Annotated in this window: 58 protein-coding genes, 2 pseudogenes and 1 CRISPR repeat array (1 of these 61 running past the window's edge); of the genes and pseudogenes, 28 read left to right on the plus strand and 32 right to left on the minus strand. The window is 38.7% G+C overall.

What is annotated here, in order from left to right:
* Positions 1 to 935, plus strand: a pseudogene (locus M3Z76_RS12360) (IS3 family transposase); the annotation flags it as partial.
* 198 nt (positions 936 to 1133) lie between these two features.
* Positions 1134 to 2532: a CRISPR direct-repeat array (repeat unit 29 nt; unit sequence ATTTTATAAGAACTAAGTGGTTTTTAAAG).
* 159 nt (positions 2533 to 2691) lie between these two features.
* On the opposite strand, the gene M3Z76_RS12365 reads toward M3Z76_RS12360, so the two are convergent.
* Positions 2692 to 3885, minus strand: coding sequence for an acetate kinase (locus M3Z76_RS12365; RefSeq protein WP_293929612.1), 1194 nt, complete (start codon positions 3883 to 3885; stop codon positions 2692 to 2694).
* A gap of 1413 nt (positions 3886 to 5298) precedes the next feature.
* Here M3Z76_RS12365 and M3Z76_RS12370 point away from each other — a divergent pair.
* Positions 5299 to 5721: a DUF4362 domain-containing protein gene (locus tag M3Z76_RS12370; protein WP_293929611.1), complete on the plus strand. Its 423-nt coding sequence runs from the start codon at positions 5299 to 5301 to the stop codon at positions 5719 to 5721.
* Between the two features lie 27 nt (positions 5722 to 5748).
* Here M3Z76_RS12370 and M3Z76_RS12375 read toward each other — a convergent pair whose 3' ends face one another.
* Positions 5749 to 6768, minus strand: a complete 1020-nt coding sequence (locus M3Z76_RS12375) for a beta-carotene 15,15'-monooxygenase (RefSeq protein WP_293929610.1) — start codon at positions 6766 to 6768, stop codon at positions 5749 to 5751.
* Between the two features lie 81 nt (positions 6769 to 6849).
* Between M3Z76_RS12375 and M3Z76_RS12380 the strand changes: the two genes are divergently transcribed.
* The gene (locus tag M3Z76_RS12380) at positions 6850 to 7509 is read left to right on the plus strand and encodes a precorrin-2 dehydrogenase/sirohydrochlorin ferrochelatase family protein (RefSeq protein WP_293929609.1); all 660 of its coding nucleotides are present in this window, start codon (positions 6850 to 6852) and stop codon (positions 7507 to 7509) included.
* Between the two features lie 52 nt (positions 7510 to 7561).
* Here M3Z76_RS12380 and M3Z76_RS12385 read toward each other — a convergent pair whose 3' ends face one another.
* Genes M3Z76_RS12385 through M3Z76_RS12400 form a run of 4 tightly spaced genes read right to left on the minus strand, consistent with a single transcriptional unit; the run spans position 7562 to position 9672 of the window.
* Positions 7562 to 7813, minus strand: a complete 252-nt coding sequence (locus tag M3Z76_RS12385; RefSeq protein WP_293929608.1) for a hypothetical protein — start codon at positions 7811 to 7813, stop codon at positions 7562 to 7564.
* 24 nt (positions 7814 to 7837) lie between these two features.
* Complete coding sequence (locus M3Z76_RS12390; RefSeq protein ID WP_293929607.1) at positions 7838 to 8221, minus strand: hypothetical protein; 384 nt, start codon at positions 8219 to 8221, stop codon at positions 7838 to 7840.
* A gap of 10 nt (positions 8222 to 8231) precedes the next feature.
* Entirely contained in the window at positions 8232 to 9179 is a 948-nt protein-coding gene (locus tag M3Z76_RS12395) for an anti sigma factor C-terminal domain-containing protein (protein ID WP_293929606.1), read from the minus strand.
* The gene (locus tag M3Z76_RS12400) at positions 9157 to 9672 is read right to left on the minus strand and encodes an RNA polymerase sigma factor (RefSeq protein WP_293929605.1); all 516 of its coding nucleotides are present in this window, start codon (positions 9670 to 9672) and stop codon (positions 9157 to 9159) included. The genes M3Z76_RS12395 and M3Z76_RS12400 overlap by 23 nt, the downstream gene beginning before the upstream one ends.
* Positions 9673 to 10035: 363 nt before the next feature.
* Between M3Z76_RS12400 and M3Z76_RS12405 the strand changes: the two genes are divergently transcribed.
* Positions 10036 to 10446: an RNA polymerase sigma factor gene (locus M3Z76_RS12405; RefSeq protein WP_483310165.1), complete on the plus strand. Its 411-nt coding sequence runs from the start codon at positions 10036 to 10038 to the stop codon at positions 10444 to 10446.
* On the plus strand, positions 10443 to 11717 hold the full coding sequence (locus M3Z76_RS12410) for a DUF4179 domain-containing protein (protein ID WP_293929603.1): 1275 nt from the start codon (positions 10443 to 10445) through the stop codon (positions 11715 to 11717). Before M3Z76_RS12405 ends, M3Z76_RS12410 begins: the two co-directional genes overlap by 4 nt.
* A 42-nt stretch (positions 11718 to 11759) precedes the next feature.
* Here M3Z76_RS12410 and M3Z76_RS12415 read toward each other — a convergent pair whose 3' ends face one another.
* Positions 11760 to 12263 carry a ferritin gene (locus tag M3Z76_RS12415; protein WP_293929602.1) on the minus strand — a complete coding sequence of 168 codons (504 nt, stop codon included), beginning with the start codon at positions 12261 to 12263 and terminating at the stop codon, positions 11760 to 11762.
* 165 nt (positions 12264 to 12428) lie between these two features.
* Here M3Z76_RS12415 and M3Z76_RS12420 point away from each other — a divergent pair, with 165 nt between their 5' ends.
* Positions 12429 to 13490 carry a mechanosensitive ion channel family protein gene (locus M3Z76_RS12420; protein ID WP_293929601.1) on the plus strand — a complete coding sequence of 354 codons (1062 nt, stop codon included), beginning with the start codon at positions 12429 to 12431 and terminating at the stop codon, positions 13488 to 13490.
* A 48-nt stretch (positions 13491 to 13538) separates the two neighbouring features.
* On the opposite strand, the gene M3Z76_RS12425 is transcribed toward M3Z76_RS12420, so the two are convergent.
* The 4 genes from M3Z76_RS12425 to M3Z76_RS12440 all read right to left on the minus strand — a co-directional run bounded on the left by M3Z76_RS12425 (position 13539) and on the right by M3Z76_RS12440 (position 17315).
* The gene (locus M3Z76_RS12425) at positions 13539 to 14411 is read right to left on the minus strand and encodes a glycine betaine ABC transporter substrate-binding protein (RefSeq protein WP_293929600.1); all 873 of its coding nucleotides are present in this window, start codon (positions 14409 to 14411) and stop codon (positions 13539 to 13541) included.
* A gap of 13 nt (positions 14412 to 14424) precedes the next feature.
* Entirely contained in the window at positions 14425 to 15261 is an 837-nt protein-coding gene (locus M3Z76_RS12430) for an ABC transporter permease (protein ID WP_293929599.1), read from the minus strand.
* Complete coding sequence (locus M3Z76_RS12435) at positions 15254 to 16453, minus strand: quaternary amine ABC transporter ATP-binding protein (RefSeq protein WP_293929598.1); 1200 nt, start codon at positions 16451 to 16453, stop codon at positions 15254 to 15256. The genes M3Z76_RS12430 and M3Z76_RS12435 overlap by 8 nt, the downstream gene beginning before the upstream one ends.
* A gap of 232 nt (positions 16454 to 16685) precedes the next feature.
* A complete protein-coding gene (locus tag M3Z76_RS12440) occupies positions 16686 to 17315 on the minus strand; it encodes a GntR family transcriptional regulator (protein WP_293929597.1) in 630 nt (209 codons plus the stop codon).
* A 97-nt stretch (positions 17316 to 17412) separates the two neighbouring features.
* Between M3Z76_RS12440 and M3Z76_RS12445 the strand changes: the two genes are divergently transcribed.
* The 3 genes from M3Z76_RS12445 to M3Z76_RS12455 all read left to right on the plus strand — a co-directional run bounded on the left by M3Z76_RS12445 (position 17413) and on the right by M3Z76_RS12455 (position 19010).
* The gene (locus M3Z76_RS12445) at positions 17413 to 18120 is read left to right on the plus strand and encodes an SIR2 family NAD-dependent protein deacylase (RefSeq protein ID WP_293929596.1); all 708 of its coding nucleotides are present in this window, start codon (positions 17413 to 17415) and stop codon (positions 18118 to 18120) included.
* Positions 18121 to 18139: 19 nt separating this feature from the next.
* Positions 18140 to 18565 carry a GatB/YqeY domain-containing protein gene (locus tag M3Z76_RS12450; protein WP_293929595.1) on the plus strand — a complete coding sequence of 142 codons (426 nt, stop codon included), beginning with the start codon at positions 18140 to 18142 and terminating at the stop codon, positions 18563 to 18565.
* Between the two features lie 100 nt (positions 18566 to 18665).
* Positions 18666 to 19010 carry a hypothetical protein gene (locus tag M3Z76_RS12455; RefSeq protein WP_293929594.1) on the plus strand — a complete coding sequence of 115 codons (345 nt, stop codon included), beginning with the start codon at positions 18666 to 18668 and terminating at the stop codon, positions 19008 to 19010.
* A 21-nt stretch (positions 19011 to 19031) separates the two neighbouring features.
* On the opposite strand, the gene M3Z76_RS12460 is transcribed toward M3Z76_RS12455, so the two are convergent.
* Complete coding sequence (locus tag M3Z76_RS12460; RefSeq protein ID WP_293929593.1) at positions 19032 to 20741, minus strand: methyl-accepting chemotaxis protein; 1710 nt, start codon at positions 20739 to 20741, stop codon at positions 19032 to 19034.
* A gap of 336 nt (positions 20742 to 21077) precedes the next feature.
* On the opposite strand from M3Z76_RS12460, the gene abc-f reads away from it, so the two are divergent.
* The gene (gene abc-f, locus M3Z76_RS12465) at positions 21078 to 22703 is read left to right on the plus strand and encodes a ribosomal protection-like ABC-F family protein (protein WP_293929592.1); all 1626 of its coding nucleotides are present in this window, start codon (positions 21078 to 21080) and stop codon (positions 22701 to 22703) included.
* A 525-nt stretch (positions 22704 to 23228) separates the two neighbouring features.
* On the opposite strand, the gene M3Z76_RS12470 is transcribed toward abc-f, so the two are convergent.
* The 6 genes and pseudogenes from M3Z76_RS12470 to M3Z76_RS12495 all read right to left on the minus strand — a co-directional run bounded on the left by M3Z76_RS12470 (position 23229) and on the right by M3Z76_RS12495 (position 28521).
* Entirely contained in the window at positions 23229 to 23474 is a 246-nt protein-coding gene (locus tag M3Z76_RS12470; RefSeq protein ID WP_293929591.1) for a hypothetical protein, read from the minus strand.
* A 159-nt stretch (positions 23475 to 23633) separates the two neighbouring features.
* The gene (locus M3Z76_RS12475; RefSeq protein ID WP_295656517.1) at positions 23634 to 24989 is read right to left on the minus strand and encodes a transposase; all 1356 of its coding nucleotides are present in this window, start codon (positions 24987 to 24989) and stop codon (positions 23634 to 23636) included.
* 196 nt (positions 24990 to 25185) lie between these two features.
* Complete coding sequence (locus M3Z76_RS12480; RefSeq protein ID WP_293929132.1) at positions 25186 to 26190, minus strand: VanZ family protein; 1005 nt, start codon at positions 26188 to 26190, stop codon at positions 25186 to 25188.
* Between the two features lie 220 nt (positions 26191 to 26410).
* Entirely contained in the window at positions 26411 to 26749 is a 339-nt protein-coding gene (locus M3Z76_RS12485) for a winged helix-turn-helix transcriptional regulator (RefSeq protein ID WP_126992084.1), read from the minus strand.
* Between the two features lie 267 nt (positions 26750 to 27016).
* Positions 27017 to 27934: pseudogene (locus tag M3Z76_RS12490) on the minus strand (IS110 family RNA-guided transposase); the annotation flags it as partial.
* Positions 27935 to 28050: 116 nt separating this feature from the next.
* Positions 28051 to 28521 (minus strand): GNAT family N-acetyltransferase, encoded by a 471-nt coding sequence (locus tag M3Z76_RS12495; RefSeq protein WP_293929126.1) that lies wholly within the window; start codon positions 28519 to 28521, stop codon positions 28051 to 28053.
* Positions 28522 to 28663: 142 nt separating this feature from the next.
* On the opposite strand from M3Z76_RS12495, the gene M3Z76_RS12500 reads away from it, so the two are divergent.
* Positions 28664 to 29077: an SRPBCC family protein gene (locus M3Z76_RS12500; RefSeq protein WP_293929124.1), complete on the plus strand. Its 414-nt coding sequence runs from the start codon at positions 28664 to 28666 to the stop codon at positions 29075 to 29077.
* Positions 29077 to 29397 carry an ArsR/SmtB family transcription factor gene (locus tag M3Z76_RS12505; RefSeq protein WP_293929122.1) on the plus strand — a complete coding sequence of 107 codons (321 nt, stop codon included), beginning with the start codon at positions 29077 to 29079 and terminating at the stop codon, positions 29395 to 29397. The genes M3Z76_RS12500 and M3Z76_RS12505 overlap by 1 nt, the downstream gene beginning before the upstream one ends.
* Before the next feature lie 44 nt (positions 29398 to 29441).
* On the opposite strand, the gene M3Z76_RS12510 is transcribed toward M3Z76_RS12505, so the two are convergent.
* Complete coding sequence (locus M3Z76_RS12510) at positions 29442 to 29822, minus strand: VOC family protein (protein WP_293929121.1); 381 nt, start codon at positions 29820 to 29822, stop codon at positions 29442 to 29444.
* Between the two features lie 132 nt (positions 29823 to 29954).
* Between M3Z76_RS12510 and M3Z76_RS12515 the strand changes: the two genes are divergently transcribed.
* From M3Z76_RS12515 to M3Z76_RS12545, 7 genes are all read left to right on the plus strand, one after another.
* Positions 29955 to 31151, plus strand: a complete 1197-nt coding sequence (locus M3Z76_RS12515; protein WP_293929120.1) for an EAL-associated domain-containing protein — start codon at positions 29955 to 29957, stop codon at positions 31149 to 31151.
* Positions 31152 to 31338: 187 nt separating this feature from the next.
* Complete coding sequence (locus M3Z76_RS12520) at positions 31339 to 32550, plus strand: NAD(P)/FAD-dependent oxidoreductase (RefSeq protein WP_293929118.1); 1212 nt, start codon at positions 31339 to 31341, stop codon at positions 32548 to 32550.
* 154 nt (positions 32551 to 32704) lie between these two features.
* On the plus strand, positions 32705 to 33211 hold the full coding sequence (locus tag M3Z76_RS12525) for an NUDIX domain-containing protein (RefSeq protein WP_293929116.1): 507 nt from the start codon (positions 32705 to 32707) through the stop codon (positions 33209 to 33211).
* Complete coding sequence (locus tag M3Z76_RS12530) at positions 33208 to 34944, plus strand: sensor histidine kinase (protein WP_293929114.1); 1737 nt, start codon at positions 33208 to 33210, stop codon at positions 34942 to 34944. The genes M3Z76_RS12525 and M3Z76_RS12530 overlap by 4 nt, the downstream gene beginning before the upstream one ends.
* A 9-nt stretch (positions 34945 to 34953) precedes the next feature.
* A complete protein-coding gene (locus M3Z76_RS12535) occupies positions 34954 to 35685 on the plus strand; it encodes a LytR/AlgR family response regulator transcription factor (protein WP_293929112.1) in 732 nt (243 codons plus the stop codon).
* A 124-nt stretch (positions 35686 to 35809) separates the two neighbouring features.
* Positions 35810 to 37612, plus strand: coding sequence for a carbon starvation CstA family protein (locus M3Z76_RS12540; protein ID WP_293929111.1), 1803 nt, complete (start codon positions 35810 to 35812; stop codon positions 37610 to 37612).
* Positions 37613 to 37737: 125 nt separating this feature from the next.
* On the plus strand, positions 37738 to 38061 hold the full coding sequence (locus M3Z76_RS12545; protein ID WP_293929109.1) for a YuiB family protein: 324 nt from the start codon (positions 37738 to 37740) through the stop codon (positions 38059 to 38061).
* A 226-nt stretch (positions 38062 to 38287) separates the two neighbouring features.
* Here M3Z76_RS12545 and M3Z76_RS12550 read toward each other — a convergent pair whose 3' ends face one another.
* Positions 38288 to 38761, minus strand: a complete 474-nt coding sequence (locus tag M3Z76_RS12550) for a divergent PAP2 family protein (protein WP_293929107.1) — start codon at positions 38759 to 38761, stop codon at positions 38288 to 38290.
* A gap of 161 nt (positions 38762 to 38922) precedes the next feature.
* Between M3Z76_RS12550 and M3Z76_RS12555 the strand changes: the two genes are divergently transcribed.
* Positions 38923 to 40422 carry a leucyl aminopeptidase gene (locus tag M3Z76_RS12555; protein ID WP_293929105.1) on the plus strand — a complete coding sequence of 500 codons (1500 nt, stop codon included), beginning with the start codon at positions 38923 to 38925 and terminating at the stop codon, positions 40420 to 40422.
* Positions 40423 to 40729: 307 nt separating this feature from the next.
* On the plus strand, positions 40730 to 40897 hold the full coding sequence (locus M3Z76_RS12560; RefSeq protein ID WP_293929103.1) for a hypothetical protein: 168 nt from the start codon (positions 40730 to 40732) through the stop codon (positions 40895 to 40897).
* Positions 40898 to 40969: 72 nt separating this feature from the next.
* On the opposite strand, the gene mnhG is transcribed toward M3Z76_RS12560, so the two are convergent.
* From mnhG to M3Z76_RS12595, 7 genes are read right to left on the minus strand one after another with little or no spacing between them, the layout of a single operon-like run.
* Positions 40970 to 41341: a monovalent cation/H(+) antiporter subunit G gene (mnhG, locus tag M3Z76_RS12565; protein WP_293929140.1), complete on the minus strand. Its 372-nt coding sequence runs from the start codon at positions 41339 to 41341 to the stop codon at positions 40970 to 40972.
* Positions 41325 to 41606: a Na(+)/H(+) antiporter subunit F1 gene (locus tag M3Z76_RS12570; protein WP_293929101.1), complete on the minus strand. Its 282-nt coding sequence runs from the start codon at positions 41604 to 41606 to the stop codon at positions 41325 to 41327. The genes mnhG and M3Z76_RS12570 overlap by 17 nt, the downstream gene beginning before the upstream one ends.
* The gene (locus M3Z76_RS12575) at positions 41603 to 42082 is read right to left on the minus strand and encodes a Na+/H+ antiporter subunit E (protein ID WP_293929099.1); all 480 of its coding nucleotides are present in this window, start codon (positions 42080 to 42082) and stop codon (positions 41603 to 41605) included. The genes M3Z76_RS12570 and M3Z76_RS12575 overlap by 4 nt, the downstream gene beginning before the upstream one ends.
* On the minus strand, positions 42082 to 43572 hold the full coding sequence (locus M3Z76_RS12580; protein WP_293929097.1) for a Na+/H+ antiporter subunit D: 1491 nt from the start codon (positions 43570 to 43572) through the stop codon (positions 42082 to 42084). Before M3Z76_RS12580 ends, M3Z76_RS12575 begins: the two co-directional genes overlap by 1 nt.
* Positions 43565 to 43906 carry a Na(+)/H(+) antiporter subunit C gene (locus M3Z76_RS12585; RefSeq protein ID WP_293929095.1) on the minus strand — a complete coding sequence of 114 codons (342 nt, stop codon included), beginning with the start codon at positions 43904 to 43906 and terminating at the stop codon, positions 43565 to 43567. Before M3Z76_RS12585 ends, M3Z76_RS12580 begins: the two co-directional genes overlap by 8 nt.
* Entirely contained in the window at positions 43906 to 44328 is a 423-nt protein-coding gene (locus M3Z76_RS12590; protein ID WP_293929138.1) for a Na(+)/H(+) antiporter subunit B, read from the minus strand. Before M3Z76_RS12590 ends, M3Z76_RS12585 begins: the two co-directional genes overlap by 1 nt.
* Before the next feature lies 1 nt (position 44329).
* On the minus strand, positions 44330 to 46750 hold the full coding sequence (locus M3Z76_RS12595) for a Na+/H+ antiporter subunit A (RefSeq protein WP_293929093.1): 2421 nt from the start codon (positions 46748 to 46750) through the stop codon (positions 44330 to 44332).
* Between the two features lie 167 nt (positions 46751 to 46917).
* Between M3Z76_RS12595 and M3Z76_RS12600 the strand changes: the two genes are divergently transcribed.
* Positions 46918 to 47481, plus strand: a complete 564-nt coding sequence (locus tag M3Z76_RS12600) for a DUF5366 family protein (RefSeq protein WP_293929091.1) — start codon at positions 46918 to 46920, stop codon at positions 47479 to 47481.
* Between the two features lie 225 nt (positions 47482 to 47706).
* On the opposite strand, the gene M3Z76_RS12605 is transcribed toward M3Z76_RS12600, so the two are convergent.
* Together M3Z76_RS12605 and M3Z76_RS12610 are read right to left on the minus strand one after the other, a co-directional pair.
* Positions 47707 to 49557 carry a transglycosylase domain-containing protein gene (locus M3Z76_RS12605; protein WP_293929089.1) on the minus strand — a complete coding sequence of 617 codons (1851 nt, stop codon included), beginning with the start codon at positions 49555 to 49557 and terminating at the stop codon, positions 47707 to 47709.
* Positions 49558 to 49673: 116 nt separating this feature from the next.
* The gene (locus tag M3Z76_RS12610; RefSeq protein ID WP_293929087.1) at positions 49674 to 50891 is read right to left on the minus strand and encodes an MFS transporter; all 1218 of its coding nucleotides are present in this window, start codon (positions 50889 to 50891) and stop codon (positions 49674 to 49676) included.
* 212 nt (positions 50892 to 51103) lie between these two features.
* Here M3Z76_RS12610 and M3Z76_RS12615 point away from each other — a divergent pair, with 212 nt between their 5' ends.
* Positions 51104 to 51691, plus strand: coding sequence for a peptidylprolyl isomerase (locus tag M3Z76_RS12615; protein ID WP_293929085.1), 588 nt, complete (start codon positions 51104 to 51106; stop codon positions 51689 to 51691).
* Between the two features lie 22 nt (positions 51692 to 51713).
* Entirely contained in the window at positions 51714 to 51938 is a 225-nt protein-coding gene (locus tag M3Z76_RS12620) for a hypothetical protein (RefSeq protein WP_293929083.1), read from the plus strand.
* Positions 51939 to 52109: 171 nt separating this feature from the next.
* Here M3Z76_RS12620 and M3Z76_RS12625 read toward each other — a convergent pair whose 3' ends face one another.
* Positions 52110 to 52529: a hypothetical protein gene (locus M3Z76_RS12625; protein WP_293929081.1), complete on the minus strand. Its 420-nt coding sequence runs from the start codon at positions 52527 to 52529 to the stop codon at positions 52110 to 52112.
* A 147-nt stretch (positions 52530 to 52676) separates the two neighbouring features.
* Positions 52677 to 53852 (minus strand): MalY/PatB family protein, encoded by a 1176-nt coding sequence (locus M3Z76_RS12630; RefSeq protein WP_293929079.1) that lies wholly within the window; start codon positions 53850 to 53852, stop codon positions 52677 to 52679.
* Positions 53853 to 53937: 85 nt separating this feature from the next.
* Here M3Z76_RS12630 and M3Z76_RS12635 point away from each other — a divergent pair, with 85 nt between their 5' ends.
* Positions 53938 to 54198, plus strand: a complete 261-nt coding sequence (locus M3Z76_RS12635; protein WP_293929077.1) for a DUF1871 family protein — start codon at positions 53938 to 53940, stop codon at positions 54196 to 54198.
* Positions 54199 to 54242: 44 nt separating this feature from the next.
* Here the strand turns inward: M3Z76_RS12635 and M3Z76_RS12640 are convergent, their stop codons facing one another.
* A complete protein-coding gene (locus M3Z76_RS12640; RefSeq protein ID WP_293929075.1) occupies positions 54243 to 55568 on the minus strand; it encodes a sodium-dependent transporter in 1326 nt (441 codons plus the stop codon).
* A 362-nt stretch (positions 55569 to 55930) separates the two neighbouring features.
* Between M3Z76_RS12640 and M3Z76_RS12645 the strand changes: the two genes are divergently transcribed.
* From M3Z76_RS12645 to yugI, 3 genes are all read left to right on the plus strand, one after another.
* Positions 55931 to 56455, plus strand: coding sequence for an RNA polymerase sigma factor (locus M3Z76_RS12645; protein ID WP_293929136.1), 525 nt, complete (start codon positions 55931 to 55933; stop codon positions 56453 to 56455).
* On the plus strand, positions 56448 to 57563 hold the full coding sequence (locus M3Z76_RS12650) for a hypothetical protein (RefSeq protein ID WP_293929073.1): 1116 nt from the start codon (positions 56448 to 56450) through the stop codon (positions 57561 to 57563). Before M3Z76_RS12645 ends, M3Z76_RS12650 begins: the two co-directional genes overlap by 8 nt.
* A gap of 94 nt (positions 57564 to 57657) precedes the next feature.
* Positions 57658 to 57671: the 5' portion of a S1 domain-containing post-transcriptional regulator GSP13 gene (gene yugI, locus M3Z76_RS12655; RefSeq protein ID WP_293929071.1), read on the plus strand. The gene runs 358 nt beyond the window's last position; 14 of the gene's 372 nt are visible here — the first part of the coding sequence; the start codon lies at positions 57658 to 57660; its stop codon lies beyond the right edge, outside the window.

The raw sequence follows: 57671 nt of genomic DNA on the forward strand, positions 1-57671 counted from the left end.
CGTTTGAAACAAGAGGTAGACATTCTAAAAAAGGCTATGACCATATTCGCGCAAAAATAGACGACCAAGAACTCATCGATCACATTGAAAAAGAAAGCGAGCATCAACCTGTTCAGTTGATGTGTCGCGTATTAAAGATGCCAAAAAGCACGTATTATCAATCGTTTCACAAGAAGCCAAACAGCTATCATGTTGCCAATGAAAAGCTTTTAGTCCGCATTCGTGCGATCCACGCAGACAGTGATGGACGGTACGGGGCACCGAAGATCTTTGCCATCTTAAAGCAAGAAGGCTACACCGGCAGTATGGATCGCGTACAGCGCATTATGAAACACGCAGGCATCCGTTCGAACATCGTAAAAAAGTATAAACCGGCTTCATCTAGCGTTCCTGTGGAAGAACGTGAAAACGTACTGGAACAGGATTTCACAACCGAAACCATCAATGAAAAATGGGTGGCTGATATTACGTATATCCATACCGTTCAGGACGGTTGGTGCTATTTGGCGTCGGTACAAGATTTACACACAAAAAAGATTGTGGGCTATAAGTTTGGGCGCCGTATGACGGTGGACCTTGTTTTAGACGCGCTCGAAAACGCCGTGATGGCCCAACAGCCCGCACCAGGTTTGATTTTGCATACCGATTTAGGGACGCAATATACAAGTGAGGATTTTCGAAAAAAGCTAGAACAGCATGGCATCACGCCTTCTTACAGCCGTAAAGGTTGTCCGTATGATAATGCGTGCATTGAATCGTTCCATGCGACGCTGAAAAAAGAAGAAGTTTATCGCACGCGCTACGCCAATTTTGAGGCAGCCCGTATCGCGCTTTTCCGCTACATTGAAGGCTGGTACAACCGCAAGCGAATTCATGGCAGCATTGGCTATTTATCGCCAGATGCCTTTGAAAAAATCTGTCGTGCCGTAGCGTAAACTTGGGTGATCGAAATCCCCACCCCCAACATTTTTGTTTGGCAACATCCGTATCTTTTTCGCTCTACATCCCAAGTAGGCGGTCAAAGGCTCTTTTCACTTTGACGGGCTACTTGGGATGTGGAACAATCCACTCGGGATGTTGCCCCAAGAAAAAACTTAGGTAGAATGTGTCCAAAAACTTGACGTAGATCCAAGATTTTATAAGAACTAAGTGGTTTTTAAAGAGCAAATCATCATTTGTGATTGTTTTATTTTCTAGTATTTTATAAGAACTAAGTGGTTTTTAAAGATTATTCAATTTACAATAGATTGGAGATGATAAAATTTTATAAGAACTAAGTGGTTTTTAAAGGTTAGTAGAAGAGAGCGTGAAGTCATATGAACTACGATTTTATAAGAACTAAGTGGTTTTTAAAGTTTCTTTGAATATTGTGAACTACTTCATCGTAGGTAATTTTATAAGAACTAAGTGGTTTTTAAAGTAATTGACCAAGTGCAAGCGGCTGTTGATCCAGTGGGAATTTTATAAGAACTAAGTGGTTTTTAAAGGTTGTAGCGTCCGGTGCATCATCATGCTTGTTCTTACATTTTATAAGAACTAAGTGGTTTTTAAAGTTCGTTAAAAAGTCTTGGTAACTATTAATGCCTTGCATTTTATAAGAACTAAGTGGTTTTTAAAGGCTTGTATTAGTTTTTTACAGTTTCGCCAAGCTCCATTTTATAAGAACTAAGTGGTTTTTAAAGGTTCATCAACCGTAACGCCATCTAATAGCGTTTTTAATTTTATAAGAACTAAGTGGTTTTTAAAGAATTGTGCTGACTGCATTAAAGCGGCCACAAAACTAAATTTTATAAGAACTAAGTGGTTTTTAAAGGGAAACGCTCTAAAAAAGATGCTATAAAAATGTCAGTATTTTATAAGAACTAAGTGGTTTTTAAAGAAAGATGAGAGACAAGCAGCTATTTTTTGGGAAAAAATTTTATAAGAACTAAGTGGTTTTTAAAGGTCAGATAGAAGGACAGCCCGAATAGAAAATCTAAAAATTTTATAAGAACTAAGTGGTTTTTAAAGACATTTACCGATTACGTAACAGAGGCGGACGAACAACTATTTTATAAGAACTAAGTGGTTTTTAAAGCTACATCATCACTGTGGACGGCAAATGAAAATTCACATTTTATAAGAACTAAGTGGTTTTTAAAGGTGGATGGCAACCAATGACCAGGTGAAATTGTAATCATATTTTATAAGAACTAAGTGGTTTTTAAAGCCTGTAGGACAATTGACGAGATATTATGCTTATAAATTTTATAAGAACTAAGTGGTTTTTAAAGGTTGTATTAGTGAGCTGTACGGAATAACCCAATTTATTTTATAAGAACTAAGTGGTTTTTAAAGACTTTCTTCTGGCGTTGGGCCATAAAGCGTTTCACCATTTTATAAGAACTAAGTGGTTTTTAAAGGAACTTTACAGAGAAATTGCACAATCGTTTAATCAAATTTTATAAGAACTAAGTGGTTTTTAAAGTCTCTCGGATTTTCCGGCTTTGGTTCTTCCGGTTCCATTTTATAAGAACTAAGTGGTTTTTAAAGACAGGATATTCGACATTACTAACTAAGGCAAAGATAAATTTTATGAAGAATAAGGGATTCATGTATATTTTGGATTAACAAAGATGGGGTTAGTACAACTAAATTTTAACAAAAACACACAAACCCTATAATTGGCTTGTGTGTTTTCTTTATATCCCTCTACAGCCCAGCTAACCGAACAACATCACGTGCAATCATCACTTCTTCATTTGTTGGAATAACGATGACTTTAACAGGTGAGTGTGGATAGCTGATAAATTGCTCTTTGCCACGCACGTTATTCAAAGCAGGGTCCCAATAGACACCCATAAATTCAAGCCCATGTAGAATACGAGCACGTGAGGCAATATCATTTTCCCCGATACCAGCTGTAAAGATGATGGCATCGACACCAGACATACGAGCAGCATAGGAGCCAATGTATTTGTGAATGCGATTAGCGAATACTTCTAGTGCTATAATGGCACGCTCATCGCCTTCTTCAGCAGCTGTTGATAAATCGCGTAGGTCGCTTGATAAACCTGATACACCAAGCATCCCACTTTGCCTATTTAAAATATCAAGAACTTCATCCACTGTTTTTCCTGTTTTCTCCATAATAAATGGAATTAAAGCAGGGTCAATGTTACCAGAGCGTGTTCCCATCGCAACACCAGCAAGTGGAGTAAAGCCCATCGATGTATCAATTGATTTTCCACCTTCGATTGCCGCAATACTTGCGCCATTGCCAAGATGACAGGAAATGAGACGAAGATTTTCAATTGGACGTCCTAATAATTCTGCCGCACGTTCAGCGACATATTTATGCGATGTGCCGTGGAAGCCATACTTTCGGATGCCATACTTATCGTAAAATTCATAAGGTAAACTATACAAGAATGATTTTTTTGGCATCGTTTGATGGAATGCTGTATCAAATACTGCAATCGCTGGTATATCTGGTAATACTTTATGAAAAGCATGAATCCCAATGATATTAGCTGGATTATGCAGTGGTGCTAAGTCAGATAGCTCTTCAATTTCTGCGAGCACCGTATCATCGATGATGACAGAATCATTAAATTTTTCACCACCATGTACGACACGATGACCGACACCATCAATTTCGTTTAATGATTGGACAATACCGTTTGTAATGAGCTTAGCTAATAACATTTGAACTGCAACAGTGTGGTCTGGGATATCTACTACTTCTGTGTCAGTTGTACCATCTAGGTTAGTAATCGTAAATATGCTATCTGTCAACCCAATTCGTTCAACAAGTCCCTTTGTAAGTACAGTTTCCTGTGGCATTTCAAATAGTTGAAATTTTAGTGATGAGCTGCCTGCATTGATTGCGATTATTTTAGACATAGGTTTCCTCCTGAGATTAAATAAATTTATTTTATAATAGAGATTGACAAGATAACGCTTACAGAAACCCATCATTTTGTGGCAACTATTTTGTCAACGTCCGCTTCGTTTAGTGTATCATTTTTTACACGAATAATGGTGAGAATATTCGATAAAATTCAGAGCATTTTGGCTGAGTATAGGCAAGAAGCTATGGTTGTTTTGATTGTACAAATAGATAGGGGTATTTCAGCTATATTATTCAATTTGTTTAGGTAAAATACTAGCAAAATTTTCTTATATGCAACGAGGGGTGCGTGTAACTAGCTGAATATAAAAAAACAATACAAATACTTAAAGAATCTCAAATTGGACTAGGTCAGCTCAAAAATATTCTTATATTCACGAGAAAAGCAGAATTCTTCTAACTTTTTATTAAATTGCAGTGAATCATTTAATCATTAAAGTTAATTCAATACATGCTGTATCTAGCCTCTCGACACTTTTACTTGTTAGCTTAATATCACGATTGCTGATTGACTGCAAACTCGCTTAAATTTCTGTTAAACAAACAACTGAAAAACATTGGAAAATAAGGGTTTATTTATTATGATGAAGGTGTGTTTTTAATTAACTAAGTGGAATGTAAATTTAGAAACACAATATGAAACATATGTAACGGATCATATTTTTAATTGACTAAGTGGAATTTAAATGAAATTAATTAGAATAATTTTGTTGTTTTCAGCAACTTTCCTTTCTCCGTTATCTAACATGAATTCCAATACAATTGGAATTTTTCATCAAACTTTTTTTGAAGATGTCCAATAGATATCTATTAACTAACTACTCCGAATAATCTGCCATTTTGAACTAATTTGCAGTGAATGATTTTTGCAGTAAAAGTAGCTTAATGCATGTTACACCTAGCGTTAAGGCACTTTTATTCAAAAAGTAAATATCTCGATTGTTGATTGACTGCAAAGTTGACAAAATTATTATTATATAAAACACCATCAACCATTGAAAAATAAAGGTTTTTTCATTATGATGAAGGTGGGTTTTACATTAACTAAGTGGAATATAAATAGCAGCGACACTGTAAAAATCCGTTCTCTTGCTTGTTTTACATTAACTAAGTGGAATATAAATAATTTGACAATTAAGTTATCTATTATGTATGTAACAGTTTTACATTAACTAAGTGGAATATAAATGGTGAACCTATTAGTAACATGTGCTGGCGTGCTATTGTTTTACATTAACTAAGCGGAACATAAGTTTATAAAAACAATAATTGACTAATGATCAAGAAAGCGTCTTATACTAACAATTCCCACCATAACACTATTCATTAAAATCCCCAAAACTTTTTATACTTTTATGTAACTTTTTAGGTGGCTGTTACGTCTAAGGTATAAAGGAGGGCTGATTATGAAGAAGTTGCTTTTGGTCGTTGCTTGTAGTTGGGTGTTGGCTGGTTGTGTGACGCAGCAGGTGGCTGTGCCGCATAATACATATCATTTTTTTGCGGAGGATATTGTGTCAAAGACGCGCAAAGGGATTGATAATGTGGAGCGCTTTTATGCGTTTTTCGATAATGTGGAAAATGGCAAGCGCGATCAGGTGAGGATTGTTGAGCAGACGGTTGAAGGGAAGCCGATTTATGTCGATGTTCGACATCACAATCATCAAATTGATTTAAAGATTGATTATTCGAAAGATACATATAGTGATGAAAAGATGATTGCGACGACTTGTAATCAGCTGAATGCGATTGAGGTGGAAAGTCGGACGGATTATTATGTAAGTGATTGCTCAGATGAAGAGCAGTATATTATTTTCTCGGATTATTAAGGGGAGGGTGTGTGAACAGCGTTTTGTTCACACACCTGTTTTTAATTGCTCGATAAATGCTGGTGCATCATCAACTTTAATAGCGATTTGATGATAATGCTTTTCGATGCCAAATGGCAAAGTAACCGTAATGGGCTTTTCGCAATAAAGGAGAACGCTTGGTTTTCCTGCTTCAAAGTCTTTGACGATAAATTGTGCGATATCCTTTGGCAGCTTTTCTTCCGAGACATTTGTCGTCATTTGTGTGATTTGGCTTAGTGGAATTTTTGCACGTTTCATTAAGCCGAGTGATACATAAAGCGCTCCGTTGCGAATTTGAGCAGGATTTAAGCGCATTGCCTGTAAATCTGCTAGGAAAAATAGCACTGAATAGATATTGAGCGCAAGTAAAATAACAGACACAATCGGATATTTGCTGTGCAGCCACCAATGGATGCCTAATGTTTCAATGACGATGGCATGGATCATCATGAGTTGAAAGGCGACATAGCTCGTTTTTTTATGCAGCGTGTAGCCAGCAGGAGCCTGTTGACGCCAGCTAAATAAGGCATAGTAAAACATCAGCAGCTCTGAGCACAGAACGTGAAGCATTGGGCGTCGCTTGATATGCTGATCGACAGCCTGTGGAAAAGCAAACAACAGCGGCATATCGCTTGTGCGTGTCGATTTAATAATTTTTGGTAAGTACAAAATAAAGGAGCTAATGACTAGCATCTCAAAAGCAACAATAATGATTTCAGCAGCGATGCCAAACGCTGTAAAGCTTGAATAGGGTGCTAGCATCGTTTGCGGGATGATAAGACGGGCTAGTACACAGCCTACTGCCATTAAGCCGATCATTAATTTTATGCTAAATTTCTTTTTGGCTAGCATAAAAACGAGTGGTGCAATGATGATGAAATCAATTAATGAGCCAAGGACAACACCGTTCGATTCTTGCGGGATAATCGTATGCCCAAACGATGTGCTATAGAGCATCATATTTGTCAATAGAACGAGCATTAAAAATAGCCAGAGCCAGTTTTTTCTTGTCTGTAATATAGTCACATGGAACAACTCCTTTTAATTTTCATTATACTGGAAATGAAATGACTAGCCAAACGTGATATAGTGTGAAGGAAATATATCATGTTAAAGGGTGAGAGAATGGCTTATTTTCCTGCGTTACTAAACATTGAAAATAAAAAAGTAGTCATTGTTGGTGGAGGGAAGGTCGCGACGCAAAAAGTGAGGTCGTTATTACCAGCAAAGGCGCACATCTACATCATTAGTCCAAAGCTGACAGAGGAGCTTGTAGCATATGTAAAAGCGGGACATGTTATATGGCATGAGAAAATGTTCGAGCCACCTGATGTGAATGAAGCTGTGCTTATTTTTGCGGCAACAGATAGCAAAGCAGTAAATGAGGCGGTAGAGGCGGCGACATCACCATGGCAGCATCTATCGCGCGTCGATGCGAAAGGGCGAAATGATTTTATTACACCTGCCGTTATCCGACGTGGTGATTTAGTATTGGCCATTTCGACTTCAGGGGCTAGTCCGGGCTATACAAAAAAGCTAAAAAAGGAGCTAGAGACACAGTTTGATGATAGCTATGCACAATACATTGAATTTTTAAAGCATTGTCGCACGCAAATTATTCATCATGTAACAGAGCCTACTGCTAAGCGCTATGCCTTAAAGGAAACGCTGCGACCAGAGCTATTCGATTGGTTAGCTAAAGGCGATATCGCACGCTGTGAGGCCTTTTTACAAAATTTGTTAGACGAAAATAGAGGGCATATCTGATTTTTTCAGATACGTCCTCTATGTATTGTTTCAGCAAGCTACAACCCATTCATTAACTTTCGGCAATACTGTAAGCAAGTAATGTAATGTAGCCGATTACACAAATTGCAATGATGTTAAGTATGATTAGTAGCCATTTCAAGAAGCCTTTTTTGGCTTTGAATCCTAAAATGATTCCTAATAGAGGGAACAAAAACATGGAAAGAAAATACGGCTTACCTAACGAAATTCCATTCAACATTGTAAAAAACAGAGCAACGAAGATGACGACAGTAGCAAGTGAAAAAACACTATATTTGTTCAAATAGGTTCCTCTCCTGAAAGTTACTTATTTTTTCATATCATGATGCTTATGTTCCTGACCTAAATAATGATTATATGAAAGAACAACAGTGATAAATAACATCATATAGGTGGCTGGTAATGTAATGAATGCGCGTGTGATAGCTGTCTGCGTCATTTTTTTAGTTAGCTCAAGCAGCTCTACCCATGTCATAAAGCACGGGGTGAAAATAAGCACAACGAAGAGCGTTAAATAAGCCATTTGTGCTGCATTTCCTGTAAGCTGAATCAGCAATAGCCCTGCAAGGTGTAAAAAGATAACGATACTTACCATCATCATAAATTTTTCAGGAAACTGTTGAAATGAAATCCAAAAGCCGCCGAAGAACAGAGCGGCAGTCAATAATGCGAAGGCAAAAGGTTTCATCATGCATTCCTCCTTAATATGGTATAACAACGCCAACGCGCACAGTGCGCACGCTATTTTGCTGTAAATAAGGTAGAAGCTCCTTTGGTGTCCCTGTTAATACAACCCCAGCAATTGACCAATCCTTTGGCTCCTGTTCACCGATTAAACCGCGCACAATATCTATTGAATAGCCTTGTCGATAGGCGAGCTGCTCCTTGAACAGCTCAGCTGCTTGTATCAAGCCTGCGTCATGCCAAATTGAAAAGCCATATGCGCGTGTATCGGATACTGCGCTAAAATCCTTTGGCTGCACTGTGCTTAATTCAGGAGGGGCTTCTGCCTCTGCCTTTTTTGCATCTTCAATTTCAGTGTAGATGCCCTCATCAAGCAGCCAAGCCCATTGTGTTGTGGGAAATTGTGCCTGTACCTCGCTTAAAGGTAAAAGCTCCTTAAAGGAGATGGCTACTTCAATATTGTAGAAGTCTGGTAAGCTTACAATATAGTCCAAATCATTTTTATCTGTTGCCTCTGTTGGTACATGGAAGGTCAACGCACGTTGATTCTTCATATAAGTGGCAGCATCATTGATCGCCATAGCGTTATTTGCTTGGAGCACAGTTTGTGCGCCTAAAATGGTATGAAAATAATCATAGGAGCCCCAATCGATTAAATGTGGACCAACTCGCTTATAAAGCTTGGAGGACGTTTTAGTTGCGACTAAAAAGTTATCGAAGCTTGTTGCATTCGATTCAATATTGGCTCCTTGTACATACATTTCGTTTTGAAATCCTTCCAACTGTGCATCAATTCGTTTATTCATCAAATAAATACTTGCGGCAAGTGCGCCCCATAATAAAGCTATAACGATTAGTGTGACAAGCACTGAAATGCAAATCGTTTTTTTCAATGATTTGCGTTTTGCTGTTTTCACTAAACTTGAAAAGTCATCCTCACGTTCAAAAATTGATTTTTCCTCCATTATAAACCTCCTGTAATCGTTGTTTGAGTTTGCTTTTTGCTCGCGCTAGCTGGGTTTTTATTGTTTTGTCTGTTGTGCCAAACAATGTAGCGATATCCTTTAATGACAGGTCAGCACTATATTTTAATAAAATAAGCTGTGCCTCCTTATCCGAAAGAGATGAAAGCTGTGTGACGATTTCTTGCTGTAGCTCCTGCTGCATAACAATCGTTTCGGGAGTATGCAGCTCTAATAAATCCTCTAATCTAAAGGAGATCAGGTATTTGTGCTGTGACCGTGACTTTTTCAGTAAATCATAATATTTATGTATCGCTACTTTATAGAGCCAAGCGCTTGCTTCATTTGGGGAAATACCATCGATGTATTGAATAAATTGAATGGCTGTTTCCTGCACGACATCCTCTGCGTCCTCTTTATTAGCACCCATTGTTAACAGTGTTTTATAAATGGCAAGCAGTTTTTCCTGTAGCTGTCTGTTATATAATTCATCCATATCGCCCCTCCTGCCTATATAACGATTGAAGTGGAAAAAAGTAAACAAAAAAGGGGTGCGTCCGAAAAATCATTTTGGGACGCACCCTTTGCGACGAGGATAGTGACAATTTTAATCAAAAATTGACTATGTAAAAAAGCGGAGCCATCCAGAAAGTGAATTTTCTGGATGACTCCTTAAATCCTTTACTTGAAAGGGTGACTCAGTACATAGTTATTATAGCAAATTATTATCACAAACGCAAACATTCGTTCTCCGAAAAAATTTCTGAACGATTTATAGGATAGAACAGTCTAATGCATAAGGGGGGGCAATTGATGGATGAAGAGAGCTTGCTTCAATTATTAGAAGCGCTTTTATCAAATTGCCTATGCCTATATGCGTCATGAACAGGATGCACTGGATGCCTATCAGGAGCTTGTTTATCGCGCATTAAAGCATCGGCATAAAGTGCGTGAGCCGGCATATATGAGCACATGGCTTGTACGTGTATTAATCAATATTTGCTTAGATATGAAGAATAAGAGGCAAGCAACTGTCACATTGGATACGGTGCAGGAGCCCGTTAGCTATGACGCACAAACGGTGGAGCTGACTGAGCTGCTTGCAAAGCTGTCACCAGCTGAGCAGGAGCTAATTTATTTAAAATATGTAGAGGATTTAAAAAATCAAGATATTGCTGTGCGGCAAAACATTCCTGAGGGCACTGTGAAATCAAGAATACATACGACGCTGAAAAAACTGCGTAGCTTTTGGAAGGAGGAGAGAGGATGAACAAGGAGCTGCTAGAAAAGCTAGAACAAATAAAAGTACCAAAAGCCGCTTTGCAGCAAGCGCGGCTATCAGCACTTAAAAGACGACGAAAAAATAGGCGCACATTGCAGCTGATACTAGTCGCTGCCTTATTTTTCTTCGCATTGACAGCAAGCATCCGCTTTTCACCACAGATTGCGACGGCTGCGGCCAAAATTCCATTGCTTGCGCCCTTTGTCCACATGATTACATATGATAAAGGGCTGGAAGATATTTTAGCGCATGAGTACGCAGAGGATATCGTAGTGGAGGCGGAAAGCAACGGGAAAAAGTTGATGATTACAAGCGTTGTCGCAGATGAAAGTGGACTTCTTATTGCTTATCGCTTTGACAATGGGGAAGTGATGAAGCATCCTATCGATTTTGCAGAGGTGAAGCTACTGCAAAATGGTGAAGCATTGCCAGCAGGTGTGACGATGTATTTTGATGGGGCAGAGGATAAGTCAATAATGGAAAGCACATTAGATGTTATTTTTGTCGAAAATACGGTGCTAAATGGCAATGATTTTGAGCTTTTTGTGCAATTAAATGATCAGCTCGAAACGACCTTTACATTGCCTTTCACACTGTCAAAGCCAGTAGCACAGAGCAAGCACTATCCGTTAAATGAGCAGCTGTTCATTGATGGGCAGGAAATTTACAGCAATGGCATAGAAATCTCGCCGTTGCGTGTGGAAGTGAGCTTTACCATTCCTGAAACAAATACAAAGCGCATTTTAGATTTTGATTTGCATCTAGTTGATGAGGTGGGAGAGGAATGGGAGACAACGAGAAATGGGACGACTGGCTATGGCGGCATTAGCAGTGGGACGTTTACACGCTTTATGCAAAGCAATTATTTCCGTGAGCCAAAATCATTAACTTTAATTGTTGAAAATGTCACAGCGCTCGAAAAGGGCAAGGATTATATCGAGGTTGATTTTAGTCAAAAGCAAGTGCTCTATATGCCAGAGGAATTGCAGGTCGAGCTGAATATTGCGAGCGAAATATCGATTGATACCATTCATCCGCTAGAGAAGGCAGGGCATGGCAAGCCACTATTCTCGACATTAATTGATGCGAACGGAGAAGAGTGGTATTCGACACAAAGCTCTTCTTTAATCGATGACAGCAAGAAAAGTGAAAGCTCCTATCTATTTAACAAAGGCTTTGCCAACCCTGTTAAAATGTATATTCAGCACTATCCGCTTTATTTAAACGGAAGCGCAGAGCTGGAAATACCAATTCGTTAGGAAGAGAAAAGCGTTTTCGACAATCGAAAACGCCTTTTTTGTTTAGTCTTCTGGTGTAAATGTACGGCTTGCTAATTCAGCATCTAGCATGAAAATCGCATTAGAGTCGTCCTCGATGCGGCGCAGCTTGGCGATAAGTGTATCGAATGTTGCTTCTTCCTCTACTTGCTCATCGATGAACCATTTTAAGAAGGCTGTTGTTGCATGCTCGCGCTCATCCAATGCGATGTCCATTAAATTGTAAATGCGACGTGTTACTTCCTTTTCGTGACCTAATGCCTTTTCGAAAGCATCGCGCACTGATGCGAAGTCATTGTGTGGGTGCTCAAAGCCATCGATTGTTGCGCGGTAGCCCATATCGCTTAAAAATGTGTAGAATTTCATTGCGTGATAGCGCTCTTCCTCCGCTTGTACTAAAAAGAAGTTTGCAAAACCATCGTATGCCTCGTCTGTGCAGTAGGCAGCCATTGCCAAGTAGGCATGTGCAGAGAAAAATTCGTAGTTCATTTGATCATTCAATGCTTTGTGTAGTTTTTCAGATAACATCGTTGTTACCTCCTTCATATGATTTTGCTATTGATAATGATTATCAATACAGTTATTTTATCCTTTTTTTGATAATGAAGGCAAGCTTTTTCTGTAAATAGATGCGCTGTATGAGGAATTCGGTTACTATAGTGGTAGCTATTTAAACTAGGAAGGACTAGATTTATGCTGGAATCATTTCAACAATTTTTTCTCGATTTACAGGATGTAACTGTACAAAGGATTAGCGCAGCGATTGGCTTGCTATTTACAGGGCTCATTGTGCAGCGATATATTATGAAGCCGTTTATTAATTGGAATGGGCGCTTTTTTGAAAAGCGGGGTAAAACGTTTGAAGCAAGGGTGCTGATGCAATTTAGCAGTGCCATTCGCTACGCCTTTTTAATTTGTATTATTTTTATTAGCCTGTCCATCGTATTGGATAACTGGCTTATTACCAATCCGAAAACGGCCAATTTATTTTGGTCGTTGATGTTATTTTTTATTTTTAAAGGGTTTGCAGATGTCATTTCTTATTATATTGAGCATCCCGATAGCATTTATACACAGCACAAGCAGTATGTGCTCATGCCTTTTTTCCTGCGCATTGCCAAAGTAACGGTATATGTGGCAGCATTATTTGCAATTGCCTCACTATGGGATTTTAATATTAATGGCTTTCTAACAGGGATTGGCTTAACAGGTGTGGCGATAGCCTTCGGTATTCGCGATACGCTTGGGCACTTTTTTGGTGGAATGTCTGTTGCACTTGATAAGCCGTTTCAAATAGGTGATTGGATTGCAACAGAGGACCAAAAGATTGAAGGCATCGTCGAGGATGTCAATTTGCGTAGTACCGTTATTCAAACAGGGGATAAAGGGCTTGTTTACGTACCGAATGCTTATTTAGCGAATCGCCCGATTTATAATTTGTCGAAGCGAGAAAAGCGCAAATGCGAATTTTATTTATATGTATCGACAGCTAATAGCGAGGAGATATTGCGCGAAGCTTGCGAGCATTTACAGAAGGAAATTTATTTGCATAGCGCGACAGAAAAAGAGGCTATTCATGTCTATATCGATGAATTGCGCCCAACATCCTATCGCATATTAGTGCGCTTTTTCATCGTCACAAATGATGGGGGACAAATGCAGGCGGTGAAGCAGGATATTTTGTTTGCCACAAAGCACATTTTTGAGCAGGTAGGCATTGTCTATGCGGAGGATGAAATTTGGGTGCAGATGTGAAACGTAGAATAAAAAAGCTGTAGGGAGCGCATCCCTACAGCCATCATTTTATTTTACATCCTTTGTCCATGCATCCACTTTGTCGCGGTTCTTTTCAATCCAGTCATTTGCCGCATCCTTTGGCGATTGCCCGTCATGGATTGCCAGCATGACTTCTTCAATGTCCTCTGGTGCCCATTCGAAAGCATCCAACACTTTATATGCCTCAGGCGCATCATCCTTTAAGCCTTGACGTGTAAATGTGTTAATTGTTTCCTCGCCACCGAAAGAGCCTTTAGGGTCCTCTAAATATTTTAAGTCATAAGAGGCGAATTTCCAGTGTGGAGACCAGCCTGTCACGATAATTTCCTCATTATTGGCAATCGCTTGGTCAAGCGCAACCGTCATCGCGCCTGAAGAGGATGGTAGTAATGACCAATCTGCTAAATTTGGATAATCGGCAAGGGCTGTTTCAGCAGCGCTCATCACACCAGCACCCGCCTCAATCCCTGTAATCGTTGAGCTTGCCTCAACTGTTAAATCATCAATTGAGCTTACTTCCATGTAGCTTGGCACAACTAAGCCAATTTTAGCGCCTTTTAAGTTTTCACCAAGATGCTCCACTTGATCACCATATTTTTCAAGCTGTGCACCGTGTGTTGCTGGTAGCCAGCCTGCGACCATCGCATCTGCTTCGCCTTTTGACACAGATTCCCACATAATCGCATTGTCTAATGGTGTTAATGTCACATCATAGCCAATTTCCTCTAGCACCTGCCCAACGACATGCGTTGAAGCAACCTCTGTGTCCCATTCTACATAGGCTAAATTAATTTTCCCTAAGTTGTCTCCATCGCTAGACGAAGAGTCGCCTCCGCAAGCCGCTAATGCAACGGCTGCGCTCATTGCTGTTAATCCTAAAAACCATTTGTTCTTTTTCATATTCAAACAACTCCTATTTCTTTTTATTTAAGCTCTGCGTTAAACGGTCTACGATAATCGCAAAGATTACTAAGCTTAATCCTGCAACGAAGCCGTTGCCGACCTGTGCACGCTGCAATGCAGATAATACTTCTCGCCCAAGTCCTGGCGCACCAATCATCGAAGCGATAACGACCATAGATAACGACAGTAATACTGTTTGGTTAATACCAGCCATAATTGTTGACTTGGCAAGTGGCAATTCAACCTTAAATAATTTTTGTCTACCTGTACTACCGAAAGAATCGGATGCTTCCACAAGCTCTTTTGGCACTTGGCGAATCCCTAAATTCGTGAAGCGTACAGTAGGGGGAAGGGCGAAAATAACCGATGCGAATACCCCTGGCACGACGCCGATGCCGAAAAAGGCAACCGCTGGAATTAAATAAACGAAGCCAGGCATTGTTTGCATAAAGTCTAAAATCGGTTTAATAATATTTTCAGCCATGCTATTTTTCGACATTAAAATACCGATTGGTACACCTAATACAATTGCGATAATACTTGAGAACAGAACGAGCGTGAAGGTATTCATTAATTGTTCCCATAATCCTTGATTGTAAATAAACAGCAAACCAATAATTGAGAAAATCGGTAAGCCAAATTTTCTTCTCGTTGCGAAAAAGGCGAGTATGGCAATGAGTAAAATAAAGACAATTGGCGGAACCATCGTCAATAAGGCAGTCACACTTTCCATGACCGTTTTACCGCTCTCTTGTACTATTTTAAATAGGCCAGAAAACGTGCCAGTTAGCCATTCCATAGCCTTTTCAACAGCATCTGCTACTTGTAGCTTAGGTATGTTATTCATTCAGCTCACCTCCTTGTGATGATGAGGCAAGTGATTCGATAATGACACCGCGGATTAAAATGCCGCGCAATTTACCCTCATCGACAACCGCAACAGGTGTTGGGCTATCTGAAATAATTGGTAAAATATCCTGAATTAACGTCGTTGAATCGACGATAGGCATATCTGTTTTAACGAAAGACTGTACCGACTTCAAGCCATTTTTAGCGCCTTCTAGCGCATCATTTGCTGTAATATAGCCTTTGAAATTACGTAGCTTATCAACGGCGATTAAAACGCTGATTTCTTCCTCACGCATACGTTTTAAAGCAACGGTTGGACCGTCATTTTCAACGTTCACTGTCATCGGACGTACCATGACATTTTCAGCTGTTAATACTTTCGAACGGTCAACATCCTCTAAGAATGTACGGATATAATCGTTGGCTGGGTTCGTTAAAATTTCCTCACCTGTGCCGATTTGCATAATTTTTCCGTCCTTCATAATAGCGATGCGATCACCGATACGCAATGCTTCATTTAAATCATGGGTAATAAAAATAATTGTTTTTTGAACGTTCGCTTGCAGCTCTAATAATTCGTCTTGCATATCTTTTCGAATTAATGGATCGAGTGCAGAAAAAGCTTCATCCATTAATAAAATTTCAGGATCATTGGCAAGGGCACGTGCAAGACCTACACGCTGTTGCATCCCACCTGATAGCTGGCTTGGATACTGGTCTTTATAAGCCAATAAGCCAGCATTTTGTAAAGCCTTTTCTGCTTTCAATCGTCGTTCCTCTTTTGAGATGCCTCTTACTTCTAGGCCATATTCTGTGTTTTCAAGAATCGTGCGGTGGGGGAATAAACCGAAGTTTTGGAACACCATGCTCATTTTTTGACGGCGAATATTTTGTAGCTCACCTTTATTTAAAGCCGTAATATTTTGCCCATCAATATAAATTTTCCCACTAGTTGGGTCGATTAATCTATTTAACAGACGGATCAGCGTAGATTTCCCGCTACCGGAAAGCCCCATAATAACAAAAATTTCACCTTCATTAACGGTGAAATTCGCATCATATACACCGACCGTTGCACCTGTTTTTTCAAGAATTTCCGTTTTGCTCTTTTGCTGTTCTACGAGCTTTAAAGCATTCGCAGTTTGCTTACCAAAAATTTTGGTGACATGCTCTATTTTTAATTTTTCCATCGTCTCACTTCTTTCTTCTTCGTTTCTCGGCATAATAAGTGAACTTTTTCAATGTTATATCCTTATTCCCAAATAAGTAGATATTTAGATTTATCGTAACCGACAACTTAATTTTAACAATAGGTTGTTACTTTTGTCAAATGAATGTAACCAATTTGACAAAAATGACAACGACAAAAAAATGCAAGGAAAGCAGTGATAACAATGCTTTTCTTGCACTTCGAAGAAAAAATTAAATTTGTAAAAAATCCTTGACTTTGACGATCGCTTCATCATCGCCAATGAAATAAATGACATTGCCAATATTCAGTGTTGCATAAGGTCCTGGCGATAAAATTAAATGGTCATCTTTGCGAATCGCAATAATCGTTGCGTGTGTATTATGCCAAAAATTAATTTCACTTAAATTCTGGTCTAAATATGGACATGCCTCTGTAATTTCAAGCTGAAAAGGAACGAAAGGGTTAATGGAGCGGAAGCGCTCTGTCCGGTTGACTAATTCCTTCGCTGTTTCCTGCATAGTCATTAAATCGCTAATTTGCTTGTCAATTGCTTGCTGTAATGAAACTTGTAGCTCTCGAACCGTTTGCACGCCTTCAAGACGTTGAATGAGCTTGACCGCATTTTCATAGGAGGTGATGACAACACCACTGCCCTTTGTCGCTTCCACAATTTCTAAATCCTGCAACACCGCTATTGCGCGGCGGGCTGTTTCTGCTGATACACCATATTGTGATGCGAGTGATGAACGCGCATATATTTTATCACCAACAATATATTTTTTTTCCACAATTTTTGCCGCAATATCTTCGGCAATCGTTTGATAGCGTGGCTTTTTAATTTGCAATTTTTTTGTTTCCATCGTGCTTGCCTCTTTCATAGTATGCTTCTTCCTATAGTATATCATTGCTACTGAAAGCGCACGTATTTGTTATATAATAAGAAGGGGTGATTTTCCTATGGAGCAAATTGTAGAATGGTTAACATTATCAAAGCATACCGTCGTTTTAACAGGGGCAGGCATGTCAACGGAGAGTGGGCTAGCCGATTTTCGCTCGAAAAGTGGCTGGTGGCAACAGATTGACCCACGCACTGTCGCAACAACGGAGGCGCTCACTTCGAATTATGCGCTGTTCCAGCAATTTTATGCGGCTAGAATACAAGCATTAGAGGATGTGAAGCCACATGACGGGCATTTTATTTTAACGAATTGGCAGCGACGTGGACTTATCCAGCATATTGCTACACAAAACGTTGATGGGCTACATACGTTAGCAGGTAGTGACAATGTAGACGAGCTGCACGGCTCGATTCGCTCAGTGCGCTGTCAAAAATGCGGTCAAGCGGCTGAAATGCAGCATTTTTTAGCAAAAGAAGCATGTCCCTGTGGTGGGAAATTGCGTCCGAATGTCGTGCTGTTTGGTGAAAATTTGCCACAGGGGGCATGGAATCATACATTGTCCCATATGAAGGCAGCACAGCTTGTTATTGTGATTGGCACAAGCTTAGAGGTATATCCAGTGAGTCAATTGCCACACATGACAAACGGCAAAACAGTCTATATTAATCTGGAAAGTGGGCAAAGTCATTTTGATCTAACAATTGAGGGCAAGGCAGGAGAAACATTAAAAATAATCGATGCGTTGCTTAAGCGTGATACAATATAGAACAAAGGAGCGGATAAGTATGTTAAAAACAACTGTATTTGAGCAATTAAAAATAGCGATGAAAGAAAAGGATACGCTAGCAAAGGGTGTATTAACGCTTGTTAAATCAGCATTAGACCTTGCGGAGAAGGAAAAGGGTAGCGTTTTAACAGCAGAAGAGGAGATTGCTATCGTCAATCGCGAAATTAAGCAAACGAATCAAGCGTTAGAAGGGGCACAATCGGCAGGAAGAGAAGATTTAATTGACAAAGAGCAAGCGAAACTAGAAATTTTAAAGCGCTTCTTACCAAAGCAATTAACAGAAGAGGAAATCGTTGCACAGCTGACAGCAGCAGGCGTTACAAAAGGCATGAATATGGGCGATGCGATGAAAATTGCCAAGCCACTTTTAGCAGGCAAAGCAGATGGTGCGTTGATGTCGAAGGCTGTGAAAAGCTTGATTTAACAAGCTAGCATTGACGATGAAAAAAATAATTTCATTTTTAATCTTGGTTTTAATAATTTTTGTTGCTGGATTAATGTATTTGAATAGGAATCAATCTTTAATGAATTTAGAGAATTTTCCATCTGAACATTCAATTGAAGGTGCTGCGTTAACATCAATTGAACATTTTTCTGATAAAGATGCCTATCTCTATCATTTAAATGATGATGAATTTGTGATGCTATTACAATTGTTATCACAGGCATCTGTAAAGAAATCGTTTGGCGCCCAGGAGGCAACAGCGGAATATTATTTAATTATTAGCTCAAAAGAAAAGGATTATATTTTTCCTGTAAACGATAATAAAATGAGTATTGGCTTTAATCAACTATACGAGCTTCAGGATCATGCTTTAACAGATTTTCTTGATGCAATAGCTAATAAAAATAGCGCTTCACAAACATAGTGAGGCGCTATTTTTGAATATTTAATATGAAAATTGACTTAAAATCTGCTTTAATTGCTTGCTCAACGTCTGTAGCTCATCTGCGGAACGTGCAACGCTTTCAATCGCTTTATGCTGCTCATCTGCAGATGCGGCTACCTCCTCTGTTGTTGCGGCGGTTTGCTCTGTAATCGCGGTCATGCTTTCAATTGCAGTAGCTGTGCCGTTCTGCAAACTCGTAATGTTATGCATGCCTTGTGAAACTTCCGAAATAGAGTGCTGAATCGTTTCAATAGATTGGGAAATCGTTTGGAAAGCTTGCTCTGTTTCGATTGTCACTTGCTCCTGCTTGCCTGCAATTACTTGCGTTTGCTGGAGGGCAGTAGAAGCATTTGTTGATTCCTTCAGCATGAGCTGAATCATCTCGCGAATTTGCGTTGTCGCATTGGCAGATTCCTCGGCTAGCTTTCTTACCTCGTCTGCCACGACCGCAAAGCCTTTGCCATGCTCACCAGCACGTGCCGCCTCAATGCTTGCGTTCAGTGCAAGTAAATTCGTTTGGTCAGCGATGCCAGAAATAACATCGGTCACAGTACCGATGCTTGTTACCTTTGCAAGCAACTCACTCATCACGGCATGGACATCTGCTAGCACCTTTGTAGAGGCAGTTGCGGTATCGCGTAGCTGCACTACTTGCTTCATGCCTTCTACACTAGCGCTCGTCGCTTCCTGCGATTGTGTCAGCATGCTCGCCGTCACTTCAGCAACACGCTCTACTTGATGGGATACTTCCTGTACTTTTTCATTTGTTGTTTCAGCATCGATTGCCCCCTGAGAAGCGCCTTTTGCCATATCATGAATCGCATTTGTAATATTCTCAATAGATACGGTCGTTTCCTCTACAACAGCGCTGACTACATTCGATGTTTCGACAACCTCTTCAGCTGCGTTATCTACAGATTGCACAAGTGAGCGTAAGTTTTCCTTCATCGTATTGACCGATTGACCTAGCTTACCTAGCTCGTCCTGCTGGTTTAGCTGTAGCGCTTCACCCGCAAGATTACCACTGGCAATTTGCTCTGTTTCACGCATAATCATCAAAATAATTTGGACAATTCGCTTGATCACGATGATGCCAATGCTCACAACAATCGCTAGCGTAATGACTAAAGCAGCAATCATTACAATGTTCTTCCATTGATTATTTGATTGTAAGCTTTCGATTGATTGTTGGGCAGTGTTATCAATTAATTGCTCAATTTCATCTAAATTGCTGCGTGCCATTTCAAAGGTCGCATCAATTTCCTTGACCGCTAAAGTGGACTGCAATGCTTGACTTTGCCAGTGTGTAAAATTTTCATTAAAAAGATCAAAGTTTTGGGCCATTGTTTGGCCAGATTGTTCATGCATCAATGTAGTAAAGGCATCTGTTCCTTCTAGCAATTGACGTGCCTTTTGGACACGCTGCGTTACCTGCTCAATATTTTCCTCGTAATCCTTTTTATTCGCATCAATCTCTTGATTGCTTGTGCTCTCAAACATGCGAATAATTGCTAGATTTGCCTGATATAAATCACGGTCTGCCTCAATCAAGCTTGTTTGGGCAGTGTATACCTCATCATATAAAATTGTTTTTAAATGCGTAAAGCTTTGCTGACTTAGCAGCATATTGACGATAAATATGACAATTAGCAAAATAATCGGCATGGAAAATAGTAAACCTAATTTTGTACGAATAGACCAATGTTTCATTATTATCACCCCTTCAATTAACTAAATAATAGCATATTTATAATAGAATAAAGGATAAATATTCTAAAAAACAGCATAAAAAAAGCATGCAATGCTTGCTATATTATGCTATACTATTGGCAATTCGAAACGGAAAGGAAGATGGGTGGCCGATGTTAAACTAACCTGATTTTTTACACATGATGAATCATTCAGCATGAAAAAAACAGGATTAGTCTGCCCATTTTCCATAAATGATTGTTTTTCTGCCTATGCGGAAAAGCTTATTTGTTGCCGACTAATCCTTCCATTACGGGAGGATTTTTTTGTTCTCCTAAAGCTTAAGGGGGCATTTTTATGATAGAACTATTAAAAATACATGATGTGACACTTGAATTCGAGCAAGTTGTTTTATTGCAAAACGTGCGATTATCGTTAACAGAAGGTGATGTTGTTGGCATCGTTGGCAAAAATGGTGCAGGCAAATCAACTCTTCTGCATTTGCTTAATGGTGATATGGAGCCAAGTACAGGCACTGTGCAATGGCAGCGTCATATAACACCGCTCTACATTCAGCAAGAGCAGGAAACGTATGATGAAACGTCATACGCCAATGCTGAGCTTTTAGCGAAATGGCATGTACCTGACAATGACTATGCGACATTAAGTGGCGGTGAAAAGCTGAAGCTGCGCCTTGCAGCGGGATTTTCAAAGGCAAAGGACTTACTTTTATTAGATGAGCCAACAAACCATTTAGATGATGCAAGCATTCAGCTATTAATCGAGCAAATGAAAGCATATAAAGGAACGATTGTCGTTGCGTCGCATGACCGAGCGTTTTTAGATAAGGTTGCGACAAAAATTTGGGCGATTGAAAATAAAGAAATACGTGCATATCACGGCAACTACACGCATTATAAAAAAGTCCGTGCCGATGAACGAAAGGCACAGCAGCACGCCTATGAGCAGCAGCAAAAGAAAATCGAGCGCATTGAGGGGCAGCTAACAAATTTAACAAGCTGGTCAAATAAAGCGCATGCGCAGTCAACAAAACAGGAAGGCTTTAAAGAATATCACCGTGTGAAGGCGAAGCGTACGGACTCTCAAATTAAATCAAAAAGAAAACGCCTAGAGCAGGAGCTAAAGACGGCAAAAGTAGAGCAGGTAGCAAAGCCGTATGAGGTGCAATTCGAAATTCATGCAACAGCGAAGCGAGGCAAGCGCTTTTTAGAGGCGACAGGCATTGAAAAGCGTATTGGGAACAAGCTGTTATTTAAAGCACAGCATTTCACAATTATGCATGGTGAAAAAGTGGCGCTTATCGGTCCAAATGGTGTGGGCAAAACGACTTTTTTACAGATGGTGATGGGGAAGGAAGCCTATGACGGCAAGCTGTGGCTCTCACCGACCGCATCCATCGGCTATTTATCGCAAAATGTCTTCGATTTGCCGTTAATGCAAACACCTGCGCAAATGTTCCATCGTGCTACCTTTGAGGACAGAAGCGTTGTTCAGCATTTAATGAAGCAGCTTGGCTTCACGGCGGTGCATTGGGAAAACCCAATTGATACGATGAGCATGGGCGAACGCGTCAAGCTAAAGCTGATGCAATTTATTTTGCAAAATAAAGATGTGCTGCTGCTAGATGAGCCAACAAATCATTTAGATATGGAATCACGCGAGCAGCTAGAAGCAACATTGCAGCAATTTACAGGAACGATTTTAGCGGTGTCACATGACCAATATTTTTTACAGCAAATCACGGATGAGCAGCTTATCATTGAAGAGAGCAGGTTAAAAAAGCATATCGTACAGCAGGAAATTCAGCAGGACAATAGCGCAGCATTATTAGCATTAGAAACAGAGCGGCAGGCTGTCTTAGGGAAGCTAAGCCTTGCACAGCTTGGCTCTGAACAATATATGAAATTAGATCAACGTTTTAATGAGCTGACGAAGGAAATTAATGCGTTGAAAATTAAATAAAGACAGAGAGCCTAATTAGGCGTCTCTGTTTTTTCTTTAACTACACCTTGGCAACAATTCACCCTTCAGTAAACTAAATCTCTTTATATAACAGAAGATAATTATAAATAAATTTAACATGGATAATTCATCAACTTCTTTTTACAACTCTTCTATAACAATTAATCTATCATTATAATAAGACAAAATTTTACTTTTCAATTCTTTTCGATATCTTTGAAAAAATAAATCATGCTGATAATACGATAATCACTATAGGTACTAATTACATCAAGCTATTCATGATTAAACTATTAATGAAAACATTTATTGCGGTCTTAATCTTCTAATTTAACAATTGATAAAGGTGACAGAAGTGAATTAATTAATTCAGAACTAAATGTTCACTTCATTCTGCTCCCATGAATTACGATTGACAGCCTTCACGTTCTCCTCTTTCTTACATTTTAAAAAAACTGCCCTTCAAAAAGGCAGCCGATTATTTAACAAAAGTATACGTTTTTAGATTTTAAATTATTTTCAGTTTTAAGAATATTCTACCCAAACTTTATATCTCCTATTATTATCATTATCCCTCATAGTTTTCGTAAAAACTCTGAAGCCTTTCATCCCAGCAAGTCTAAAAGCTAAAGAATAAGCTACCTTATAATCTGGTGTGTCATAACCATCATACAGTCTTGCATACATTTCATTTCCTATTGAATCAGCCCATACATCTGCTTCGTATAAACTATCAAATATAGTATCTTCTATCTTCCATCTAAGTGTCATCTTTTAGCCCCCATCTAGAAAATTTAATTTACTCTACATTTAAAAAGATATAATATGTTTCATTTTTTCTTAATTACTATTATAGCTGAGTCAATTTCATAAATCGATTTTTTCAAGAGCTTAAACTGCTCCTCTGTTAAAACTTACGTTTTTAAAAAATTATGCAGCTGTCTGTTTTCCTTGTAATTGTGTGTTGATACGATCAACTACTAATTTGCAGGCGTTATAAATAAACGTCACCAGATTGAAATGGAACTTAGCCTTTTTACCAGTTCTGTGACGAATGTTGTTTAATTGAAAGAATTGTTTTAAATAAGCATTTACACGTTCCACTGCCGTACGTTCTTTGTAGAGTTTTTTCCACAATTCGGAGCCTCGTGCTGGATATGTGTACTTTCGAATATTAGTTTCACACTTGATTTTGAAGATCTTTTGACAAAGTGAATCTTCTCGTAACGGACACGTTGCACATTCTTTTGGACGAGTGAACTTAAGTGTTTGGTACTTTTCGTCAAAGCTGTCGTAACAGTAGCTGTGTTCACGCACACACGTTGGTCGAAAGTGTTGATCAAAGCCAATCATGTCTCCTTCTCGACGGACGTTATATGGAATAACAGCACGCATTGTTTGATGAAGTGCTTGGCGATAAATCGGTTCATAGTCATAACCGGCATCAAAAATAGCCGTTGTAAAATGATTGGGAATCAAGTTTGCTACCCTTTTAAGTAATGGAATAACGGCTTTACTGTCATGTAAATTCCCTGAAGACATCAAGCGAGCAACAATATATTGGCTTTTTGTTGAAACGGCTAAATGGCCTTTAAAGCCGTACCAGAACGTATTTTTACCATCACTATTTTTCTTGATGCCCCAGTCAGGTGCTATCGGAATGTCTTGCCAAAGTGTTTCTGCTGAAATCGTTAATTGCGCCTCCAACTTCTTTTCATAAGTGGTTTGATTCGCTTCGATTTCGGCTTGTTCAGCTAACCAGGCAGCGTGTTCTTCTTTCGTTTTACGACCCCGTTTTTTCGGGGCTACAGGTTCTTTTTTTTCAGAAGGTTTTGAGGCATCGCGTGATTCGAAATGTGTCGCGTCGAAACCAAGGTGTTCATCACATAAAAATCCTTCAATAAAGGCTGTTTGAATGAGTTCATCTTGCATCGTGTCCATTATATCGGACTCACTAATCACGCGAATCATTCGTGAATAGGATGCTTCGGATGGAACAGAATCTGAAATAAGAAAACCGCAATCCAGACGGAATAAAGGGTCGTTGACTAAACGTTTTACTAAGTCCTTTACTGTTGGAATGCGTTCTATAATCCGAATGATGAGTGATTGAATCATCGCACCATAGTTACATTCACGTGGAGCACCACGCAATGTCTTTTTTGAAAAGAGATGAAAGATTGGTTGTACATCGAAAGTAGAGAAAATCGCATCAAATCGGTGCGAGCTTTCCATATCAAATAATTCTTGGATGTCAAAAAGACTAATTTGTTTTATAATAGTCATGAGGCATCATTCCTTTCGGTGGGTTGTTTAGTCACTACCATTATATCGAATTTGGGGAGGTGCCTCATTCTATGGGGAAAATGAGCGCAGAAGATAAATTAGCAGCGGTTCATACATAAATGGTCACCGCCACAATTAAAGGCTCAATTCCTAATTCTCTGGAATCAAGTCTATTTTTTTATATGATGAGATTTTTTTAGAATAGTGATTTTATCTTTTCTTTTATACTGTTAATAACCTTTTGACCAACGTTCTCTTCTGTAAGTGTCATGTCCCATATTACGGCATGAGTTATTGAATCTGCACTGTCACTATTTATTTTTATTGTTAAATTATTCACTTCATTAAGAGGGACTTCAAACGACTCTATGCCATTTTTTCCCCTTGTAGTGGTTAACCCTACCGAATAAATTACTTCTCCATCGCTGATGAACTCTATTTCAATACTCTTTGTGCTTGTAGCGTTCAAAACATCGTCAGGTATTGCAACATAACCTGTCATATATTTATATTTGCTATCTAATAGGTACACGAATTCATTGGTTTTTGTATGCTCTCTATCAATTAAATTTAGTTGTGGGGCTACTTCGTTTTGGCCAATTGTAAAAGTGGACAAGTTTTCATCCCATTGGATAGACTCATCTTCTTGTACCAGGTCATTCAGGGCAATAATTTTCCCTTCGCCTTTTTCTAAATATTGATTAATACCGCCAACAATTATTATTGTTCCAAGGGCAAGCACCATGGAAAGTAATACGATTTTGATAACTCCTTTTAGATTATCTCGGTTATGAGTGACGATTCGCTGTGCTGCAAACCCTACTGCAGCACCCAATGAATTTATAATAATATCATTTATATCAAAAGCTCCTAAATGTGTAAGCATTTGAATCGTTTCAAGAATTGTTATTGATACTATAAAAACGACGATAAAGCGTTTAAAACTACAACGAAACAGGAGTGGAATAATCACGCCAAAAGGGATAAACGCTAAAAAATTCCCGTACTCAAAAACCCAGATTTGAAAGCCTTTTCCTATTGGATAATGCAATGGGATTCCTTCAGGTATTAGATTGTATCGTAAGCTAGAGTCTGTCCCCAGTAGACCTCTATTAAAACCTAGATATAAGAAATAGAGGATCAAAGCTGTATATAATGTTAACAGCACAATTGTGATTTTACGTAAATTTACTTGTTTCATAAAATGTCCTTTCTTTTCTTTGATGTAAAAGATTGCATCTTACCATTTTAAGTATGAAGTTTCAATAGGTCTTCCACTCTCCAGCAAACCTTATGGATTCCTTGCCTTGCATAAAAAATCGTTGGCATGATACTTAACAGTAAATAAGAGAAAGAATTTCTAGTAATGAAATTCTTTCTCAATTTTAAAATCTATATGATGAAACGTATAAAAAGATTAACTAATTTTTTTGATTTTTTAAACCCCATTCACATAACTGTTCCAAAGCCGGTAATAGGGATTGTGCTTTTTGTGTAAGACTGTACTCTACTTTAGGTGGGACTTGCGGATATTCTTTTCGTACAATCATGCCGTCTGCTTCCAACTCTTTAAGCTGTGAACTTAATATTTTGAAGGTAATGGTCCCCAATTTTCTTTGCAATTCATTAAAGCGGACTGTTTCGTTTTCTGCCAAAATATAAATAATTAGCATTTTCCACTTACCACCAATAATTGATAATGTATAGCCAAAAGGTGTCTCTCGAACGTTGCCCTTCTCTACATAGTCAGACATCCCCATCTTTTTACACTATCCTTTCTAATAGTACCTATCAAAAAAGTGCGTACTATTTTTTTATTTATGACTATTTTATATTTAACCTATTCTCAAGTAAAGCACAGTGGTGTAATGTCAACCATTAAAAACAGTAAAATTGGAAATTCTTCAGCACTGTAGCGACTGAATCATCCATTTTAGGCGCACTTAAATAAACCTCACGTTTTTTAACTATAATTAGTTAAAAAATGGAAGTTTTGAATCAACTAAAGAAAAGTGAGAAATCGTTCGTTATTCTCTCCTTTCTTCTTTGGGTGTGTACAACTGTTTCGTGCGTAGTAGCGAATGCACGAGTCGCACAAGTTTTCTAGCGGTTAAGACGAGAGCACGTTTGTGTTGATGCTTGGTTACTTCATGGTATTTCTTTTGATAAAAGGCTTTATATTCGGTGTCATGTTTTCGTATGGCGTCTGATGCTTGCACAAGATAGTAGCGTAAATACTTATTGCCGGTTCGCATGCGGCTGGTGTTTTCAGACTCATATTCGCCTGATTGATATTGTGTCCATACTAAACCTGCGTATTTCGCTAAAGCGTGGTGATCATCAAATCGATGAATATCACCAATCTCTGCGATTAAGCCCGCTGCGTACACGGGACCGATGCCTTTTACCGAAGTTAATGTTTGTGGAATGCCCTTCATCATGCGTTCAATTTCTTTATCTAAACGCTTTACTTGGCTTTCCATGTGTTGAATCGTACTTAAAATAACGGATAAAGAGAGGTTGACAGGGTCTGCCATCACTTTATCTAATCTGTACGAATTGCGTGCAAGCTGCTTGAGATATTTCGCAATCTCTTCAGGCTCTGCGAAACGATTTCTGCCTTTTTCTTGGAGGAATTCCACCAGCTCTTCTAAAGGTATATCAGCAATAATGCCAGGATCCAGCTCTTCAATGACGGCGATACTTGTCGCACCGAATGTGTCTGAGAACGGATTGTCCTGGCGTAAGCCGCTAAATTTTAAGTACAGTTGATTTAACATGTATGTTTTATTACGCGCAATTTCATGAACTAAATGGAAGCACGTGCGTGTTAAACGACGTAATGCATCGTAAATTAAGGTTTCTTGCATTTCATGTGGCAATCGTCCAAAGCGTAGATGATCCGCAATAACCCAGGCGTCTACTTTGTCGTTCTTCGGTAAAGCATTTGAAGTGAATCCTTCAGGCACGAAATTTGAGCATGTTGTAGTAGATAAGAAATAATGAAAAAAGCGGCGTCTGATATTTTCAGACGCTATTTTTATGTGGAAGCAATGGATTTTTAAATTTGAATAGCCATCTTACGACTTATGCTCTCCATACCTAAATGCTTGTAAAAATCAATAGCATTTGTATTGAATTCCCAAACATTGAGCTCTATAGATGTGACATTCATAGTTTGTGCCCAAGTGACACAAGCTGTAAATAATAATTTCCCAACCCCTTGTTTTTGCACATTCTTTTTGACACCAAAATCATGGATATACGCATATTGACGCTGAACTAAGGAATCAAAAGGTGGGGCGGATTCAATGCTAATGACAGCAAAGCCAATGACAACTTCTTTATTTTTAGCAATAAAAACCATGCTATTTGAACTTTCAAGTAATTCCTTGTAATAAGCTTCTGGCATAACAGATGCTACACGTTTAAAAACAGTTGGAACCTCTGCGACATGTTCGTCATGCCCTTCTTTTACAAGGGTATTGATTGCTTGATAATCCTCTAATGTAGCGCTACAAATTGTCACCATAAAATTCCCTCCAATAATTTTTTTATCAACTATAGCATCCTGTACTAATAAATGGAATAACTTTATTGTTGACATATAACCAAAAGGTGTTATATATTTGTAACACCTTTTGGTTATACTTTTAATAGGGGGAATTAAAACAATGACAAACGATATTATTAAAACGGTATTATTAAATGCACCGATTACGAAGGTTTGGAGCATCGTATCAACGGCAGAAGGAATTGGCGCATGGTTTATGCCAAATGATTTTCAGGCGATTGAAGGGCATCACTTTACAATTCAATCACCATTTGGACCTTCGCCATGTGTAGTTGAAAAAATAGAAGCACCACATTTCCTGCGTTTTGCTTGGGATGAGGATGGCTGGTATGTGACATTTGAGTTAAAGGAAATGGACGAACAAACAGAGTTTATATTAACGCATGGCGGTTGGAAGGAAGAGGGGCATATTATTCCGAAAGCTAACATGTCTGTTGAAGCGGTGCGTCAAAATATGGATGGTGGCTGGACAGCGATTGTTGGTAAAAAATTAAAAGAGGTAGTGGAGGCGTAATGGCACAGCCTGCCGAAAAATACGATGTATTCCAAGCGATTGCTGATTCGACGAGACGCGATATTTTACAGCTATTAACAAAAGGAGATCAGCCAATTGCCGCTATTTCTGCGCAATTTCCGATGAGTCGCACAGCGGTTGTCAAGCATTTAACCGTGCTGGAGCAAGCCTGTCTCGTCGCTACTGAGAAAAAAGGACGCGAAAAAATTTATACGCTTCATGTAGAAGGCTTGAAGGAAGTTGAAGATTGGTTGCAATATTTTGAGCTATTTTGGGATAATAAATTGTCACAGCTACAGCGTTTAGTGGAGGAGCCTTGAAATTCTCAAGGCTCTTTTTGAATTCGCACATCCGATTACATAAATCACAGTTCTTTTTCAATTAACGCAAAATAATTGCTTTCCTCATCCGCGAAGTTAAATAATCTCCCTGATGGAATAGTTACTAAATCGCCAACTGTAATTCCTTTTTCTTTAAATTCCTCATACAAAGCTTCCACATTTGTTGCATAAAACATGATGGAAGGTGTACCCAAGTTTAACTCAGGCTGCATTTTAGCAATGACCGCTTTATTATGAAGGATAAAAGAGGTTTGTACATCTTTTGAAGGTGCAATTTCAATTATTCGCATACCATGACTTTCCTCGTCCTGTATAACAACAAAGCCGATTTTTTCTGTCCAGAACTTTACCGCTGCATCCTGATTGTCTACATAAAGCATAATTTGTCCAATTTGGTGAATCATCGAATTCCTCCTTCTCATCAATTACATTCATTGTACCGCAAATGACTACTAATTGAAATTTGTAGCAGACCTTTGAACAAAAAAGCAAGATGGATTATGATTAGTGTAGAGATGGAATAGGGAGGCTTAGCAATGGATGTGTTAAATGTTTTAGATAAACTTGATCAAATTGAAATATTGTTTGAGCCAATTTATAGTGCAGATGAGCATAGTGTTGCCGCATATGAGGTGCTAGGGCAATTAGATGACAATGTCAATTTAAAAACATTTTCTAAAAGTGAGGAAGTACCAGAAGAAATTCGTGCAGAAGTTGAACAGCTTGTGATTCGAGCGTCTCTACAAAAGGTAGGGCAAAATATCCAAGATGTTGATTTATATATACCTTGTAACCCCAATTTGTTGATGCTTGATTTTGGTGAAAGTTATTTCGCTTTATTAAAGGAAATGCTGCCAGAGCATTTATTATCGCATATTGTGCTAGTAATTAGTGAGCATCATTTTAGCGGAAATATAGAGCAATTACATCATGTCGTGAAATATATGAAAACATATGGCATTAAGGTGGCGCTTGATGATATTGGTCCACACAGCAATTTGAACCATATCCTTTTGCTAGAGCCTTACGTGTTAAAAATGAAAGTAGAGCAATTAAATTACAATCACTGGAGTACACAAAACCATGTTTTTTCAACGCTTCGTACATTAGCTTTAAAAATTGGTGCATCCTTATTAGTAAGCGATATAGATGCAGCGTACCAATTGCAACATGGCTGGAAAAGCGGTGCACGTTATTATAAAGGAGCCTATTTAGATAAGCCTTTGAAAGATTTTATTGCACGTGATACATTGAAATCGCGCTTCCATGATGAATGTCAGCAATTTATTTTAACTGAAAAGAAGCTGTTAGAGAAAAAGTATGAGGCAATGAAAACATTAGAAAGAAAAATCGTTTTAGCGGTGGAGCAAGTAGAGCCAACGAGTGCCAATATCGATAGCTTATTAAAGTTAGCGGAAAAGCTGCGCCCTTATATTTTTCGTTTATATATTTGCGATGGGGAAGGGTTCCAAACAACGCCGAATATTATGTTAATAGAAGGAAATTGGCATATTCAAAAAGAAGCAATTCATAAAAATTGGAGCTGGCGACCATATTTTTTACAAAATTTAATTAAAATGCGGCACGATGGGCAAAATAAATTTTCCGAAATATACAGCGATATTGAAACGGCAGAGTTAACGAGAACTTATTCAATGGCATTACCTAAAAACGAATTCCTATTCGTCGACATCACGTATGACTATTTATATGAGAATAACATTGTAAGTTAATCGAATTTTTGAACTTATAATACTTTCCTTTTAAGGTGTTGAAATTGCTGAATAAAAGGGCTAATATAGTAGGGAGAGATTTTTGTCGAAAATATGTCGACCTAGCGTAAGTATTAGTGAAGTATATCGTACTTCTTTTTTATTTGCCTTGCGCTAGTATAATACAATTAAAGGGGTTTTGATTTCAGTGAAGAGACCGACAATTTTAGTATTAGGCGCGGGCTATGGTGGATTAACAACAACTGTTAATTTACAAAAAATGCTTAGTGGTGAGCAAGCAGAAATTATTTTAGTGAACAAAAATGATTATCACTATGAAACAACTTGGTTACATGAAGTAGGGGCTGGTACAATTGCACCAGACGCTGCACGTTATCCAATTGCAAAAGTAATTAATAACAATGTTCGTTTTGTACAAGCTTCTGTAGAAGGCATTGACGTAAATGAGCGCAAAGTACAAACAACAGCTGGCGAAATGACGTATGATTATTTAGTTTTAGGCTTAGGCTTCGAAGGTGAAACTTTCGGCATTCCGGGCTTAGATAAATATGCTTTATCATTAGCTAACTTAAACGCAGCACGTCAAATTCGTGAGCATATCGAATATCAATTCGCTTCATGGTCATTAGATGAAGTTAAAGATGACAGCAAGCTAACAATCGTTGTTGGTGGTGCAGGCTTTACAGGTATTGAGCTTTTAGGTGAGCTTGGCAACCGTGTACCAGAGCTTTGCAAAGAGTTTGATATTCCACAAGAAAAAGTGCGCATATTATGTGTTGAGGCAGCGCCAATGGTGTTACCAGGCTTTGATCCAGAACTAGTAGAGTATGCAAAAACACAATTAGCGAAAAAAGGTGTTGAGTTCTCTATCGGTACACCTGTTGTAGAAGCAACAGAAGAAGGCGTAAAAATTAAAAAAGGCGAAGATGAGTTTGAGTTCGTAAAAGCCGGTACAGTGATTTGGGCTGCTGGTGTTCGCGGTAACAAGCTTGTCGAAACATCTGGCATCGAATCAAATCGTGCTCGTATCGCAGTGCGTAAAGATATGCGTGCACCAGGCTTCGATGATGTGTTCGTAGTAGGTGACTGTGCATTCCTATTAAATGAAGAAGCAGGTCGTCCATACCCACCAACAGCACAAATCGCGATGCAGCAAGCGGTAACAATTGCGAAAAACATCAAGCACTTAATGGCTGATGAAGATACAGAGGAGTTTGTTTACGATGACAAAGGCGCTGTATGTTCTTTAGGTCATGATGATGCAATTGCGGATGCAATTGGACGCAAAATGGCAGGTAAAAAAGCTTCTGCATTGAAAAAAATCGTAGATAACCGTGCATTATACTTAGTAGGTGGCGTAGGCTTAACGGTGAAAAAAGGTAAATTTAAATTCATTTAATTCATATAACGTAAAGCAGTGTCCGAAAAGGTGGTACATGAAACCACTTTTCGGACACTTTTTGCTATGTTGTTGAAGCGATAGTGGCTGTCTAAACTCTTTCTTACTGGAAGGAGCAAGCTTATAATAATACATAGAGAAGGGGGATATATAGATGAAAAAAGATCGTGGGAAAGTATGGCTAGGCGTTGCGGCAGTGATTGAAAATCATGCTGGCGAATGGCTTGTAGTTGAAAAAACATACGGTGGATTAAAGGGGCGCTGGTCTTTACCGGCAGGCTTTGTGCAGCAGGCTGAAACAGCAGATATGGCGGCAAAGCGTGAGGTGAAGGAGGAGACGGGTATTGATTGTACAATACAAGGGCTTATTGGCTTCCGAACAGGGGTTATTCGTGAGGATATAAGTGATAATATGGCTATTTTTTATGGCAAAGCACTAACGGAGCATATTCAAATACAAGAGGATGAGATTCTCGCTGCCTTCTGGATTGCGCCTGATAAGTTGGCAAAGGATGCAAAATCGTCTGTAATGCTCGCTGAAATGTCCGCATATCATGTACAACAACATCAGTTAGATTTATGGACAGACATTGATCCAGGAAAAGTATTTGGTTATACGACATATCATTTATTTTTCAATCAGCATGGGAATAAGCAATGATTGAACTATCTGTTTATATGCTGGAGCGTATTGGCATTATTGTGATTTTTGCATTTTTAATTTCGAAATGGCAACCGTTTCAAAGCAGATTATATCGGGAGCAAAATACTTTATCAAAACTAATCCTTATTTTTGTCTTTGGACTTTTAGGTGTCATTAGCAACTATTTAGGTATCCGCATTGATGATGGAGATATAAGTGCAAAGATTATGAGTGTACAAGTTGAAGAAACTGCTGCAATTGCCAATACGAGGCTTGTAGGTGTCGCCATTGCGGGTATTTTTGGCGGGCCAGCAGTAGGAATTGGAGCAGGCTTAATCGCAGGCATTCATCGTATTTTGCTTGGAGGCTATACGGCGGTTGCCTGCGGTATTTCAACTATTTTAGCGGGGATTATTACAGGTTTTTTAGGGCGTAAGCTCCACGTTGAAAAAACCTTTTCCTATCGTCATGCTATGGGGATTGGGATATTAGCAGAATGCTTGCAAATGCTTGTTATTTTGCTCATTGCTCGCCCTTTTGATATGGCATTGAATTTAGTGCAAATTATTGCAATGCCTATGATTTTTATGAATGCGTTCGGTATTTTTTTATTTTGTCTTATTATTAAAACGTCGATTGCTGAGGAACGACGTACAAAAGCAACACAAACACATGAAGCATTTCAAATCGCACAAAAAACGGTTATCCACTTTAGACAAGGCTTAAATGAAGAGTCCTGCTATCAAGCTGCTGAAATTATTAAAGAGGCGACGGGCGTAGTAGCTGTAGCAATTACGGATCAATATGGTATTTTAGCGCATGTTGGTGAAGGGGCAGATCACCACCTGAAAAATCAAAAAATTATGACAAAATTAACATATGATGTGCTAAAGCATGGCAAAATTATTAAGGCAACGAAAAAAAGTGAAATTAATTGCCCTTATCAAGGTTGTAAATTGCAGGCGGCACTCGTTCTACCGTTACAAGTGCATCAGCAAACAGTTGGAACGTTAAAAATGTATTTTACAGATGGTGCTCATATTACGGCAGTAGAGGAGGAATTGGCTGAAGGGTTAAGCAAATTATTTTCTACGCAGCTTGAATATGCGGAGGTAGAGAAGCAGCGGAAATTGTTAAGAGATGCAGAGATTAAAGCATTACAGGCACAAATTCATCCTCATTTTTTCTTTAATAGCATAAATGCAATATCAAGTTTAATTCGCACAGACCAAGAGCAGGCACGTCATTTACTGTTACAGCTCGCTTCTTTTTTCAGAAGCAATATGCAGGGGGCACGTCAAATGCGTATTCCACTGGAAAAGGAAATAGAGCATATTGAAGCCTATTTAGCGATTGAGCAAGCACGCTTTCCAAATAAATATGCCGTGCAATTTAATATTGATGAACGCTTATTAAAAGTACCTGTGCCACCTTTTACATTACAACCACTTGTTGAAAATTCGATACATCATGGCTTTAAAAAGCTGAAAAGTGGTCAAATCAGCATTACAGCGCGAAAAAATCGAGATACGCTTGAAATTATTGTAGCTGATAATGGCTGTGGTATTGAGCGAACAAAGTTAATTTTATTAGGCAATCAAGTGATAGATTCACCGAATGGCACAGGGACTGCACTATGGAATATATCAGAGCGTTTAAAAGAAATTTATAATTATCGTGGCAAAGTAGAGTTTAAAAGTAAAGAAAATAAAGGAACAGCGGTGAAAGTAATTGTTCCGATAGATGATTAGGTGATAAAAATGTATAAAATATTCATTATTGATGACGAACCTTTAGCGCGTGATGAATTAAAATATTTATTATCGCAATTTTCGGAAATTGAAATAATGGGAGAATCTGAAGATTTACAGCAAGTGCTGGAGAATAATTTAATTGAAGAAATTGATTGTTTATTTTTAGATATAGAGCTTTCTGATAAAAATGGTATAGAGTTAGCGAAGGCGCTATTGCAGCGAGAGGAAAGACCTTTAATCGTTTTTGCGACTGCCTATGATGATTATGCAATCGAAGCTTTTAATATGAATGCCTTCGATTATATTTTAAAGCCTTTTGAACAACAACGAATTGAGCAAACTGTTCTTAAATTAATGACAATGACCAAGAAAAGTGAGCGCAAGGAGCCCGCAGTGAAGGAAAAAATTAAGCAGATGGGGAAAATTGCTGTTTCAAATGAGGATCGAGTTGCCTTAATTAAATTACAGGACGTGCTGTATTTCACATCAGAGGAAAGTAAAACAAAGGTCATTACAGAAAGTAAATGCTACAATAGCACAGAATCGCTAACAACATTAGAAAAAAAGCTGAGTCCCAATTTTATACGCGTCCATCGTGCATTTTTAATCAATTTAGAGCATTTACAGGAGCTTGAATCATGGGGAACCTCCAAATACAATGTCATTTTGCAAGGAGGGCATGTTGTGCCTGTCAGCCGTATGTATGTGAAGGAGATTCGAAAAATATTTGAAATGTAGCATGCATTTTAACAGCAGATTTTGACGCTTTAACAGATTATTCAGACATTTTAATGTGATTTTATCCAATTTTCTTATCTTTTTGCTACGCTTGTAAAAAGAGTAAAGGGGGATGAAGTTCAGTATGAATGCAATTTCAATCGTTATAGGGGCAATCTGTATTTTAGTAATCTCGTATCGTCTTTATGGTTATTTTTTTACAAAGAAAGTATTGAAGATTAATGACAATGAACCTACACCAGCACATAAATTAAATGATGGGCAAGATTATGTACCCACCAACAAATGGGTGGCGTTTGGGCATCATTTTGCGGCGATTGCTGCGGCGGGTCCGTTAGTTGGTCCTGTATTAGCAGCACAGTTTGGTTATTTACCAGGTCTTTTATGGCTACTAATTGGGGCAGTAATTGGTGGAGCTGTACATGATGCAGTTGTATTATTTGCTTCGATGCGTCGCGGTGGTAAATCACTTTCTGAAGTAATGAAAGAGGAGCTTGGACCTGTCGCTGGATTTTGTACAGGGCTTGCGATGCTGTTTATTATTACGATTACAATGGCTGGTTTATCGATGGTTGTATTAGGGGCACTAGAAAGAAACCCTTGGGGGACATTTGCTGTAGCGATTACAGTACCTATTGCAATGCTTGTAGGAATCGCCTATAAAAAAACAGGAAATTTACTTATTACATCTACAGTCGGCTTTATTTTATTAATGATTGGTGTTTTTATAGGACCAAGTATTCAAGGTACTTGGCTTGGTGATTTATTAACATTAGAACGTCAAACTTTAGCACTTATTTTACCGATTTATGCCTTCTTTGCAGCGGCATTGCCTGTTTGGCTATTGCTTGCACCGCGTGATTATTTAAGCAGCTTTATGAAAATTGGCGTATTTATTGCATTAATTATCGGTGTGTTTATTGTCAACCCAGCCATTCAATTTCCTGCCATCATTCCGGATTTCTTAGGTGGGGGAGGTCCCGTTGTCGCAGGTCCTGTATGGCCATTTGTTTCAATTACAATCGCCTGTGGTGCTATTTCAGGCTTCCATGCTTTCGTTGGCTCAGGCACTACACCAAAAATGCTTGATCGATGGGAAGATATTCGTGTCGTTGGCTTCGGTGCTATGTTAGTAGAATGCTTGGTTGGTATTATGGCATTAATTGCAGCAACCGCTTTACATCCGGGAGATTATTTCGCAATTAACTCTGCACCAGCAGTATTTGCAACGCTTGGAATGGATACGGTCAATTTGGCGGCGCTTTCACAGCAAATTGGAATGGACTTAGAAGGACGTACAGGTGGAGCCGTTACATTAGCAGTCGGTATGACGTACATTTTCACAGGTGTGAAATGGTTTGCTGACTTAACATCTTATTTCTATCAATTTGTTATTATGTTTGAAGCGGTATTTATTTTAACGGCGATTGATGCAGGAACGCGTGTTGCTCGTTATTTAATTCAGGATTTCGTAGGTGAGGCATATAAGCCATTAAAGAGAACCGACTGGCTTCCAGGTAACATTTTTGCCTCAGCACTTGCCTGCTTCATGTGGGGTTACTTGTTATACTCAGGAGATATTAGCTCTGTTTGGGCATTATTCGGTGTATCGAATCAGCTAATGGCATCCATCGGCTTAGTATGTGGTGCAACGATTATTTTGAAAATGGCTGACAAGCGTATTTATGTTTTAACATGTATCATACCACTTGCATATTTGTATGTTACGGTAAATGTCGCTGCCTATTGGATGGTTAAAAATGTCTATTGGAATTCAGCGGCAGGTGGTTACAGTATATTAAATGGTGTTTTATCGATTATTATGGTTGTGTTAGGATTCATCATTGTTGTGACTGCAGCACGTAAATGGAAGGACTTATGGAATAGTCCACGCTTCATAAAAGGTAAAGCTGTGGATGCTATATAATCTTGAACAAGCTGTGTCAAAATGCTTTTCATTTTGGCATGGCTTGTTGCCGTATAAGGACTTAACATTGAAAGCTTTTCCTGAATCATGTAAACTTGATGGAGAGTATATCGGAGGTTTACATAATGACAGTTTCCATTCCAGAAGTAATTATTTCAACATTATTGTTTTTAGTTATGTTTTTCGGCATTGGTTTTTTATTAAATATGCTGCTGCGTATGACATGGTTAATGGCGATCATCTATCCAATTATCGTTATTTTTATCGTTGATGAAGTCAGCTTTTTGGATTATATTTTCAAGCCGGGAACAGCCTTCCCTGCATTGCTAGATAAACTTATTGCTCTACAGCCAGCAGATATTATTATTTTATCGGGCGGCTTTGCTGGGGCGATTATTGCGGGCATTGTGATGATTTTATTGCGTAAAAATGGCTATCGAATGTTTTAACTTGAATCAGCAGAAATTCCCCACTTCCATAAGTGGCGGGATGAATGCCAGAAAAGTAATAGAATCAGAGGGAGTCCCAAACTCCCTACTGAAAAAGAGGAACGCAGTCTAAAGACGCCACGTCCGATGGCAACGACTGCGTGACCAACATCGTGTTGGCCCAAGACTCCGGCGGATGTCAGGGATTTTGAATTGTGCACGCACAATTCAAAATCCCGACGTTACTTTACAGAAATTGATAAACAATGATGCTTAAAATAATACCAGATAGCGCACCGATTGTGACCTCGCTTTTTTTATGTCCAAGCAATGTTTTTAAATCCTCAATTTTTTGCTCTTCATTTAATTCAGGCCAACGTTTAATTTCACGGAAGAAATGCTGTAAATCGTGGCGGATTTCATTTAAAGCTGCGGCATGCTGTCCTGCCTGAAAGCGCACATGACTTGCATCATACATCACGATACCGGCAAGCATTGCTGCAACAGCGAAAATCGGTGAATCGAAGCCTGTTTCAAAACCAACAGCGGTGGCGATACTTGCTACGGCAGCAGAATGCGAACTTGGCATCCCGCCAGTTGATGTGAGCAAGTGCCAATCAACTTTTTTTGTGGCAAGAAAATAAATTGGGACTTTTAAAAATTGGGCAAGTAAAATAGCAAAAATCCCAATTAACAGCGGGGTGTTTTGTAAAAGCTCCATTGTTCACCGTACCTTTCCAATTGTGTAATTACTATAAGAAAAGTATATCATATTTGTGAATGTCAACAACTAAAGGTCTACGATGAAAAGCAATTATTTCGTTATTCGAATAATTATGATATTGTATAATAGAGTGATTAAACAATTGGAGGATGTATGGAATGAATATTGCAAAACAATTAACAACATTAGAGCAAGTGGCAACAGATGTATTAATCGTTGGTGTGCAAAAGCATCGCGAGCAAATGAACAATTGGTCTGCATTGCCAGCAGCCTTTGGTGAGCATATTAATGATTGGCTACATAGCGGGGAAATTTCTTCTGAGGCAAAAGTAATGACAAAGCTGCCAATTGCAGGTAAAGCAGTAAAGCAAATTTTATTTGTTGGGTTAGGGGAAGGCAAGAAATTAACAGCAGAAGTATTACGCAATGCATTTGGCTTAGTAGGAAAGCAACTAAAGGCTTCAAAAAAGACAGCGTATACAATTTGGCTTGAATCATTTGTAACTGAACAAGTAACAGAGGAAGAGGCGGCATTTTTAGCTGGTGAAGGGATTGGCTTAGGCTTCTATAAAGTGAAGCACTACAAAACGACATCAAATGAGCCCGATACTTATTTAGAAGAGGTTCAGTTTGTAGCCTCTAGCTCTGCTGAGACAGTTGCTGCAAATTATGAGGTAGGGCATATTTATGCAGAGGCAACAAACGAGGCGCGTACGCTTGTCAATACACCACCAAACTTATTAACAGCGACTGATTTAGCAAATTATGCGGAAGAGCTTGGAAAACAGTATGGCTTTGAAGTAGAAATTTTAAATAAAGCACAAATGGAAGAACTAGGAATGGGCGCTATTTTAAGTGTCAATAAAGGGTCTGTGCAGGAGCCGCGTATGATTACATTGAAATACAAGGCGACAGAGCAATGGGAAGATGTTGTGAGCTTTGTAGGAAAGGGTGTAACGTACGATACAGGTGGTTACTCATTAAAGCCTCGTGAAGGTATGATTGGCATGAAAGGCGATATGGGTGGCGCAGCAGCTGTTTTAGGTGCAATGAAAATTATTGGGGAAACACGTCCGAATAAAAACGTCATGGCTGTTATCGGCTCAACAGACAATATGGTTTCTGGCGAGGCCTTAAAGCCAGATGATGTGATTACAACATTAAGCGGCAAAACTGTGGAAGTATTCAATACAGATGCAGAAGGACGCCTTGTGTTAGCGGATGCGGTAACATATGCAAAGCAGCAAGGAGCAAGCTACTTAATTGATGTTGCAACATTAACGGGCGGTGTCATTGTCGCATTAGGTAATGATAAAACAGGTGCATTAACGAATAATGAGCCATTTTTCGAAAGCTTTATGGAGGCAACTGTAGATACAAATGAATTTGTATGGCGCTTACCGTTAACAGAAAATGATAAAAAGCGCATTCGTAACTCTGAGTTTGCAGATTTGAACAACTCGCCAGGCCGCGATGGACACATGATTTTTGGTGGAGGTTTTATCGGTGAGTTTGCGGAAGAGACACCATGGATTCATTTAGATATTGCAGGAACATCTGATGCGAGTGCAGCATATGATCTTGGACCAAAAGGTGGCACAGGTGTCATGGTTCGTACTTTAGCAAGCTTTATTGAGCAATTAGCAGAGGAAGAGTAAATTTCTTGCCACATTAAAGGCTATATAAGCATAAAATCGATTTATACTAAGCAATTTGGTGTAAATCGATTTTTTATGCGATGGTTGTGTAGAGGTGCTTAGCTTAAAGTGAATTGCTCCTGCGGTGGTTGTAGCAAGCCACCACCATCCTCGTCGCAACTGAAGATTTGAAAAGTCATTTTCGAAGAATTGTGCTCCTGCGATTACTCGTCGCAAAGGAGCTAACTGAAAATAAATTTTCAATTAGCTCCTTTGTCACCAATTCCTAAGCTTTTGTCATATAGTAAAGCAAAGGAGGAGATTTTTTATGTTTCCATGGTTTACATTTGGTGCACCCTTTTTAGGAGGCTTTCTTGGAGGTTTTTTAGGAAATCAAGTTTATCCGCAACGTTATCCGTATTATCCACCATATCCGCCATATCGACCGTATCCATATCCACCATATCGCCGTGGATTTTATGGGCCATATCGTTAGGGCGAAAATTATGAGTTCCTCATAAAAGAAAAGAGCAAGAAATCAGCCAACGATTTCTTACTCTTTTCTTTTTTAATCTTGTACATTTTGTTCTTTTTTCATCCGTTCAATTTCAGGCTTTAAATCATCACGTACAGTACCAGACCAAGGTTTAACGCCTGCGATGTAGGATGAGCGGCTCATAATATGACCGCCTACAGGACCTGTCATAAAAATAAACAAAATCCCTAGCAATATGCGTGGATTGAAGTGGTTTTCAATCAGCCAAAAATGTAGGAAAACACCGATTAACACGCTCATAACACCTAATGTTGCACTTTTAGAAGCTGCATGTGCTCGCGTATATAAATCAGGTAAGCGCAATAAACCGATTGCAGCTACTGCAATAAAAATAACACCTATCGAGATAAAGAGAACAATTAAAATATTAGCGAGAACTGTCACGTTCAATAATGTCTCCTTTCTCAATAAATTTCGAAAAGGCTACTGTACCAATAAATGATAAAATAGCGAGCAATAAAATGATTTCTAAATAAAAGCTTGTATCTACCATAATCGAAAACATTCCGATTAATGCAATAAGAGAAACGCCAATTGAGTCTAGCGCAACGACACGATCAGAAGGGTTTGGTCCTTTAATGAGACGGTAAATAACTAAAATCATTGATAGCATAACAAGGACAATTGCCCCCCAAATAAAATAGGTCATGTACGACTCACCTCCAAAATCGCTTTTTCAAAGGAGTTGCGAATGGAATCAATCGTTTCATCCACATCCTTTGCATCAATTGCATGTATATATAAGCTTTTTGCATCATCAGACACATGGACAACAACAGTACCCGGCGTTAATGTAATTAAGCTAGATAACAGCGTAATTTCCCACTCCTGTGTTAATGTCGTATCATATTTGAAAAATGCAGGCTGCATATCCAGCTTGGGCTTCAATACAACACGTAATACCGCCACATTGGCTAAGACGAGCTCCTTGAAAAATAAGAATGTCAATTTTATAAAAGCCCAAATACGTCCAATATACAGTCGCCCGTTGAAAAAGCGACGCATTAGTAGAACAGCTGCTAGACCAAGTAAATAGCCGATAATAAAGCCGCTAGCTGTAAAGTTATTACCAAGGAACATCCATAATAGGGCAAGTGAAAAGTTTAATAGTATTTGAAATGCCATTAAGGTTGCGCTCCTTTCATCACCGCTTCAATATAAATAGAAGGGTCTGTTAACACACGAGCAGCGCCATCCATAAATGGTGTTACCCATTCAGCACCAACACCGTAAGCAATAGAAAGGATGACTAAAATAACGCTAGGATAGTAGAGCTGTTTATATTTTTTCGGTTGGATTTGTACTGTTTGACCTTCCCCACCCCAAAAGGCATAAAGGAAAATACGAATAACTGAGAGCAAAACAATTAAGCTAGATGCTAAAATGAAAATGCTACTCCATATGTTGCCAGCTGCAAAGCCACCTTGTATAATTAACAATTTCCCAACAAAGCCGCTTAAAGGCGGAATACCTGCTAAGCCAAATGCTGCGATTAAGTAAAACCAGCCTAATGAAGGATATTTTTTCATGAGCCCACCCATTTTGCGCAAATCGCTTGTACCAGTAATGTAAATGATGATACCCACAAGCATAAAGAGTGCCGCTTTAATTAACATATCATGTATTAAATAAAACATAGCCCCCTCTAAACCAGCAAAATTCATTTGTGCTACACCGAATAAAATAACACCAACTGCAATGACAATATTATAAATAATAATTTGTTTTACATCGAAATGTGCTAAAGCCCCAATGCAGCCTGCCACTATTGTTAATACGGCGAAAATTAATAGCAATTGATGCGTAAAGGCAATATCATGCACGAAAAATAGCGTATATGTACGCATAATGGCGTAGACACCAACCTTTGTTAACAGTGCACCGAACAGTGCTAACACAGGAATTGGCGGTGCTGCATAAGAGCTAGGTAACCAAAAGTACAGCGGAAAAATAGCTGCCTTTAAGCCAAACACCATTAAAAAAAGTACAGCAATCGTTGTAATAATCCCTGGTTGGTCAATTTCTGCAATCTTAACAGCAATATCCGCCATGCTCAGCGTACCGATGACAGAGTATAAATAAGCAACTGTAATGACGAATAAGGCAGAAGAAATAATGTTCACTAAAAGGTATTGAATTGATTGATGCAGCTGCTTTTTTTCGCCACCCAGTACAATGAGTAAATAAGAGGACATTAATAGCACCTCGAAAAACACGAACATATTAAAAATATCACCCGTTGTGAAGGCGCCATTGACACCTGTCAAAATAAACATAATACCTGGATAGTAAAAGAAATGCTCACGTGCTCTACCAATGGAGCTGAAGCTATACCACACAATGAAAAATGTTAGCAATAACGATGTAAAAACGAGCAATGTAGAGACACCATCTGCTACCATTGTAATCCCATAAGGTACGGGCCAATTGCCAAACGTGACCGATTGAATACCTTCACGCTGTACTTTCAGCATAACGAAAAAGGCACAAATCGTTGCAGCTCCTAATGAAATAAGCGAAATCGCTCGCTGTATATAGACATTCTTCTGGAAAAAGATAAGGACCATCCCAGTGAAAAACGTAATTAAAATAGGGAACAGTAGGAAGTTAATCATGTGTGTCACTTCCTTCCATCGCTGTTGTATCGTCTGTTTTTAATTCCTGATATGCGCGGTAGGCAAGCACTAAAATAAAGGCTGTTACACCAAAGGCAATAACAATCGCCGTTAAAATAAGCGCTTGTGGAATTGGATCTGCAAAATCAGTAACCCCTTCTGCTAATACAGGTGGGGCACTACCGCCAAGACCGCCCATCGTTAAAATTAATAAGTGAGCACCATGGCTTAACAAGCCTGTACCAATAATAATGCGTAATAAGCTACGCGATAAAATTAAGTAAATCGCAGCCATAAACAAAAAACCGCAAACAAAAGCCATAATAATTTCCATTATTCATCCTCCCCAATCGTTTGAATAATGGTCATCGTAACACCAACAACAACCAAAAATACGCCTAAATCAAATAGTGCGGCTGTATGCAAAGACGTTTTGCCAAACAGCGGCAAATTGAAATAATCGAAATAATGTGTGAAAAAAGGCTTGCCATCAAAAATTGGATAAGCAGCAGTCGCAAAAGCTAAAATGAGCCCTGATGCCGTCATATACATATAGTTGATTGGCAAAATTGTTCGCACCGTTTTTAAATCAAAGGCAATCACCAGCAAGACGATGGCGCTGGATGTTAATAGCCCTCCGACGAAGCCGCCGCCTGGTGTATAATGTCCTGCAAAGAAAATATGAATGGAGAAGAAGAAAATAATGAAAAAGACGATTTTCGCAGTAAACTGCAAAATCAAATCATTTGTTTTCAATTTATTCGCTTTCATTCGACTTCTCCTTTCTGCTTAAACGTAGCTTAATCATTGCATAAATGCCCATACCCGCAAGGCCAAGCACCGTGATTTCAAACAATGTATCAAAGCCACGATAATCCACTAAAATAACGTTCACGATATTACCGCCACCCGCTAATGTGTAAACCGTATCTTTATAATATTGATTGATTGAGCCTACTAGCTTTTGCGAATGTGCTGATAAAGCGAGTAGCGTGACCATTGCACCAATTCCGATTGAAACAACTAAACGTCTAAAGCGGAAAGGCGTATATTCTTTCACCTTGCCTAAACGAGGTAAATGGTAAAAGACAAGTAAAAACAGTGCAACGGAAATCGTTTCAATTACGAGCTGTGTTAGTGCTAAGTCGGGTGCATTAAACATAACGAAGAACAGCGCAACTGTATAACCGACAGCACCTAAACCGACAATCGCTGTAATACGTGATCTTGCGATAAGTGTTGTTAATGTGCCTAATACAAGAACAATAATTAAAATTAATTGATACAACTCAATTGGTGCAGCATCTTTAAATGATAGTTTAAAGGCATTTTTATAAAATAATGTGCCAATAACAATCAAGCTAATCGCTGCAAACATGTACATAAAGTAATGACGTGTAGAGCCATGCATAATGCGTTTTGATAGTTTTGCCATTCCACGATTGAAGAAGCCATCCATTATAAAATCATAAAGAGTATTAATCGACAGCTTCTCAGGCTGTAGATGATATAGCTTTTTCCATTTGTTTAATGTCATAAATAAAATCGCACCAATTATGACAATGCCAATTGTTAACCACAGCTCAGGTGCTGTCCAGCCATGCCATAGCTTCACTGTAATATCGATACTAGAAGGCATGTCTTGATATAAAAAAGGTTGAATCGCAAAAACAGCTGGTTTAATAAATACGGAGCCAATGAGATTCGGTATAAAGAAAATCAGTAGAACAAGCGCTGCTAAAATCATTGGTGCAACAAGCATCCCAATTGGTGCTTCATGCGGTTTTTGTGGTAGCTTGTCCGCCTGCAATTTGCCCATAAATGTTTTGAATACGAAATAGAAGCTATAAACAAATGTGAAAATACTTGCAACGACAGCAACGATTAGGAGTAAAATTCCCCATGTGCTAAATTCGAATAATTCAAAATCTTTTAATGCAAGCATTGCTGTTAAAAACATTTCCTTACTTAGAAAGCCGTTAAATGGTGGTAATCCAGCCATTGATAAGCCGCTAATGAAAGCAACAGAAAAACTAACTGGCATAATGCTCATTAATCCGCCAAGCTTTCGAATATCGCGCGTTCCTGTTTCATGGTCGACAATACCAGCAATCATAAACAAGCTACCTTTAAACGTAGCATGATTAATTAAATGGAAAATCGCTGCGAATGCGGCATATTTAAACACCGTATTTGCGGCATCTTCCACATGAAAGGCGATGGCACTAGCACCTAACAATGACATAATCAAACCTAATTGGCTGACTGTTGAAAAGGCTAGAATTCCTTTTAAATCGGTTTGTTTTACTGCAAAGAATGAGCCCCATATAAGTGTTAACAGACCAATACCTGTAACAAGCCAAATCCATACTTCTGATATAGCAAATATCGGTGTGAAGCGTGCAACTAAATAAATCCCAGCTTTCACCATTGTCGCAGAATGTAGATATGCGCTGACAGGTGTTGGTGCTTCCATTGCATCTGGTAACCAAATATAAAATGGGAATTGTGCCGATTTTGTAAAAGCACCAAGTAAAATAAGGACTAATGCTAGTACAAAGTATTGGCTATCCCAAAAATATGGTGCTTGTGCAATTAATCCACGAATGGAGTATGTACCACCCATTTGTGCTAAGAGCACAAAGCCCCCAAGCATCAACAGGCCACCTGCAACTGTAATCATCATCGATTTTAATGCACCAAAACGTGATTTATCACGCTGGAACCAATAGCCGATTAGTAAAAAAGAAGAAATCGATGTCAGCTCCCAAAATAAATACAATGTAATCATATGATCAGATTGGACAACGCCAAGCATCGCTGTCATAAACATTAATAAGTAAATATAAAAATTATGCAGCTGCTCTCTTGTTTTGTCTAAATAAAAAATGGAATATAGAACAACAAGTGCACCGATTCCCGTAATTAATAAAGAAAATAATAAGCTAAGACCATCTAAATAAGATTCAAATGAAATATTTAAAGATGGAATCCAATTAAAAGAAGCAAGTGCAGTATCTCCATCCATTACCCGGGAAATAAATGTTACATAATAACTAACAAGTAGAAGAGGTACAATTAGTACGAACCAACCAGTATGTATTGTTCGAGCATAACGGAATAATAGTGGAATAAAGATGGCTGCTAATAAAGGAATAAAAATCGCCAAAACTTGCATCTCATAAAGCCTCCCTTCATAACGTTGTAAAACACTAACAATATTCATTATAACTGATTTTTCATGCAATTGCATGTACACATAGGCAATTAACCCCTTGCAGATAGAGCTATTTGTTCGTTATTATAAATAGGAAAGAATAACGAAATTTGAGGGTAAAAATTTTTATGAAAAATCCATATTTATACGGTTATTTACCGTTGTTCACCATTTTATTATTTAGTTTGACATTCGGTATTTTTACCGTGACACAATCCATTGAGTTTTTTAAAGTGATTGGTGTTTATACAGGAATGCGTGAATTTTTATCCGATTTAGAGTTGCGGATATTTTTGTTAATTGTTTTTGCACTTATTTTTTTCATGATGTTTTCCGCATTTAAATTAATTGGTGAAACAATACATGAGCTTGGTATGCTGTTTTTTTCTAGCGATAAAGTAGGAGAAACGATGAATGCTGCACGTGGAGGCTATGTCATTTTCTTTTTCGGTGCTTTGCTATCAGCCTTTGGCATTCAATCTTTCATCATACTGCTCATTGTTTTTGTATTAACAGTTCTTATTTATTTTGTATATACGGTATATAAAATGAGTAATTTCATGTCGATTGGTGGTATGATTGGCTTAATTTTCTTTGAAATAATCGTTTGGACATTGTTTATCGTTTTAATCTTTTATGTTGTAGTGAAGCTTTATAATGGTGTATTAGCAAGCTTGCCGTTTGCAAATTGAAAAGGGTGCGTCCGAAAAGTCATTTTGGGACGCTCCCTTTGCGATGAGGATGGTGACAATTTGCTCCTGCGATTACTCGTCGCAGTTAAAACCATTTGCTCCTGCGGTTACTGGTCGCAGAAAAGCTCTATTGTGCCCACTGCAGGAGCACAATTTTAATCAAAAATTGACTATGTAAAAAAACGGGGCCGTCCAGAAAGTTCACTTTCTGGACGGCCCCTTTCATTAATTCATAATCGCATTAAAAATTTGGTAATGAATTTGATAGCGCTCGATATCTTCCATTGATTGCGGGATATCATAGCCAAGCCATACAGCAGCGGTTTCCGTAGCTGTTAAACCGGCGAGCCATAAATCTTTAAAATCGTTCGTTGTTCCTGTTTTTGCACCAAGATAATTTGTAGATGTATAAAGACCAACACCTGTCCCACCTGTCACAACATCTGTGAGCAGCTGACGCATATAACGAACGGTTTTAGGTGACCAAATAACTGCCCGCTCAGTTGGCCATTTATAAAGGATATTGCCTTGTAAATCGGTTACCTTTCGAATGGCATGTGCTTGTGCGTATGAGCCATCAATAAAGCTTGTATAAGCATCTGCTAGCTCTAGTGATGTCACGCCATATGTTAAACCGCCAAGTGCTGTCGCATACGTATAGTCTCGCGGGTCAAGCGATCTGAAATTGAATCGCTCTAAATAAGAGAAAGCAGTATCAATACCGATTGTATTGTACAATCGCAATGCACTTGTATTATAGCTGTGTCGAAAGGCTGTCGACAAAGATACTTGACCATAAAGTCCACCACCATAGTTTTCAGGGCAGAAAGTGCCGATACAATAAGCGCCCCCGCTTACAGTGGAGGAGGGGGAGGCATCTATTGTTTCAAAATAAGGTGCATACACTGCTAAAGGCTTAAAAGCAGAGCCTGGTTGACGCGGTGTTTGATATGCACGATGCAAATCGAATTTTTTATAGTTCTTCCCGCCATAAATACTTGTAATCTCTCTCGTTTCATTATTAATAATCGTTGCACTTGCTTGTAGCTCAGAGGATGCTAAAATTTGATTGATCGCTTGCTCATCATGCAATTGCTTTGCAGGATCTAGTGCTGTATGGACAATGGCCCCTTGTTGGAACAAGGCATCTACCTTATTTTGCAGCTGTTTTTGTAACTGTTCCTTGTCCTGCTCTGTTTCCGCATTTGCTAGCAAAACATCGAATCCTTCATTTTGTGCAACTAACCATTTTAATTCTTGTAAAACATATGTACTATAGGCAGGGTATTGTTGTATTTTTTGCTTAACATTTAGCTGGATTGGTACGCTTTTTTGTGTTTCTGCCTCAGCCAATGTAATAACCTCATGCTCCGCTAATATTTGTAGCAAGCGCTCCTGTCGAGCCTTCGTTTGTTCAAAATTTTTCAAAGGATCATAAAGCGATGGGTTGTTAGGAATTGCTGCAATAAAGGCGATTTCTGCTAATGATAGCTTACTTAACGGCTTACCAAAATAATAAGTTGCCGCACTTGAGATACCATATACTTGATTGCTGAAATAAATTTCATTCAAATACATCGTTAAAATTTCTGTTTTGCTATAATGCTTTTCTAGTTCATAGGAGTAGAAAATTTCCATTAATTTTCGCTCATATGTTTTTTCCTCTGATAAATAGCGCATACGGACTAATTGCTGTGTAATTGTACTGCCACCCTGCTGTACGGATTGCTCAGCTGTATTAATAACAAGCGCTCGGGCAATGGCGCTCAAATCAAATCCGATATGCTCATAAAAATCGCTATCCTCACTGTAAATGAAAATATCCTTAACAATTTGGGGAATATTTTCAAGCGATGTTGGCTGTCGCCATTCTACATATTCCTCGCTATAGACATCATTATTTTTATCCACTAATGTAATAGGCAGCTTAGAAGTGATATCTGGAAATTCGATTGAATCCTGCATTTGGTTTTCAAATGTGCGTGCTGCCTCAATTTCATAGGAAATTTCACTACTTAAAAAAAATAAAAGAGGAAAACAGCCAATAATGATAAGAAAGCCGGAAAATTTTCTCATAAATTATGCCTCCAATAATCATTTATCATAGCATAAGACGGGAGTTTCTGGAATGGCTAAATGTACTAAAAAGTGGCAGGAAAAGCGTTGCGAAAACTTTTCCTGCCACTTCAGTATTATGCATGCTCTTTTAACATGTCGTCCATATATTGTATAGGGGCTTTTCGGATAAAATATAAAATAATAAAGGCAATTAGGAATAAGGAGCCTGTTACGTAAAAGACAGCTGGAATATTAAATAATCCACTGACAATACCGCCGAGTACAGGACCGATAATATTGCCTAAAAAGCGGAAGCTTTGGCTATAGCCCATTACTTCTCCTTGAATGGCAACAGGTGCATCACGGCGAATTAAGGCGGAAGTAATCGGAATTAAGCCGCCCGCGACAATACCAAATAGAAGGCGTAATATAATGAGCTGCCATAGCGATGTAACAAATGCCTGTGGTACAACGAACATCACACAGCAAATTAACAGGACAGTCAATACGCGCTCATAGCCAATTTGGTCGCTTAAATGACCCCAGAAGCGTGCAAACAGTATATTACCTAAGCCTGCTGCGCTAAATGCGACGCCTGCGAGCATAGCGACGTTTGCGGCTGTTGTTAAATGTGTGACGTATAAAGAAAGCAAGGGTTGGATGCTAAAATTGCCGATTTGAATTAAACTCGTCACAATCATAACACTGAACATAAGACGGTGGTGGAAAATCGCCCATAACACATTTTTACGAGAGTAAATGGCGCTTTTTTTCTTTTTGATGATTTCAGGCTCATGAATACCGAAAATAATAATAATGCCTGAAAGAACAATAGCGATGGCGGTATATAAAAACGTATAAGTAAAACCAAAAGTATCTGCAAGTAAGCCGCCGATAACCGGACCGAATAAAGTCCCACCAACGCTACCCATTTGCAACGTACCTAATGTTTTCCCTGCGATTTCTTTCGGGGTGTGTTTGCTAATAAAGGCCATGGACGTAGGAATAAAGCCTGTTACAACGCCCATAAATAAGCGCAGTATAAAAAATTGTGCAACATTTTGCACATAGCCCATTAAAAAGATGCTGATGGCAATACCAAAGCAGTTAATAATCATAATCGGCTTATAGCCATATTTATCTGCAATGCGTCCCCAAATTGGTGACATTAAAAAGGCTGTAATAAAGGTTGCGGCAAAAATAAAGCCTGCCCATTTTTGTACATAGCTTTCTGAGAAGTTACCGAGCGTGTCGATATAGAGCGAAAGGAAGGGCATAATCATAGTTGTAGAGCCTGCAACGATAAAGTTGGAGATTAAAATAATAATAAAATTGTGTTTTCTGTTTTTCATTGTGCGTCACATTCTTTCTCACTTAGTAGGTATACTCAGCAGAAGTTCGAGACATTTGACATGAGGTTATTTAGCTGAGACAAGATATTGACATATAGTATAACTTATTTCGTAACACGAAGGAAGTAACTTGATTGCGAAAAGCGGAAAAATGAAAAGAAATATGTTAGAATAGAAAAGGTTTAATGATTAAAATTAAAGGAGAGACACTTATGTTTCCACAATTAACGACAGAGCTAAATGCTGGCGAAGTTTTAGTAGAAATGAATACAACAATGGGTTCAATTAAAATTAAATTATTCCCAGAGCAAGCTCCAAAAACAGTTGAAAACTTTTTAGGGCATGCAAAATCAGGATATTATAATGGAATCATCTTCCATCGTGTAATCACTGATTTTATGATTCAAGGCGGTGACCCAACTGGTACAGGTATGGGCGGTGAATCAATTTGGGGCGGCTCTTTCGAAGATGAGTTCCACCATGATTTATTTAACTTCCGTGGCGCATTATCAATGGCAAATGCGGGCCCCAATACAAATGGCTCACAATTTTTCATCGTGCAAATGCCACATATCCCAAGTGATATGATCCGTCAAATGGAGCAAGCAAACTTCCCGAAAGAAGCAATTGAATACTATGCTGAACATGGTGGTACACCTTGGTTAGACCATAAGCACACGGTGTTTGGACATGTGGTTGAAGGTATGGATATCGTTGATAAAATTGCCAATGTGGAAAAAGGCATGAATGATAAGCCTGTTGAAGACATTAAAATTGAATCAATTACAGTTTTTGAATAATTCGTTGAGAGAAGTGTGAATAATGACTTCATTCATATTAAATTTTGGCTTTCTTTATTTCCCGGAGGATAAATCAACATATTTACCAGCGTTTATAGAAATACTTCTTTTGTTAGGGTTATGTTTTTTAGTTCTTAAACTTATACGTAAATTTGCGAAAAAGCAAGAGCAGGAAGCGAAGAAGCTTGAGGCACGTGCATTAGCAGAGCGCGATGAGCGCATGAAAAAAGAGCAGGAACAAAAATAGTTGTAGAACGAAAAAGGGGCCGTTCAGAAAGTGAACTTTCTGAACAGCTCCGCTTTTTTACATAATAAATTTTTGATTAAAATTGTGCTCCTGCGGTGGTCACAATCAATTGTCACCATTCTCGTTGCAAAGGGAGCGTCCCCAAATGACTTTGCGGACGCTCCTTTTTGCTTATTTATATAATTCTTGATAAATAATTACCTTTAAAGCGAGCTGCTCCTCTGCTGTTAATTTATTTTGCAGCTGTTGAATGATTTCCTCCTGTGAAAGCATGCCATTTTCTGCTTTGACACGAATATCATTTAATGTTGTTACACCTACTTTTTCAATCAACACCTGCGTTGCCTCTTCCTTTGTCGTAAAAGGCAATTCTTTAGGGTTCGCTGCCTTTGCCTCCTCCATATAGCCTGTAAGTGTTGGGTTTTGCTCAATCACTTGCTTGACTGCTTCAGCTTGCTCGCTGTTCGCTAATTCCAGCGTTACCGTTTCTGCTACTTTTCCAGCAATAAATTGCATGCCGAAATGGTAAACGCCATAACCTACTAGCCCAAGTACAATGACCGTTATCAACAAAAATTTTATTACTCTCATAATGAAAATGCCTCCATCTTTATTACATATCATTAAATACGCTTTTCTCACATAGGAAGTTTCTAAAAAAATGATCATTCACCCAATGAAACGAAAAAACAAAGGATGTCCGAGTTTTCTTTCGGCTATCCTTTGTTCGTCTTTTATTTAATTAGCAGCAAGCGCCTTTTTAAAGCGAGCAACGCCATCTTCCACAACAGCTAGTGGACAGGCAACGTTCATACGCAGGAAACCTCGGCCTGCTTCACTATATTTTGTGCCAGGCTCTAAAGCAATTTTACCAATCGTTAATAAACGCTGCATCATTTCCTCTTCTGACAAGCCCGTTGCACGGTAGTCAATCCACATTAAGTACGTGCCGTTAGGCTTTGCAACAGAAATGCCATCTAATGCGTTTAATTCGTTGACAACATAATCCATATTGATAGATAAATAGCTAATTAATTCATCTAACCAAGCATCGCCATCTGTATAAGCAGCTTGTACAGCGGCAGAGGCGAATGCATTTAAATCCATTTTGCCATGTGCCATTGCATTTTGTTCTAATTCTTTGCGTAAATCCTCATTTGGTACAACCATCATAGCAGCTTGAATACCGGCTAAGTTAAATGTTTTTGTCGGCGCAATGCAGGAAATGATTTTTGCTTGTGCACTACCCGCTACTGTTAATGTTGGTATGAATTTCGCACCAGGTAAAATGACATCTGCATGAATTTCATCTGCTAACAAATAAACATCGTATTTAATACATAGTGCAACGAGCTCCTCTAATTGCGAACGGCTCCATACAACGCCAGCTGGATTATGCGGGTTACATAGTATGTAAAGTTTCACACCTTCTTTGAATAGCTCCTCAAGTGCTGCAAAATCATACGTGTAAGAACCGTTTACTTCAACTAAATCACAGCAAACGAGCTCGCGGCCTTGGCTTTTTGGAACGTTTGAAAATGGTGGATAAACCGGTGTTGAAATCGCCACTTTATCATTTGGTGCTGTAAATGTTTCGATAATGCTAGCGATTGCTGGCACAACACCATGGTGGAATAAAATTGTTTCTGGATCAATTGTCCATTGATGGCGGCGCTCATACCAATTAACAACAGCATTTTTACAGCCACCACAAACGTATGAGTAGCCGAATACAGGATGCTGTAAACGCTCTTCGATAGCTGCAATTACTGCTTGAGGTGCAGCGAAATCCATATCGGCAATCCACATTGGCAAAATATCGCTTGCATCTTCAATATTAAAAATTTGCTCCATACGATCCCATTTATAAGAACGGGATTTACGACGATCAACCACTTCATTGAAAATTGACATAGTTATCACTCTTTCCTTTAGTTTCATTTTATTATATGTTAACATACGAATCATATAAATATAATAATTTAGGGGAATAGTAATAGTGGAAAATATCGAAATGAATCAAAAGGCTGTAAAAGTGCTTGAAGAATGGGACCCTTTTCATTTAGGTCAGGGGAGCTATGAGACAGAGGCAGCAGATGTCGTTGCTAAGTTGCAACGGATAGATGACCCAAGCGAATTAGCAAAGGTTATTCAAATGGTTTATGAGCATTCTTATGAACAGTGGATTCCATTTGAGCATTGCGTCGAAATGGCCTATAAATTGATTGCGATTAAATTTGAAGCGAAATGCATTATATAGTAAAAATAGCCGTCGGGAAATGACATTTTTCCCAACGGCTATTTTTAGCCTATGATGCCACGAATTAAAATAACAACAATGGCAATTGGTGCAATATAACGCACAATTGTATACCAAGCTGTAAATAATAGTGGGGTCGTTTGTAGCTCTCGCTGTGATAGCTGCTTTTCATAATAATAGCCAGCAAACCATGAAATGAACAATGCTCCAACTGGCATTGCAATACTATTCGTCAAATAGTCGATAAAATCAAATATTGATTTATTGAAAAATGTGATATTTGATAATGTACCGAAGGAGAGCGCGCTTGGAATCCCGATGATAAAAATAAGTGCTGCAAATAGCCATGCTGCTTTTTTACGCAAATGTAGACGTTCGCCAATGCTGTTAGAAACGACAACCTCCAGCAAGGAAATAGCTGAAGTAATCGTTGCAAATAACAGTAAAATAAAGAAGATAATTAATAGTATTTGACCAAATGGTAGCTGCTCAAAAACAGCAGGAATAATCATAAAGACAAGACCAGGTCCTTCTGTAGGTGAATAGCCTAGCGCAAAAACAGCAGGGAAAATGACTAGCCCTGCAAGTAATGAAATGATAATATTCATCGTTGCAACATTGACACCAGAGCTTACGATATTTTCTTCCTTTGGTAAATACGAGGCGTATGTAACCATAATGCAAATCCCGACACTTAGGGAGAAAAAGGCTTGACCAAGCGCTAATAAAAAGGTTTCGCTATTGAAGTACGACCAGTCTGGTACAAACATAAAGCGTACACCTTCCATTGCGCCATCCAGTGTGATGGAACGAATACATAATAAAACGAAAAAGATAAAGAGCAATGGCATCATCCACTTGCTTGCTACTTCAATGCCATCTTTCACACCCGCTTGTACGATCAGTAGTGTAATAAGCATAAATGCGCCCTGTGCAATAATGACTTCCAGTGGATTTTCAATCACTTGTTGAAATAGCTGCGAAAAATCAATGCCTTGCCCTGATAGACGAAATGTTATTGCTCGCAGTAAATAGCTTAAAATCCAGCCACCTACAACGCTATAAAACGATAAAATCAAACCACTCGTTATGACACCGAGCCAACCAATTAAAAACCATGGTCGATGTGGCGCCTGTTTTTTAAATGATTGAATTGCGCCTGTTTGTCCACGACGACCAATCATAAATTCAGCAATTAAAATAGGCAGCCCTAATAATAATGTGCAAATAATAAACAAAAAAATAAAAACACTGCCTCCATTTGTACCGACCATATATGGAAATTTCCATATTGCGCCAATGCCAATGGCACTTCCAGCAGCAGCTAAAATAAAGCCAATTCTTGATGCAAAATGCTCTCGTGAAGCCAAAGAAAACCCTCCTTAATAATTGAAACAAGTATTTATTCTACAACACTTTTTATTAGAATTCAGCAATCTTTTTTGCGACGAGTAACCACAGGAGCCAGAAAACGCCTATCTTTATAGGTGGAGTGCTGAATTCTAATAAAGCCTCCGGCGGATGTCAGGGATTTTGAAAGGAGGCCTGCACGATGCAGGTCAGTTAACCGTTGTCACAGGATGTGACGCTTTTAGGTTAACTTCTGCTAAGTGCAAGCACAATTCAAAATCCCGACGCAATTACGCCAAGGCGTAATTGAAAGAAATAAAACGAATGTAACAAAATGGAGAAAACAATCGTATCATTAATAGGAAAAATGGAAGGGGGAAGCATTATGGAGCAGTTGCTTTTAAAGCGAGCAGCTACAGGGGACAAGGAGGCATATGCCGAGCTTGTACGTTTACATTATAAAACAGTTGAAAAATTCTCCTTTCAATGTGGTGTACATAGCAATGACATACAGGATGTGACACAGGAAGTATTTATTAAGCTGTATCGTTTTTTAGCACAATTTGAGCAAGGGAAATTTACGACATGGCTTTATAAAATGACGTTAAATACAGTGCGCGATTATTATCGTAAAGAGCAACGAGAAAAGCGCAAGAGAGACAAGTTGCAATATGAGTCAAGTTCTATTGTACATATGACAACAGACGATATAGCGTTACATGAGGCGATTTTAACCTTGGATGAAAAATACCGTATGCCAATTGTTTTATATTATTTTCACGATTGTAAGTATGAGGAAATTGCTGAGATTTTAACAATTTCTTTGTCTACGGTGAAAGTGCGCTTAATGCGTGCTAAGGAGCAATTAAAAGCCATTTTACAGCAAGGAGGAGAAAGCAATGGATGATCAACAATTTGAAGCACGTATGACAAAGCTGAAAAATCATTATGACAAAATGCCCTCGCTCGTAAATGTTGAAAAAGTGGTGGCAAATTTACCAGATGAGCTACCAAGAAAAAGACAACAGCGAAGTCTGTGGATTGTTGTATTAGCAAGTGCCTGTATTTTAGCGATATTAGTATCGCTTTATGCTACACAACAGCAGCAAGAGATGCAGGCAATCAATGACGTAGAGCGTGCAAATGTCGAGAGAGTTGTTGCAGCAAAAAAGGAATTTGAAGCATGGCGTCAAGCTTTTGCACCACTTTATAAAGAGGAAAAGGAACGTCAGCGGAAAACGTTGCGATTGACAGAAGAACAATTCAATTCTTTAGCATATGTGCAAAATGCGGAAGCGAGCTATCGATTTTATACAAGCGATGAGACGCTGGAACGCTATGCACAAGGAGCTTGGCAGGGACAGTTAGCTGTTTATCAAAATGAGACAATCGAAAAATTACATTCGCCGAAATTAATGCTGTCAAAGCAACGACAAGATGATGTAGAAGAAATGAGTGCTTTGTATACTTATATGGAAAAGGTGAGAGCGCTTAGTGAGCTCTATGATGTGATCACATATACGTCTGAAATTATTGCAGCAGCAAAGAACGAAGGCTTTGTATTGATGGAGTTTGGTGGAAAAAAGAGGCTCGTTTTTGATTACACGACCATTGAAAAAGAGCTGCTTACTATATTTTCACCTGAAACAATGGGCCTTTTGGAAGTAATGAAAGTAAAGTATTATTTTTATGCAGGAGAGCTTGTCGTAGATCCTAAGGAAGCAGCAAAATCAACGCTCATTTTGGAACGGAAATTGCTAACAGAAGCATATGATCAATATAATGGGTATCTGAAAAGTAGCTATGAATTAATAATGGTTAAGCTTTTGACAGGACAAGCTAAAAATCAAGAGTATCAACAATTGCTTCAATTTTTAATAACTGAAGACAGCGCTGTTGCGCCAATTGCAACAGCAATTTTAGAGGAACTTGCAGCAACTGGAAAATCAACAACAATGGAACAAATCGATTATCGAACGATTTGGAATGCACTGTTAGCGAAAAAATATCCGTAATCAACATTAGGGCGTTCCTTTGTTCTGTCTAGTGCACTATGTTATAATTTAACATGACATTTTCGTATATAGACACAGAAGGTAGGAACGTATTATGGAAAAACAATA

This window comes from Metasolibacillus sp., assembly GCF_025291715.1.
Taxonomy (GTDB): domain Bacteria; phylum Bacillota; class Bacilli; order Bacillales_A; family Planococcaceae; genus Metasolibacillus; species Metasolibacillus louembei.

Bases quoted from the DNA above. Each gene is read 5' to 3' on its own strand.
- M3Z76_RS12615 (WP_293929085.1), top strand. From the start codon at position 51,104: ATGTTTCCACAATTAACGACAGAGCTAAATGCTGGCGAAGTTTTAGTA.
- M3Z76_RS12515 (WP_293929120.1), top strand. From the start codon at position 29,955: ATGGATGTGTTAAATGTTTTAGATAAACTTGATCAAATTGAAATATTG.
- M3Z76_RS12585 (WP_293929095.1), bottom strand. From the start codon at position 43,906: ATGGAAATTATTATGGCTTTTGTTTGCGGTTTTTTGTTTATGGCTGCG.
- abc-f (WP_293929592.1), top strand. From the start codon at position 21,078: ATGATAGAACTATTAAAAATACATGATGTGACACTTGAATTCGAGCAA.
- M3Z76_RS12610 (WP_293929087.1), bottom strand. From the start codon at position 50,891: ATGAAAAACAGAAAACACAATTTTATTATTATTTTAATCTCCAACTTT.
- M3Z76_RS12495 (WP_293929126.1), bottom strand. From the start codon at position 28,521: ATGGTGACAATTTGTAGCGCTACATTAGAGGATTATCAAGCAATCAAT.
- M3Z76_RS12395 (WP_293929606.1), bottom strand. From the start codon at position 9,179: ATGGAGGAAAAATCAATTTTTGAACGTGAGGATGACTTTTCAAGTTTA.
- M3Z76_RS12550 (WP_293929107.1), bottom strand. From the start codon at position 38,761: ATGGAGCTTTTACAAAACACCCCGCTGTTAATTGGGATTTTTGCTATT.
- M3Z76_RS12630 (WP_293929079.1), bottom strand. From the start codon at position 53,852: ATGTCAATTTTCAATGAAGTGGTTGATCGTCGTAAATCCCGTTCTTAT.
- M3Z76_RS12455 (WP_293929594.1), top strand. From the start codon at position 18,666: ATGAATTTAGAGAATTTTCCATCTGAACATTCAATTGAAGGTGCTGCG.
- M3Z76_RS12410 (WP_293929603.1), top strand. From the start codon at position 10,443: ATGAACAAGGAGCTGCTAGAAAAGCTAGAACAAATAAAAGTACCAAAA.
- M3Z76_RS12420 (WP_293929601.1), top strand. From the start codon at position 12,429: ATGCTGGAATCATTTCAACAATTTTTTCTCGATTTACAGGATGTAACT.
- M3Z76_RS12460 (WP_293929593.1), bottom strand. From the start codon at position 20,741: ATGAAACATTGGTCTATTCGTACAAAATTAGGTTTACTATTTTCCATG.
- M3Z76_RS12605 (WP_293929089.1), bottom strand. From the start codon at position 49,557: ATGAGAAAATTTTCCGGCTTTCTTATCATTATTGGCTGTTTTCCTCTT.
- M3Z76_RS12600 (WP_293929091.1), top strand. From the start codon at position 46,918: ATGAAAAATCCATATTTATACGGTTATTTACCGTTGTTCACCATTTTA.
- M3Z76_RS12415 (WP_293929602.1), bottom strand. From the start codon at position 12,263: ATGTTATCTGAAAAACTACACAAAGCATTGAATGATCAAATGAACTAC.
- M3Z76_RS12485 (WP_126992084.1), bottom strand. From the start codon at position 26,749: ATGGGGATGTCTGACTATGTAGAGAAGGGCAACGTTCGAGAGACACCT.
- M3Z76_RS12480 (WP_293929132.1), bottom strand. From the start codon at position 26,190: ATGAAACAAGTAAATTTACGTAAAATCACAATTGTGCTGTTAACATTA.
- M3Z76_RS12380 (WP_293929609.1), top strand. From the start codon at position 6,850: ATGTTAAAGGGTGAGAGAATGGCTTATTTTCCTGCGTTACTAAACATT.
- M3Z76_RS12400 (WP_293929605.1), bottom strand. From the start codon at position 9,672: ATGGATGAATTATATAACAGACAGCTACAGGAAAAACTGCTTGCCATT.
- M3Z76_RS12555 (WP_293929105.1), top strand. From the start codon at position 38,923: ATGAATATTGCAAAACAATTAACAACATTAGAGCAAGTGGCAACAGAT.
- M3Z76_RS12365 (WP_293929612.1), bottom strand. From the start codon at position 3,885: ATGTCTAAAATAATCGCAATCAATGCAGGCAGCTCATCACTAAAATTT.
- M3Z76_RS12545 (WP_293929109.1), top strand. From the start codon at position 37,738: ATGACAGTTTCCATTCCAGAAGTAATTATTTCAACATTATTGTTTTTA.
- M3Z76_RS12540 (WP_293929111.1), top strand. From the start codon at position 35,810: ATGAATGCAATTTCAATCGTTATAGGGGCAATCTGTATTTTAGTAATC.
- M3Z76_RS12650 (WP_293929073.1), top strand. From the start codon at position 56,448: ATGGATGATCAACAATTTGAAGCACGTATGACAAAGCTGAAAAATCAT.
- M3Z76_RS12575 (WP_293929099.1), bottom strand. From the start codon at position 42,082: ATGGCATTTCAAATACTATTAAACTTTTCACTTGCCCTATTATGGATG.
- M3Z76_RS12430 (WP_293929599.1), bottom strand. From the start codon at position 15,261: ATGAATAACATACCTAAGCTACAAGTAGCAGATGCTGTTGAAAAGGCT.
- M3Z76_RS12370 (WP_293929611.1), top strand. From the start codon at position 5,299: ATGAAGAAGTTGCTTTTGGTCGTTGCTTGTAGTTGGGTGTTGGCTGGT.
- M3Z76_RS12435 (WP_293929598.1), bottom strand. From the start codon at position 16,453: ATGGAAAAATTAAAAATAGAGCATGTCACCAAAATTTTTGGTAAGCAA.
- M3Z76_RS12450 (WP_293929595.1), top strand. From the start codon at position 18,140: ATGTTAAAAACAACTGTATTTGAGCAATTAAAAATAGCGATGAAAGAA.
- M3Z76_RS12425 (WP_293929600.1), bottom strand. From the start codon at position 14,411: ATGAAAAAGAACAAATGGTTTTTAGGATTAACAGCAATGAGCGCAGCC.
- M3Z76_RS12505 (WP_293929122.1), top strand. From the start codon at position 29,077: ATGGCACAGCCTGCCGAAAAATACGATGTATTCCAAGCGATTGCTGAT.
- M3Z76_RS12510 (WP_293929121.1), bottom strand. From the start codon at position 29,822: ATGATTCACCAAATTGGACAAATTATGCTTTATGTAGACAATCAGGAT.
- M3Z76_RS12500 (WP_293929124.1), top strand. From the start codon at position 28,664: ATGACAAACGATATTATTAAAACGGTATTATTAAATGCACCGATTACG.
- M3Z76_RS12475 (WP_295656517.1), bottom strand. From the start codon at position 24,989: ATGACTATTATAAAACAAATTAGTCTTTTTGACATCCAAGAATTATTT.
- M3Z76_RS12595 (WP_293929093.1), bottom strand. From the start codon at position 46,750: ATGCAAGTTTTGGCGATTTTTATTCCTTTATTAGCAGCCATCTTTATT.
- M3Z76_RS12620 (WP_293929083.1), top strand. From the start codon at position 51,714: ATGACTTCATTCATATTAAATTTTGGCTTTCTTTATTTCCCGGAGGAT.
- M3Z76_RS12470 (WP_293929591.1), bottom strand. From the start codon at position 23,474: ATGACACTTAGATGGAAGATAGAAGATACTATATTTGATAGTTTATAC.
- M3Z76_RS12570 (WP_293929101.1), bottom strand. From the start codon at position 41,606: ATGACCTATTTTATTTGGGGGGCAATTGTCCTTGTTATGCTATCAATG.
- M3Z76_RS12440 (WP_293929597.1), bottom strand. From the start codon at position 17,315: ATGGAAACAAAAAAATTGCAAATTAAAAAGCCACGCTATCAAACGATT.
- M3Z76_RS12530 (WP_293929114.1), top strand. From the start codon at position 33,208: ATGATTGAACTATCTGTTTATATGCTGGAGCGTATTGGCATTATTGTG.
- M3Z76_RS12445 (WP_293929596.1), top strand. From the start codon at position 17,413: ATGGAGCAAATTGTAGAATGGTTAACATTATCAAAGCATACCGTCGTT.
- M3Z76_RS12390 (WP_293929607.1), bottom strand. From the start codon at position 8,221: ATGATGAAACCTTTTGCCTTCGCATTATTGACTGCCGCTCTGTTCTTC.
- M3Z76_RS12560 (WP_293929103.1), top strand. From the start codon at position 40,730: ATGTTTCCATGGTTTACATTTGGTGCACCCTTTTTAGGAGGCTTTCTT.
- M3Z76_RS12535 (WP_293929112.1), top strand. From the start codon at position 34,954: ATGTATAAAATATTCATTATTGATGACGAACCTTTAGCGCGTGATGAA.
- M3Z76_RS12525 (WP_293929116.1), top strand. From the start codon at position 32,705: ATGAAAAAAGATCGTGGGAAAGTATGGCTAGGCGTTGCGGCAGTGATT.
- M3Z76_RS12580 (WP_293929097.1), bottom strand. From the start codon at position 43,572: ATGATTAACTTCCTACTGTTCCCTATTTTAATTACGTTTTTCACTGGG.
- M3Z76_RS12625 (WP_293929081.1), bottom strand. From the start codon at position 52,529: ATGAGAGTAATAAAATTTTTGTTGATAACGGTCATTGTACTTGGGCTA.